Annotated in this window: 43 protein-coding genes (1 of these 43 cut by a window edge); 16 read left to right on the plus strand and 27 right to left on the minus strand. The window is 72.4% G+C overall.

The genetic code is table 11. The features are described 5' to 3' along the window. Positions 1–77 precede the first annotated feature (77 nt). The 3 genes from ACH34T_RS25455 to ACH34T_RS25465 form a co-directional block, all read right to left on the minus strand. Positions 78–1,721: an ABC-F family ATP-binding cassette domain-containing protein gene (locus ACH34T_RS25455; protein ID WP_396023431.1), complete on the minus strand. Its 1,644-nt coding sequence runs from the start codon at positions 1,719–1,721 to the stop codon at positions 78–80. A 71-nt stretch (positions 1,722–1,792) separates the two neighbouring features. Beyond that, complete coding sequence (locus ACH34T_RS25460) at positions 1,793–2,698, minus strand: DUF4429 domain-containing protein (RefSeq protein WP_396023432.1); 906 nt, start codon at positions 2,696–2,698, stop codon at positions 1,793–1,795. A 34-nt stretch (positions 2,699–2,732) separates the two neighbouring features. After that, positions 2,733–4,511, minus strand: a complete 1,779-nt coding sequence (locus ACH34T_RS25465; protein ID WP_396023433.1) for a proline--tRNA ligase — start codon at positions 4,509–4,511, stop codon at positions 2,733–2,735. Between the two features lie 77 nt (positions 4,512–4,588). Between ACH34T_RS25465 and proS the strand changes: the two genes are divergently transcribed. Beyond that, on the plus strand, positions 4,589–6,037 hold the full coding sequence (proS, locus tag ACH34T_RS25470) for a proline--tRNA ligase (protein WP_396023434.1): 1,449 nt from the start codon (positions 4,589–4,591) through the stop codon (positions 6,035–6,037). A 91-nt stretch (positions 6,038–6,128) separates the two neighbouring features. On the opposite strand, the gene ACH34T_RS25475 is transcribed toward proS, so the two are convergent. The 7 genes from ACH34T_RS25475 to ACH34T_RS25505 form a co-directional block, all read right to left on the minus strand. Next, positions 6,129–6,638, minus strand: a complete 510-nt coding sequence (locus ACH34T_RS25475; protein WP_396023435.1) for a DUF6328 family protein — start codon at positions 6,636–6,638, stop codon at positions 6,129–6,131. 50 nt (positions 6,639–6,688) lie between these two features. Beyond that, on the minus strand, positions 6,689–8,695 hold the full coding sequence (locus tag ACH34T_RS25480; protein ID WP_396023436.1) for a SpoIIE family protein phosphatase: 2,007 nt from the start codon (positions 8,693–8,695) through the stop codon (positions 6,689–6,691). Positions 8,696–8,784: 89 nt separating this feature from the next. Then, entirely contained in the window at positions 8,785–9,630 is an 846-nt protein-coding gene (locus ACH34T_RS25485) for an ANTAR domain-containing protein (protein ID WP_396023437.1), read from the minus strand. A 121-nt stretch (positions 9,631–9,751) separates the two neighbouring features. Further along, positions 9,752–10,150: a CBS domain-containing protein gene (locus ACH34T_RS25490; protein WP_396023438.1), complete on the minus strand. Its 399-nt coding sequence runs from the start codon at positions 10,148–10,150 to the stop codon at positions 9,752–9,754. Positions 10,151–10,554: 404 nt separating this feature from the next. Beyond that, complete coding sequence (locus ACH34T_RS25495) at positions 10,555–11,208, minus strand: sigma-70 family RNA polymerase sigma factor (RefSeq protein ID WP_396023439.1); 654 nt, start codon at positions 11,206–11,208, stop codon at positions 10,555–10,557. 398 nt (positions 11,209–11,606) lie between these two features. Beyond that, on the minus strand, positions 11,607–14,747 hold the full coding sequence (locus ACH34T_RS25500; protein WP_396023440.1) for a M14 family zinc carboxypeptidase: 3,141 nt from the start codon (positions 14,745–14,747) through the stop codon (positions 11,607–11,609). A 123-nt stretch (positions 14,748–14,870) separates the two neighbouring features. After that, a complete protein-coding gene (locus tag ACH34T_RS25505; RefSeq protein WP_396023441.1) occupies positions 14,871–15,599 on the minus strand; it encodes a TetR/AcrR family transcriptional regulator in 729 nt (242 codons plus the stop codon). 239 nt (positions 15,600–15,838) lie between these two features. Here ACH34T_RS25505 and ACH34T_RS25510 point away from each other — a divergent pair, with 239 nt between their 5' ends. The 3 genes from ACH34T_RS25510 to ACH34T_RS25520 all read left to right on the plus strand — a co-directional run bounded on the left by ACH34T_RS25510 (position 15,839) and on the right by ACH34T_RS25520 (position 21,713). Then, positions 15,839–18,514, plus strand: coding sequence for a SpoIIE family protein phosphatase (locus ACH34T_RS25510; RefSeq protein ID WP_396023442.1), 2,676 nt, complete (start codon positions 15,839–15,841; stop codon positions 18,512–18,514). 154 nt (positions 18,515–18,668) lie between these two features. Beyond that, positions 18,669–19,535, plus strand: a complete 867-nt coding sequence (locus tag ACH34T_RS25515) for a hypothetical protein (protein ID WP_396023443.1) — start codon at positions 18,669–18,671, stop codon at positions 19,533–19,535. A 1,356-nt stretch (positions 19,536–20,891) separates the two neighbouring features. Continuing rightward, positions 20,892–21,713, plus strand: coding sequence for a hypothetical protein (locus ACH34T_RS25520; RefSeq protein WP_396023444.1), 822 nt, complete (start codon positions 20,892–20,894; stop codon positions 21,711–21,713). Here ACH34T_RS25520 and ACH34T_RS25525 read toward each other — a convergent pair whose 3' ends face one another. From ACH34T_RS25525 to ACH34T_RS25550, 6 genes are all read right to left on the minus strand, one after another. Then, positions 21,714–22,604, minus strand: a complete 891-nt coding sequence (locus ACH34T_RS25525; RefSeq protein WP_396023445.1) for a hypothetical protein — start codon at positions 22,602–22,604, stop codon at positions 21,714–21,716. A gap of 292 nt (positions 22,605–22,896) precedes the next feature. After that, positions 22,897–24,687: a sporulation protein gene (locus tag ACH34T_RS25530; protein ID WP_396023446.1), complete on the minus strand. Its 1,791-nt coding sequence runs from the start codon at positions 24,685–24,687 to the stop codon at positions 22,897–22,899. A gap of 215 nt (positions 24,688–24,902) precedes the next feature. Then, on the minus strand, positions 24,903–26,264 hold the full coding sequence (locus tag ACH34T_RS25535; protein WP_396023447.1) for a M16 family metallopeptidase: 1,362 nt from the start codon (positions 26,262–26,264) through the stop codon (positions 24,903–24,905). Continuing rightward, positions 26,261–27,517 carry a M16 family metallopeptidase gene (locus ACH34T_RS25540; RefSeq protein ID WP_396023448.1) on the minus strand — a complete coding sequence of 419 codons (1,257 nt, stop codon included), beginning with the start codon at positions 27,515–27,517 and terminating at the stop codon, positions 26,261–26,263. The genes ACH34T_RS25535 and ACH34T_RS25540 overlap by 4 nt, the downstream gene beginning before the upstream one ends. A 339-nt stretch (positions 27,518–27,856) precedes the next feature. Continuing rightward, a complete protein-coding gene (locus ACH34T_RS25545; RefSeq protein ID WP_132181698.1) occupies positions 27,857–28,213 on the minus strand; it encodes an STAS domain-containing protein in 357 nt (118 codons plus the stop codon). 83 nt (positions 28,214–28,296) lie between these two features. After that, positions 28,297–28,914 carry an ATP-binding protein gene (locus tag ACH34T_RS25550; RefSeq protein ID WP_396023449.1) on the minus strand — a complete coding sequence of 206 codons (618 nt, stop codon included), beginning with the start codon at positions 28,912–28,914 and terminating at the stop codon, positions 28,297–28,299. A 272-nt stretch (positions 28,915–29,186) separates the two neighbouring features. Between ACH34T_RS25550 and ACH34T_RS25555 the strand changes: the two genes are divergently transcribed. Further along, positions 29,187–30,008 carry a helix-turn-helix domain-containing protein gene (locus tag ACH34T_RS25555; RefSeq protein ID WP_396023518.1) on the plus strand — a complete coding sequence of 274 codons (822 nt, stop codon included), beginning with the start codon at positions 29,187–29,189 and terminating at the stop codon, positions 30,006–30,008. Further along, a complete protein-coding gene (locus tag ACH34T_RS25560; protein WP_396023450.1) occupies positions 30,008–30,259 on the plus strand; it encodes a DUF397 domain-containing protein in 252 nt (83 codons plus the stop codon). The genes ACH34T_RS25555 and ACH34T_RS25560 overlap by 1 nt, the downstream gene beginning before the upstream one ends. Positions 30,260–30,506: 247 nt before the next feature. Here the strand turns inward: ACH34T_RS25560 and ACH34T_RS25565 are convergent, their stop codons facing one another. Continuing rightward, positions 30,507–32,345: a serine/threonine protein kinase gene (locus tag ACH34T_RS25565; protein WP_396023451.1), complete on the minus strand. Its 1,839-nt coding sequence runs from the start codon at positions 32,343–32,345 to the stop codon at positions 30,507–30,509. A gap of 154 nt (positions 32,346–32,499) precedes the next feature. Between ACH34T_RS25565 and ACH34T_RS25570 the strand changes: the two genes are divergently transcribed. Next, positions 32,500–33,132, plus strand: coding sequence for a TetR/AcrR family transcriptional regulator (locus ACH34T_RS25570; protein WP_396023452.1), 633 nt, complete (start codon positions 32,500–32,502; stop codon positions 33,130–33,132). A 149-nt stretch (positions 33,133–33,281) separates the two neighbouring features. Here the strand turns inward: ACH34T_RS25570 and ACH34T_RS25575 are convergent, their stop codons facing one another. Beyond that, a complete protein-coding gene (locus ACH34T_RS25575; RefSeq protein ID WP_396023453.1) occupies positions 33,282–33,464 on the minus strand; it encodes a hypothetical protein in 183 nt (60 codons plus the stop codon). A gap of 326 nt (positions 33,465–33,790) precedes the next feature. Here ACH34T_RS25575 and ACH34T_RS25580 point away from each other — a divergent pair, with 326 nt between their 5' ends. Then, positions 33,791–34,363 carry a hypothetical protein gene (locus ACH34T_RS25580; protein WP_396023454.1) on the plus strand — a complete coding sequence of 191 codons (573 nt, stop codon included), beginning with the start codon at positions 33,791–33,793 and terminating at the stop codon, positions 34,361–34,363. A gap of 52 nt (positions 34,364–34,415) precedes the next feature. On the opposite strand, the gene ACH34T_RS25585 is transcribed toward ACH34T_RS25580, so the two are convergent. From ACH34T_RS25585 to ACH34T_RS25595, 3 genes are read right to left on the minus strand one after another with little or no spacing between them, the layout of a single operon-like run. Continuing rightward, positions 34,416–35,306, minus strand: coding sequence for a DUF6177 family protein (locus ACH34T_RS25585; RefSeq protein WP_396023455.1), 891 nt, complete (start codon positions 35,304–35,306; stop codon positions 34,416–34,418). Continuing rightward, positions 35,303–35,563, minus strand: a complete 261-nt coding sequence (locus ACH34T_RS25590) for a hypothetical protein (protein WP_396023456.1) — start codon at positions 35,561–35,563, stop codon at positions 35,303–35,305. Before ACH34T_RS25590 ends, ACH34T_RS25585 begins: the two co-directional genes overlap by 4 nt. Next, positions 35,560–36,282: a MinD/ParA family protein gene (locus ACH34T_RS25595; RefSeq protein ID WP_396023457.1), complete on the minus strand. Its 723-nt coding sequence runs from the start codon at positions 36,280–36,282 to the stop codon at positions 35,560–35,562. Before ACH34T_RS25595 ends, ACH34T_RS25590 begins: the two co-directional genes overlap by 4 nt. A 143-nt stretch (positions 36,283–36,425) precedes the next feature. Here ACH34T_RS25595 and ACH34T_RS25600 point away from each other — a divergent pair, with 143 nt between their 5' ends. Further along, complete coding sequence (locus ACH34T_RS25600) at positions 36,426–36,713, plus strand: hypothetical protein (RefSeq protein WP_396023458.1); 288 nt, start codon at positions 36,426–36,428, stop codon at positions 36,711–36,713. A gap of 383 nt (positions 36,714–37,096) precedes the next feature. Continuing rightward, positions 37,097–40,468: a pyruvate carboxylase gene (locus tag ACH34T_RS25605; RefSeq protein ID WP_396023459.1), complete on the plus strand. Its 3,372-nt coding sequence runs from the start codon at positions 37,097–37,099 to the stop codon at positions 40,466–40,468. Positions 40,469–40,470: 2 nt separating this feature from the next. Here the strand turns inward: ACH34T_RS25605 and ACH34T_RS25610 are convergent, their stop codons facing one another. Then, positions 40,471–41,124 carry a TetR/AcrR family transcriptional regulator gene (locus ACH34T_RS25610; RefSeq protein WP_396023460.1) on the minus strand — a complete coding sequence of 218 codons (654 nt, stop codon included), beginning with the start codon at positions 41,122–41,124 and terminating at the stop codon, positions 40,471–40,473. A gap of 96 nt (positions 41,125–41,220) precedes the next feature. Between ACH34T_RS25610 and ACH34T_RS25615 the strand changes: the two genes are divergently transcribed. The 3 genes from ACH34T_RS25615 to ACH34T_RS25625 all read left to right on the plus strand — a co-directional run bounded on the left by ACH34T_RS25615 (position 41,221) and on the right by ACH34T_RS25625 (position 46,506). Continuing rightward, positions 41,221–42,231: an RNA polymerase sigma factor gene (locus ACH34T_RS25615; RefSeq protein ID WP_396023461.1), complete on the plus strand. Its 1,011-nt coding sequence runs from the start codon at positions 41,221–41,223 to the stop codon at positions 42,229–42,231. Between the two features lie 256 nt (positions 42,232–42,487). Continuing rightward, positions 42,488–43,828, plus strand: a complete 1,341-nt coding sequence (locus ACH34T_RS25620; RefSeq protein WP_396023462.1) for a serine hydrolase domain-containing protein — start codon at positions 42,488–42,490, stop codon at positions 43,826–43,828. 110 nt (positions 43,829–43,938) lie between these two features. After that, a complete protein-coding gene (locus ACH34T_RS25625) occupies positions 43,939–46,506 on the plus strand; it encodes a DUF6493 family protein (protein ID WP_396023463.1) in 2,568 nt (855 codons plus the stop codon). A 282-nt stretch (positions 46,507–46,788) separates the two neighbouring features. On the opposite strand, the gene ACH34T_RS25630 is transcribed toward ACH34T_RS25625, so the two are convergent. Next, positions 46,789–47,730 (minus strand): threonine/serine dehydratase, encoded by a 942-nt coding sequence (locus ACH34T_RS25630; RefSeq protein ID WP_396023464.1) that lies wholly within the window; start codon positions 47,728–47,730, stop codon positions 46,789–46,791. 155 nt (positions 47,731–47,885) lie between these two features. Next, a complete protein-coding gene (locus tag ACH34T_RS25635) occupies positions 47,886–48,767 on the minus strand; it encodes a sigma-70 family RNA polymerase sigma factor (RefSeq protein ID WP_396023465.1) in 882 nt (293 codons plus the stop codon). Positions 48,768–48,907: 140 nt separating this feature from the next. Between ACH34T_RS25635 and ACH34T_RS25640 the strand changes: the two genes are divergently transcribed. After that, the gene (locus ACH34T_RS25640; RefSeq protein WP_396023466.1) at positions 48,908–51,058 is read left to right on the plus strand and encodes an MMPL family transporter; all 2,151 of its coding nucleotides are present in this window, start codon (positions 48,908–48,910) and stop codon (positions 51,056–51,058) included. A 14-nt stretch (positions 51,059–51,072) separates the two neighbouring features. On the opposite strand, the gene ACH34T_RS25645 is transcribed toward ACH34T_RS25640, so the two are convergent. Beyond that, positions 51,073–52,257 carry an RNA polymerase sigma factor gene (locus ACH34T_RS25645; RefSeq protein WP_396023519.1) on the minus strand — a complete coding sequence of 395 codons (1,185 nt, stop codon included), beginning with the start codon at positions 52,255–52,257 and terminating at the stop codon, positions 51,073–51,075. 302 nt (positions 52,258–52,559) lie between these two features. Continuing rightward, positions 52,560–52,913 (minus strand): YciI family protein, encoded by a 354-nt coding sequence (locus ACH34T_RS25650; RefSeq protein WP_396023467.1) that lies wholly within the window; start codon positions 52,911–52,913, stop codon positions 52,560–52,562. Positions 52,914–53,186: 273 nt separating this feature from the next. Between ACH34T_RS25650 and ACH34T_RS25655 the strand changes: the two genes are divergently transcribed. After that, the gene (locus tag ACH34T_RS25655) at positions 53,187–54,128 is read left to right on the plus strand and encodes a helix-turn-helix domain-containing protein (RefSeq protein WP_396023468.1); all 942 of its coding nucleotides are present in this window, start codon (positions 53,187–53,189) and stop codon (positions 54,126–54,128) included. 122 nt (positions 54,129–54,250) lie between these two features. On the opposite strand, the gene ACH34T_RS25660 is transcribed toward ACH34T_RS25655, so the two are convergent. Then, positions 54,251–54,811 (minus strand): dihydrofolate reductase family protein, encoded by a 561-nt coding sequence (locus tag ACH34T_RS25660; RefSeq protein ID WP_396023469.1) that lies wholly within the window; start codon positions 54,809–54,811, stop codon positions 54,251–54,253. Positions 54,812–54,926: 115 nt separating this feature from the next. On the opposite strand from ACH34T_RS25660, the gene ACH34T_RS25665 reads away from it, so the two are divergent. Further along, positions 54,927–57,671, plus strand: the 5' portion of a protein-coding gene (locus ACH34T_RS25665; protein ID WP_396023470.1) for a BTAD domain-containing putative transcriptional regulator. It continues 621 nt past the right edge of the window; the window shows 2,745 of its 3,366 coding nt (coding positions 1–2,745); the start codon lies at positions 54,927–54,929; the stop codon falls past the right edge of the window.

The raw sequence follows: 57,671 nt of genomic DNA on the forward strand, positions 1-57,671 counted from the left end.
GGATCCTACGTTTGCCACCGCACGGTATGTGAATGATCAATGAGATTCCGTCTCGGCGACCATGATCGGACCGCCTCCTAGCGGGGGCGGATTACCCGTGGTTCGTCCCAGACGGGTTCCGCGGATTCGTAGACGGAGCCGTCGCCGCCGAAGACCAGGTAGCGGTCGAAGGAGCGGGCGAACCAGCGGTCGTGGGTCACCGAGAGGACGGTTCCCTCATAGGTTTCCAGGCCTTCCTGGAGGGCTTCCGCGCTGGCCAGGTCGAGGTTGTCGGTGGGCTCGTCCAGAAGGAGGATCGTGGCGCCGCCCAATTCCAGGAGAAGGATTTGCAGGCGGGCCTGCTGGCCGCCGGAAAGCGTTTCAAAGGGCTGTTCGGCGCAGAAGTGGAGTTCGTACCGGGCGAGGGCGTTCATCGCGTCGTTGCGGAAGCGCGCGTGCTCGGTCATGACGATCTCGCACGGGGTGCGTCCGGCCAGGTCGGGACGTGCGTGCGTCTGCGCGAACAGGCCGGGGACGACGCGTGCGCCCAGGCGGGCCCGGCCGGTGTGGGCGACCGGGGCGGCCGGGGTCGCGCCGCGCGGGAGGGTCTCGGCGATGGCGGCGAGAAGGCGCAGGAAGTGCGATTTGCCGGAGCCGTTGGACCCGAGGACGGCGACGCGTTCGCCGTACCAGATTTCGGTGTCGAATGGCTTCATCAGGCCCGTCAGTTCCAGTTCCTCGCAGATCACCGAGCGTTTGCCGGTGCGGCCGCCGCGGAGGCGCATCTGGAGGTTCTGGTCGCGGGGCGGAAGTTCGGGCGGGCCCGCTTCCTCAAACTTGCGGAGGCGTGTCTGCGCCGCGCGGTAACGGGACGCGAACGAGTCGTTGAACGTCGCCTTGTTGCGGAGGGTGTTGACGAGTTCTTTGAGTTTCGCGTGTTCCTCGTCCCAGCGGCGGCGCAGTTCCTCCAGACGTTCGATACGGTCGCGGCGGGCGGCGGCATAGGTGGAGAAACGGCCGCCGTGAATCCAGACCCGGGACGATTCGACGGTGACGATGCGCTCAGCCGAACGGTCGAGGAGTTCGCGGTCGTGGGAGACCAGCAGGATCGTCTTGGACGTTTCCCGCAGCCGTTCCTCAAGCCATTGTTTGCCGGGGACGTCCAGGTAGTTGTCGGGCTCGTCCAGGAGAAGGACCGCGTCGGGGCCGCGCAGCAGGGCTTCGAGGGCCAGCCGTTTCTGCTCGCCGCCGGAAAGGGTGCGGACCTCGCGCCAGCGGCAGGAGTCGTACGGGACGCCCAGGGCCGCGACGCAGCAGGCGTCCCAGAGCACCTCGATCTCGTAGCCGCCCGCGTCGCCCCACCCGGCGAGGGCCGTGGCGTAGCGGAGCTGGGTCGGCTCGTCGTCGCGCTCCATCATCGCGAGCTCGGCCGCCTCGACCGCCGCCGCGGCCTCCCGTACCCTCGGCGGCGCGACCGACAGCAGCAGGTCGTGGACGGACGAGTCGTCCCGCATCCCTCCGATGAACTGCCGCATCACGCCCAGCCCGCCGCTGTGCGCGACCGTCCCGGCCTGGGGCGCGAGGTCACCGGCGATGAGGCGCAGCAGCGTCGTCTTCCCCGCCCCGTTTGGGCCGACGAGCGCGGCGACCACGCCGTCCCCGACGCGGAACGACACGTCGTCGAGCAGCACGCGGCCGTCCGGCAGCGTATGACGGACGTGCCCCACCTCGACGTGGCCCATAGTCGTCGAGTCTCGGAAACGCGCGCCTGATCGGTCAAATGGTTTTCGCGCTGGAGGCCGCGTTTTTCGCGCTAGAGGCGGCGGAGGACGGCCTGTTTCGCGGCGGTGAATTCCTCTTCGGTGAGGATGCCTTCCTTGCGCAGGTCGCCCAGTTCCCGGAGCCGCCGCAGGAGCGCGTCGTGGTCCTCCGCGTGGTCTTCTGCATGCTTCTGTGCGCGCGTCGGTTCGGGAGCCGGTCCCGGTTCCAGTGGCGGCGGGGGCATGTCGTCGACCGCGTTCGGGTGCGGCAGGCGCGCCACCACGGCGGCGGCCAGCGCGATCGCGGCGGCCGCCTCCTTCTTGAATCCCCACAGCATCATGCAGTGCGGGTCGAGAATGGGCTCCGGCTGCTGGGCGCCGCCGTCCGTCCGGAAACGCAGGTGGCCGTTGTCCAGGCCGATCGCGGGATGCAGTTCCACGCTCGCGATTTCCCGCAGTGGCAATTGCTGGGGCCCGGCGTCCTTCTTGGCGGTCTCGGCCATCCAGTTCCACTCCAGCCGGACGGAGTCGCCGTCGAACGCGGCCGATCCGTCGCCGCCGGACGCGCGGATCGGAACGTCGGGCCCGGAAAGGAGATAGCGGTCCACCGGACCGCTGCCGATCTCCTCTATCAGCAGCGCGTTCCGCACCTCGTCGACGAGATATTCGGCGACCGCGGACCTACCGCCGTCCACGGTCAGGCGGTACGGGTCGGACGACTCGGACAACGCGCCCGCGGCGGCCTGGAGCAGCGGGTCGGCCCCCTGCCGCAGCCGCACGCGCAGGACACCGCCCTTGCCGCCCGTCTCGACCGCGATCCCGGCGACGGCCTCCAGCGGCACGGCCAGCTCGCCGAGCAGGCGCCGCAGCCGGTGCACGCCGCGCCCGTGACCGGGCACGATGCGCAACACGTCCCCGTCGAACGTCCAGGTGCCGTCCGTTCCGATGATCTCTGCCATGGCCCCTTCCGCGGGTCGACCGATCCCACCATTGTCAACGACCGACGAGGGACCTGACGTGATCGACCACGGCGTCCAGCGGCACCGCGACGGTCTCGCCGGTCGCGCGGGTCGTGACCTCGGCGACGCCGTCGGCCAGGCCCCGGCGGCCCGCGGTGACGCGGAACGGGATGCCGGTCAGCTCGGCGTCGCGGAACTTCACGCCCGCCCGCTCCGCCCGGTCGTCGATCACGACCTCGACCCCGGCGGACGCCAGCGCCGTGTAGACGTCCTCGGCGGCGTTGGCCACGGCGGCGTCGTCCGACTGGGCGGCCACGACGGCGACCTGGAACGGGGCGACGGGCAGCGGCCAGACGATGCCGCGCTCGTCGTGGTGCGTCTCGACGATCGCGGCCATCGCGCGCTCGATCCCGATGCCGTAGCTGCCCATGATCACCGGGACGCGGCGGCCGTCCGGGGCCAGCACCTCGGCGCCGAGCGCGCGGGCGTAGCGGTCGCCGAGCTTGAAGATGTGCCCTACCTCGATGGCCCGCTGGATCCCCAGCCGCTCGCCGCAGCGGACGCAGCGCTGCCCCGCCTCGACCTCGCGCAGGTCGGCCCACAGGCCGACGTCGATGTCGCGGCCGACGTCGACGCCGCGCAGGTGGACGTCGTCGGTGTTGGCGCCGGTGAACATGCCGCGGCGGCCGCGGAGCGCCTCGTCCGCGATCACGGGGAGCGACACGCCGACCGCGCCCAGGCTGCCGGGCTGCGCGCCGAGCGCGTCCTGGATCTCGGCCGCGTCGGCGGGCCGGAGCTCGGCCGCGCCCGTCGCGTCCGCGAGCTTCTGCTCGTTGAGCGGGTGGTCGCCGCGCAGCAGGACGAGCGTGAGCGTGCCGTCCAGGATGTAGACGAGCGTCTTGATCTGGCGGTCGCCGGGCGCGTCATAGCGGTCAGACGACCGCAGCGACGCGCCAGCGGCGCGAGGATCGGCTGAGCCGCCCTCGGGGGTCTGGGGGTCGCCCCCCAGAAAAACAGCGAGGTCGTCGATGGTCCGGACGCCGGGGGTGTCGAAGCGCTCGGGGGACGGAAGGCCGGGCCCGTCGGACGCGGCCGCCAGGACCGACGTCGCGCGTTCGATGTTGGCCGAGTAGCCGCACGCCGGGCAGTGGACGACGAGGTCCTCCCCGACGTCCGACGGGCACATGAACTCGGTCGAGCCCGCGCCGCCCATCGTCCCGCTGGACGCCTCGCACGGCAGCGCCGGGATGCCGAGCCGCTCGAAGATCCGCGTGTAGGCGCCGTGGTAGGCGTCGAACGACGCGTCCAGGCCCGGACGGTCGATGTCGAAGCTGTAGGCGTCCTTCATCGTGAACTCGCGGGTGCGCATGAGGCCGCCCTTGGGGCGCGGCTCGTCCCGGAACTTCGTCTGGAACTGGTACCACTGCTGCGGGAGCTGGCGGTAGGAGCTCAGCTCGCGGGCGACCGTCGCGAAGATCTCCTCGTGCGTCATGCCGAGGGCGTGGTCGGCGCCGCGCCGGTCCCGGAGCCGGAACATCTCCTGGCCCATCAGGTCCCAGCGGCCGGAGCGCTTCCACGGCTCGGCCGGATGCAGGGCGGGCAGCAGCATCTCCTGCGCGCCGATCGCGGCCATCTCCTCCCGCACGATCCCGATGATCTTGGCCCGGACGCGGACGGCCAGCGGCAGCAGCGAATAGTGGCCCGCGGTGAGCTGCCGGACGTAGCCCGCCCGGAGCAGCAGCCGGTGGCTCGGCGCGTCCGCCTCGGCGGGATCGTCGCGGAGCGTGGGCACGAACATGTGGGACCAGCGCATCACGCGAGGGTAGCGAAGCGCCCGTGAGCGGGCTAAAGCGTTCGTACAGCGTCGCGGCAGTCAGTACCCTGTGGCCCGTGAGTCGAGAAGGTGTGACGCCGCAAAGTGAGGACTTCTCCGCCTGGTACAACGAGCTGGTCGTGCAGGCGCAGCTCGTCGACCGCGGACCGGTGCGCGGCACGATGGTCATCCGACCGTACGGATACCGGGTGTGGGAGCTGCTCCAGGCCGACCTGGACCGGCGCATCAAGGACGCGGGGCACGACAACGCGTGCTTCCCGATGCTCATCCCGGAGTCCTACCTCAAGCGCGAGGCCGAGCACGTCGAGGGCTTCTCCCCGGAGCTCGCCGTCGTGACGCACGCGGGCGGCAAGGAGCTGGACGAGCCGCTGATCATGCGGCCGACGTCCGAGACCGTCATCGGCGAGTACATGGCCAAGTGGATCGACTCGCACCGCGACCTGCCGCTGCTGCTGAACCAGTGGGCGAACGTCGTCCGCTGGGAGATGCGGCCCCGGCTGTTCCTGCGGACGACGGAGTTCCTCTGGCAGGAGGGCCACACCGCGCACATCGACGAGGACGACGCGATGCGCGAGACCATGTGGGCGCTGGACGCCTACGCGGGCGTCGCGCAGGAGCTCGCGGCGATGCCGGTCGTGGCGGGGGAGAAGACGCCCGGCGAGCGGTTCGCGGGCGCCGTCCGCACGTACACGATCGAGGTCATGATGCGGGACGGCCGGGCCCTGCAGTCCGGGACGTCGCACTACCTCGGCACCAACTTCGCCAAGGCGTTCGAGATCCAGTACCAGGACGAGGCGGGCAAGCTGACCCTCGCGCACACCACGTCCTGGGGGATGAGCACCCGCATGATCGGCGGCGTGATCATGACGCACGGGGACGACAAGGGGCTCGTCCTGCCGCCGCGGCTCGCGCCGTACCAGGTCGTGATCGTCCCGATCGGGCGCAAGGAGCAGGGCGAGGAGGCCGCGGCGGAGGCGCGCAAGCTCGGCGCGGCGATCAAGTCGATGGGCATCCGGGTGCACGTGGACGACAACCGTCCGCAGCTGTCGCCGGGGTTCAAGTACAACGAGTGGGAGATGCGCGGCGTCCCGGTCCGGATCGAGCTGGGCAAGCGCGACATCGAGGCCGGGGTGGGCACGCTGGTCCGGCGGCTCCCGGCCGTCGAGGGGCAGGGCAAGGAGCAGATCCCGCTGGCGAAGCTGCCCGAGCTGCTGCCCGGCATCCTCGCCGACTTCCAGGCGTTCCTGCTGGCCAGGGCCGAGAAGTTCCGCGACGACCACACCGCGGTCGTGGACGGCTGGGACGCCTTCACCGCGCAGGTCGCGACCGGCTGGGCGCGGGCGTTCCACTGCGGCGACACGGCCTGCGAGGACGACATCAAGGCCGAGACGTCCGCGACGCCCCGGGTCATCCCGGCCGACGCGCCCGAGGAGACGGGCGCGTGCGTGAAGTGCGGGCGCCCGTCCGACTACGGCAAACGCGTCATCTTCGGCCGCGCCTACTGATCGAGATGCCCGGCCGGGGGATCGGGCGACCCCGGTCCCTGGCCGCGCGGGGCACGGTCAGGAACCGGGGTGGGTCGGGGCCCGGACGGGATCAGGGGTCGTCGTCGCCGTCCGGGCGGCCGTTCGCGGTCAACCGCGTCAGGTAGGGCTGGACGAACCAGGCCCACGCGCACAGCAGCAGGATGATCACGGCCGTGACGACCGTCCACGCCGCCTTCTCCTCCAGCGACTCGACGATCAGCGTCGTGGCGGCGGTGATCGAGACGCCGAGCGCGAACGCGCCGAGGATCCCGAACCGGTTCGCGCGCCTTATGAGCAGCGGCTTCTGCCCGAGCTGGAACAGGATCCGGTGCTGGAACACCGGCGCGATGAAGCAGACGGACGCGACGGCCGCACCGAACAGCGCGATGTAGAACAGTGGCAGCCCCGGGCCGTCCACCTTGTCGAATCCGGCGGCGAACGGCACCGTCAGCAGGAACGCGAACAGCACCTGCACGCCGGTCACCGCGACGCGGAACCCCTGGAGAAGCTCCATCAGCTGCCGGTCGAGACGCTCGTGCCGGGTCTCGTTGCGCGGCTTGTCCGCGTGATCGACGCTCATGAATCCGACTTACCCCGCAAAAGGGTCATCAGTCAGGAAAACGCCTTCGGTCAGGCCAGGGACGGCGGCTCGACGCGCAGCGCGAGCATCGACACGTCGTCGCGCAGGTCGCCGTCGCAGTACTCCAGCAGCGCCTGCTCCACCCCCGCGAGCATGCCCTGCGGCGTGTCGCCCGCATGCGCGGCCAGGGTCTCAAGCAGGCGTTCCTGGCCGAACTCCTGCCGCATCATGTCGCACGCCTCAAGGACGCCGTCCGAGTGCAGGAACAGCGTGTCGCCGACGGTGAGGTCGACCGCGTCCAGGCCGGGCTCGAAGTCCTCGAACAGGCCGAGCGGGACGCCGCCGCGCGACGCCGACCTGATCACCCCGTCGGCGCGGACCACGATCGCCGGGGGATGGCCCGCCGTGCCCAGCGACACGATGATCTTCTCGGTCTCCATCGTCAGCCCGGCCATCACGGCGGTGACGAAGCGGTCCTCGTCCAGCAGCGCCTCGTTCACGATGCCGAGGACGTCCCCGGGCCGCGCCTTCCACCGGGACGCCAGCCGCGCGCAGTGCCGGGCCGTCGCCGTCACGGCCGCCGCGTCCTCGCCCTTGCCGCACACGTCGCCGAGGACCAGGCCCCAGCCGTTCTCGGTGCGGAACACGTCGTAGAAGTCGCCGCCGACCTCCGAGCCGTGCGTCGCCGTCAGGTACTTCGCCGCCACGGTCACGCCCGGGATGGACGGCAGCGACTTCGGCAGCAGCCCCGCCTGCAGCGTCTCCGCGACCTCGGCGCGGCGCCGGTACAGCCGCGCCGCCCTGATCACCAGCGCCAGGTACCGGCCGAGGCGCTGCACGACCCCGAGGTCCATCAGGTCGAACGGGCCGTACTCGCCGCTCGCCGCCAGCGTGATCGTCCCGATGGCGCGGTCGCCGTCCTCGATCGGGACGCTCAGCACCGACGTCGCGCCGATCTTGCCGCAGACGGGATGGCCGTCCGGGCAGACGCCGAGGACGTCGAGGTTCTCCACATGCGGCCGCAGCGCGCTCTGCCGGGTGACGAACACCGTGTGCGGCAGCGTGCCCTCGACCGGGTCGACCTCCTCCAGCGTCCGCGCCGCCTCCACGGAACGCTCGTCCTCCGGCCCCATCACGACCTGCCGGCGCAGCAGCGGCGCGGCCCGCGACGCCGACCCCGCGAGGTGCGCACCGCCCTGGGGCGACGTTCCGGGCCCGCCGTTCGCGGGCCCGGTCAGGTCGATGAACGCCCAGTCGGCCAGTTCGGCGGCCAGCAGCCGCGCGCACCTGCGGACCGCGACCGTCTCGTTGAAGACCGGCTCGTCCAGCAGCAGCTCCCCGGCGGTCGCGACGACGTCCATCCGGTGGACGATCGTCGCGACGGCCTCGTCGTCGGGCGGCACGCCCTGGCCCGACCGCGCCCGCGCGGACCCGGTCGGGACCTGCTCGCCGCCGACGCGCTCCGCCGGCTCCGAATCGTCGGTCGGCGTGGTCGTCGAGCCGGCGGCCACCACGACCATCGGATCGGGCTCGCCCCTGATCCACACCCGGGCCAGGGTCACCACCGCGTCGACCGGATGGTCCCGGCCGAGGAACCGGACCTGGACGCGCCGCCGCCGCCCCGTCCGGACCACCGCGGCCAGCTGCGACCGCACCGCCGCCCGGGTCGCCATGTCGCAGAACACCGTGAACTGCTTGCCCGACACGTACCCGGACGACGTGCCGAGCAGCGTCGCCGCCTGCCGGTTCACCCGCCGGACGCTCGTGTTGCGGTCGAGCAGGAACAGCGGCACCGGCGCGTCCTGGAACACGGTGCGCAGCACCCGCCGCTCGTTCTCCGCCGCGGTCGACCCGCCCTGCTCGCCGGTCTGCTCGGTGCCCATCGTCCGCAGCACGGTCAGCGCCAGCTCCAGCTCGACCAGCGCCGCGTCCAGGGTCGCCCGCAGGTCGGGCGCCGGCACGCCGGCGGCCTGGCGCAGCTCGCCGATGCGCCCTTCGAGGTCCGAGATCTCCCGCATCAGGGACTCGGGTTCGAGCTGGTCGGGCTGATCGTGCATCTGGTCTGCCTCTCATCCGCGTCACACGGTGGAACCAGGCGGCCGCCCCGCCGCGCCGGGATCCCTGACCTCGTGCCCGGATCCATGAGCTAAGGAAGGCCTTGATGACCGACGATACGCTGGGCGAGCGCGGTGAGCTTCACGTGACGCGTCTGCGAGATGCGCCGCAGCTCGGCGAACGCCTCGTCCGCGTCGCAGCCCAGCGCGTGCATGAGGATGCCCTTCGCCTGGTCGACGACGGCCCGCGCCTCCACCGCCTCCTGCAACTGGACGGCGGTGCGGTGCACGTCGTCGTACTGCTGGGTGTTCGTCACCGCGGCGCTGCCCTGGGCGATCAGCAGGGACGCGAGCGCGTGCCGTTCATGGGAGATCGCCTTCGGCGTCACCCCGTACAGGGTGAGCGTGACCATGACGGGCGGGTTCAGATGCGGCGTCGTGGTGAAGCAGCGCACCCCCCGGCGCAGCATGTCGGACATCGCCTCCGGCCAGCGGGTCTCCCCGAGGATGTCGTCCGACGTCAGGGCCCTGCGGTCCATGACCACGTCGAAGATCGGCCCGTGCCCGCGGGACAGCTGCCGGTCGGTCACCTCGGCGAGATCCGGATGGCTGGCCGCGGCCGCCAGCGGCTCCGGCCGCGTCTCCTCCGGCGCGGGAACGTCCGGCGGGACGGCGTCGGGCCCCGGGTCCTGCAGCGGGACGCGCGGGACGGCCTGGGCCGCGTCCGGCGGCAGCCCGAGCGCCGAGCCCGGATCGTCGCCGCGCATCTCCGGCAGCGCCCAGCGCACGCTCGCCGCGCCCGCGCACCCGGGAACGGCGCGCGAGGCCAGCTCCGTCACCCGGTGCAGGGTGCCGATGTCGGACGACTCCCCGACCATCCCCAGCCGGGCGATCTCCAACGCGAGCTGGTCCGTCAGGACCGTTTCGGTGGGCGTCACCCCTCCGACATTATCCTGCGCCGGATTCCGCGGCGCCTGCGGTGCCCGCGGCGCCTGCCCGGCGCCCCGGCCACGGTGTCCCCGGTTGTTCATACGCGTCCCCAGCGCAGCGACCTGCGGATCAGTTGTTCGGAGGGGCCTTGCTGATCTCCGACAGCGGCCCGCCGTCGCCGTCGGCGACGGCCAGGTCGCCGATGCACACGATGCCGACGGGGCGGTGCTCGTCGTCCACCACAGGCAGCCGCCGGACGGCCTGCTCCGACATCAGCCGCGCCGCCGTCCCGGTGTCGTCGTAAGGGCGCACCGTCGTCAGCTCCGCCGTGCACACGTCGCCGAGGGGGGTGAGCGCCGTGTCCCGGCTCTCGGCGACGGCCCGTACGACGATGTCACGGTCGGTGACCACGCCGCACAGTCGTCCGGCGTAGGTGACCAGGACGTCCCCGATCCCCCTGTCCCGCATGATCCGGGCGGCCTCGTACAGCGTCGCGTCCAGCGGCAACGTCTCGGGCTCCACCGTCATGACATCACAGACCCTGGGTGGTGGCATCGCGCGCTCATCCCTCGTGTTCATTGCATCTCCCTCCTCCGTCGGCCCCGGAGGGCCTCCATCGTCGGGAGATGCGCTGCGATCGCCGCATCGCTCCGTCTCGCCTGGCGGCTCGCTGCGCGATCAGGTTTCTCGCTCCGCTCGAAACCTGCCTTCGGACGCGATCGCGATCATGGGGGTCGTCGCGTGGTTGCGGGCGACGGCTGGGGTTGGAGCGGACCCGTAAGTTTGGGCTCTCGGTACCCCATGCGCGACCCCTCATGCACCGAACGGGCGATCCCGCCCTCATGCACCGTCATGCACCGAACGGGCGATCCCGCAGTCACGGGGCAACTGCGGGATCGGGTGCTGCCACGTAGCCGTGGCGGGCCCAGGAGCTATGCGGCGAGCACGTGCGCGGCGCGGTGGTCGGCGAGGGATTCGCGGAGTTGCTTGCGGCCGCGGTGGAGGCGGGACATGACCGTGCCGATCGGGGTGCCCATCATTTCCGCGATCTCCTTGTACGGGTAGCCCTCGACGTCGGCGAGGTACACGGCGTCGCGGAAGTCCTTGGGCAGGGCGCGCAGGGCGGCGACGACCTCGGAGTCGGGGATGCGGTCGAGCGCCTCCGACTCGGCGGACCGGAAGCCGGACCCGTGCGCCTCGGCCTGCGCGATCTGCCACTCCTCCAGCTCCTCGGAGCCGGCGCGCTGGGGCTCGCGCTGCTTCTTGCGGTAGGTGTTGATGAAGTTGTTGGTGAGGATGCGGTGCAGCCACGCCTTGAGGTTCGTGCCTTCCTGGAACTGGTGGAAGTTCACGTACGCCTTGGCCAGGGTCTCCTGGACGAGGTCCTCGGCGTCGGCGGAGTTGCGGGTCATGCGGACGGCGCTGGCGTACAGCGGGTCGGCGAGCGGCAGGACGTCGCGCTCGTAGCGCTGCGTGTTCTCGATGGTCGCCGTGTCCTTCGCGGTGCGGGCGCCCTTCGCGGTGCGTGCGTTCGCGGTGCGGGCGTCCTTCGCCGTGCGGCGGACAGGTGTGGTGACAGCGGTCATCGTCGCTCCCCGTAGGTAGTGGCCCCCGTGGGAGGGCCGATTGCTGGCGCGTGTTCGGGGGCACGCGCGGGCCAGGCGAACAATCCGCCCACCGTCAGGTAATACGTGCCACCGTTCCCGGCGGGTTCGCTCCCGGCCCCGCATGGGGTGGGCCGAGGCTTGTCACGTGCGATCGGCGATGCCAGGGCGACCCCGTCGTCCGGGACGTCGCGGGCTGTGCTCGATTTGGGGTTCCACCCGCCGGTGGTCTTCCTGCTGTGTAAGACGCCTGGGAGGCTCCGAATGGTTGCGTGTCGTCACGTGTCGTTCGTCACATGGTGCTGCGCGCTCTTCGATCTTGCGATATATGGAGCCCCCGGAAGCCTCGGTGCGGGCGGGCTTCCGGGGGCTCGGCGCGGTCAGTCGATCAGGTGCCGGAGGGCTCTGATCATCAGTGTCCGCTGGTCGGCGGCCTGCTCGATGCCGAAACCGAGCAGTACGGTGTCCCTGGTCGCGACCGCCGAGACGGAGTCGATCTGGGCCTGGGCGCGGACGAACTCGACGCCGTTTCCGGGGCTTCCGAGCGGGGCGGCCTGGACGGCCCAGGGCCCAAGCCCGGTCTCGAAGCCCTCGGCGTCAGGCTGGCCGCCGGACGTGGTGAGCCTGGTGTCGTCGATGAACAGTCCGGTCCCTCCGGTGCCGGGGTCGCTGACGTACGAGAAGGACAGCTCGACCTTCTTGCCCGCGTACGCGGACAGGTCGTACGCGACCGGAACCCAGCCGTCGGAGTTGCCGGTGATGGCGTTCCACTGGCCGGACGATCCCGTGTTCCCGCAGGGGTTGCCCCCGGTCAGGTAGTGGCCGAGGAACGGATGCATGGCGAGGAGGTAGCCCTGCTCGCACTCCGCCGGGACGGTCGTCTTCGACCGTCCGTTCTTCTCGGGGAGTGTGGTCCAGTCTTCGGCGCCGGCGGTGTGCGCTTCGACGATGAGGTTGTCGAAGCCCGTCTCGGTGCTGTAGGAGAGCTGGGCCTGTAGGGCTGGCGCCTGCGCGGCGGTGACCGTGGACAGGTCGATCGTCCGGGTCAGGCGCCGGTAGAGGCCGTCCTGGTGCGGCCCGGCGACGTACCACTGGCCCTCGAAGGGCTCGCTCGGCGCCGCCGCGCCCGTGTAGTCGCCGGCCTTCCAGCTGTTGAACTGCGGGAAGTCCGCCTTGGGCAGGACGGTCGAGGTCACCTGGAAGCCGCCCGCCTCGTTCAAGGGGTTGGACGCGGGCCCGGCCAGCTTCGACGTGACGTCGTCGAACGGCGATCCCGTCCCGGTGAACGCGGTTGGTGCGCCGACGCGCTGCCGGTCGTACGCGCCCAGGTAGTACTGGAAGAAGTCGTCCGACAGCAGTTCGCAGTCGTCGCGGAAGTTGCTGGTGACCACGCAGGGCTTCTCCGGGTGTCCCTTCAGGCCGTAGTAGATGCCGCCGCCGTTGAGGCGGCTGACGGGGCCGTTGTAGCCGGTCGTCTCACCGGTGTGGAGGAGTTTCCCGCCCTCGTTCAGGTAGGAGCGGACGGAGAGGAGCAGGTCCTTCGCCCGGTCCGCGACCTGCGAGTCGGGCTGGTCGCCGAGGTAGGTCTTGATCGGGTCGTCGGCGGCGTCCTGGGTGAGCCGGTTGTCGCCGAGGTACCAGACGACGGCGTCGAAGTGCTTCAGCACGCCGAGGTCGTGCGGGACGCCGTCCTTGTCGATGTCCCAGACGAGCGGCTTGTGCTTGGCGGCCTTGACGAGGTCGGCGTACTGCTGGGCGTAGCGGGGCTTGTTCGTCCCCGGCGGGTACGCCGGGTTGACGCCGGTGTAGTCCTCGTCCGCGATGACCAGGACATCCGCCTTCTGCTGGTCGCGGACGGTGTAGGTGAAGTGCTTGCTCTCGACCTGTTTCCGGTCCTTCCGGCCGGTGAACCACACCTCGACCTTGTCGCCCGGCCGCTGCCTGATCTTGCCGCGGTACTCGGCGTAGTAGTGGTCGTTCTCGTCCCCGAACCGTTCGCCGCCGCGCCATTCGCGTACGTCGTCGCGGTGCTCGCGGCCGCCGTTGATCCGGTAGCGCAGCTCCTTGTCCCGCAGCGACCGGCGGATCACCGAGGCGACCTCCTGCTCGCGGCCGTAGGACGTGGTGAACCCGTCGGTCTCGAAGTCGGGCGCGGTGCGTCCGACGGAGGAGACGGGCTCGTCCGGCTTCTGCGCCGACTTGGCGACCGAATACGCGAACGGGATGTTCTTCTGGAACTCCTTCTGGATGAGCGTCTCGTCGTCCGGGAACTCGAAGACGCTGCCGCAGTTGCCGGGCTCCCATTCGTCGTCCGGGTCGGAGCGGGCGGCCGAGGCGCAGGTCGCCATCTCCGGCGTGATCGACAGGGCGCCGTGGACGTTGTCGGCCTGGCCGTCGGTGTCGCCGTTGGTGGTGTACAGCTGCGCGCCCAGCTCCGGCGTGTAGCCGGGGACGGCCGGGTGGTCGATGTCGCCGAGCAGCGCGTCGTGGATCGCGTCGTCCGGGCTGCGGGTCAGGGCCTGCCAGCCCACGCCGTGCAGCAGCAGTTCCGCGGCCGAGTGGTAGTTGACCACGTAGGCCGGACGAACCCGCTTGTAGAGGCCCATCTGCACCCGGGTCTCGGGTTCGGACGCGGGCGACTTGCCGCGGTAGGTCTGGCTGGTGGGCAGGGCGGACGAGCCCTCGTTGTCGTAGCCCCACTTGTAGGGGAAGTTGCGGTTGAGGTCGATGCCGTCCGCGCCGGTCATCTGGCCGTCGCCGTCGTTGTCGCGGGCGTTCTTGCGCCAGAGGCGGAACCCGTCCTGGAACGTCAGGTCGTAGCCGTCGACGTTGACGACCGGGACGAACCACAGCTCGGTCGTGTCGATGATCTTGGTGATCTGGGCGTCCTTGCCGTACCCGTCGACGTAGTGGTGCAGCAGCCGGCGCACCATCTCCGGCGTGATCCACTCGCGGGCGTGCTGGGCCGCCTGGTAGACGACGACGGGCCGCTTGTGGCCCTGCCCGAGGCTCCGCACGTCCTTGGTGACGCGGACGGCGGTGATCTTCTGGCCCCGGACGGACTCGCCGATGTCCACGGCCGTCGCGATGGACGGGTGGTCGGAGGCGACGCCGAGCAGTTCCTCGCGGATGTTCCCGGGGCCGCTGTAGGGCCGGAACACCTTGGGCGCGGCCGCCTTGGCGCGCTCGCGGGCGTCCTTGCCGCCGATCTTCTTGACCGTCAGGCCGAGGCCCTGCCGGTTGAGCGCGGCGGCCTCGGCGGCGCTCATCACGGCCTCGACGTGGACGCTGCCCTTCTCCGCGCTCTTGGAGATCTGGACGTCCTCGTGGTCGAGTCCGGAGCGGTTCAGCACCTTCACTTCGTCGGGGTTCAACTCGGCGGAGTAGACGTCCACGGCGGCGCCGGCGGACGCGGGTTTCGGAGCGGCATCCGCGGGGGTCGCGACCAGCGCTCCGATCAGGAGCGCGGCGGCGGCGAGGACGGGGGTGAGTCTTCGATGCCGGAGCTTCGTGCGCGGCATTGCGCCTCCCTGGCAGGGATCACAAGTGGGGGTTGCGTGATCTTCTGCCGGGGGACGAAGGGTGTCAATGGGGCATTAGTGCTGTATGCCGCTTTCGGCCATCCGGGGGTCGTCCAGGGCGCCTCAGGACGCGTCCCGGGGCAGGTGACCCGCCAGGACGGTCCGGACGAGCCGCGCCGCGAACTCCTCCGGCGCCGCGGGCAGCCGAGCCCCCTCGGCCACCGCCTCCGGGCCGGCGATCCGGGTCAGGAAGGCGTGCTGCTGGCAGCCTCCGAGCAGGGCCGCCGCGATGAACGGCAGCGGAGCGTCCTCGGTCAGCCGTCCGGCCCGCCGCTCCGCCTCCAGGTACCCGATCAGCGTGGCGTGGCCCATCACCGGACCGCTCGTCGGGCCGCCCGGCACACCGGCCGGAGGGCCACCCGGCGCGCCTGGTGGGAGTGCCCCGCCGTCCTGGCCACTCCTGGCCCGCGCGCGCGACTTGGCGGCGGCTTCCTTCTGTGCTTGGGCGGGACCGTTGTCACGCAGCCACGCGATCAGATCGGGGTCCGCCAGGACGGGCCCGGTCATCGGCAGCAGCTCGCCGTAGAAGCGGACCATGTCGGCCGCCAACCGGACGAGGTTCTCCTCCACCGTCCCCTTGCCCGCCGATTCGAGGAGCGTCCGCATCGCGCCGCGCGCCGTTCCCGTCACCTCGCCCAGGGCCGCGGCGAACAGCGCGGTCTTGTTCGCGAAGTGGTTGTAGAGGCTGCCTTCGGAGACGCCCGCGCTGCGCGCGATCTCCTTGGTCGTCGCGGCGACGATCCCGCGCGCGCGGATCACCTCCACCGCCGCCGCCAGGATCCGCTCCCGCATCGGGCCCGCTCCCACCCCGAACCTCCCGGCCGTCCGCGCCTCCGCGCCTGTGCTGTGCCCGTCCGCGCCTGTCCGCGCGTGTTCGCCCTGGAAGCTAGCATGACACGGGCGCTGAGTGAGCGCTCACCCGCATGAGTTCCGCGGACTCCCCGCGCGATCTCATTACAGCAGGTAACGTCTCCTTTACCAGGAGTTGCCGGGGGCGTCGTGCATCCTTCGCTCCGGGGAGGGGGACCGCAATGGTCATCGCCGACCTACTGGGTGTGGCGCGGATGACCGCCATCACCCTCAACGGTCGCGGCCGCATCAGCAACTGGGACGAGACCGCCGCCGAACTGTTCGGCGTCGGACGCCTCCAGGCCGTTGGCCGTCCGCCCGGCGCCCTGCTGCGCCTCCCGCCGGAGCATCGCGGCGCCTTCGAGCCGGAGATCTTCGGGCACGTCTGGTGCGGCGCCTGCACCATGCCGCGCGTCGACACCGGCGAGCTCGCCGAGGTCGGCTGGTGGGTCTACCCGATCGAGCCGGGCCCCGGCGGCCTCGACGTCCGGGTGCTCGCGCTCGCCGCCGACCTGCGCAGGCTCCGCGAGGACGGCCCCGGCGTCACCATCGGCGACCGTCCCGTCGAGCGGCCCGACGGCAGCGAACGCCGCGCGACCGGGGCGCGGCTCCTGCGCGTCGAACCCGCGCTGGCGACGCCGTCGTCCGGGCCCGGCTCCGCCCCCTACGCCGCGCCGTTCGCCGCGCAGCTGGCCGAACTGCTGCCCGCCGTCGGCCCGGCCGGGGCCGAGCGGATCGCCTCACGCGTGCTCGGCCTCGGGTGCCCGGCCGTCTCGCTCGGGCTGACCGTCCGGCTGCCGATCGTCCCGGCCCCCGAAGCGGAACCTCGGCACAACGGGCAGAGCCGAGCCGACTCCTCCCGCCGGGGGGACGGGCGGCCCGCACCCCACCGGGCAACCGTCCCGTGCACAGGCGGCGCGCCACCCGCGCACAGCCCCACCCCACCGCAGCCCTGCAAGCTCGCCCCGCCAGAAGCATCCGGATCCGTCCCGTCGGACGCCGATCAGTCGCCGCCCCGCGATGATCAGCCGCCTCGCGCGCAACGACCGTCCCGCGCAGATCGGTCGCCGCCCCGACCGGATCAGCCGCCCCGAGTAGCCCGCTCACCGCTCAGTTCACGCCCGGATGCGCCGCATCCGCCCCCCGACCCGAGTCCGCACCCTGAAAAGGGATTGGAGACGATGGCCGTGAGGGAACCCCTGACCTACCTTGGCGAGGCCGGACAGCAGATCGGCAGCTCGCTCGACCACCTGCAGGCCGCCAGGGCGCTCGCCGAGGTGCTCGTGCCGCGGCTCGCCGACTTCGCCGCCGTCGAGCTGCTCGAACGCGTCGTCGCCGACTCGGCGCCGCCCGCCGCCGAGATCGACGAGACCACGCAGATGCGCCGCGTCGCGGTCGTCCACAACGACGAGCCGGGACGCTGGGACGACGCCGTCCCCGAAGGCGAGGCGCTGCTCCTGCCGCCCGGCACCCCGTTCGTCCAGGCCATGCGGACTGGACGTCCCGTCCACATCCCGCGCGTCGGCCCGGCGCGCGCGGCCGAGATCGCCGCCTCGTTCGGCGGGCGCGACGCGCGAGCGCTGTTCACCGGCCGGGCGATGCTGATCGTTCCGCTGATCGCCCGGGGCCGGGTCCTCGGCACGTTCAAGCTGCTCCGCAAGCCCGACCGGCGCGCGTTCGGGGAGCTCGACCTCGCCATGGTCGACGAGCTGGGCCGCCGCGCCGCGCTCTGCATCGACAACGGACGGCTGTACCGGCGCGAAGTCCAGGTCGCGGAGGAACTGCAGCGCAGCATGCTGCCCGACGACCCGCCGGACGTCGCGGGCGCGCGCGTCCGGTACCGCTACCGGCCCGCCGAGCAGGCCGCGAAGGTCGGCGGCGACTGGTTCGACGCGATCCCGCTGCCCGGCTGCCGGCTCGGCATCGTCGTCGGCGACGTCATGGGCCACGGTCTCACCTCCGCCGCGATCATGGGCCAGCTGCGCACCGCCGTCCGCACGCTCGCGGCCGAGGACATCCGGCCCGCGCGGCTGCTGCGCCAGCTCGACGGCCTCGCCCGCCGCCTCGGCGAGGACTACCTCGCCACCTGCCTGTACGCGGTGTACGACCCGGTCGAGCGGCGATGCACGCTCGCCAACGCCGGGCACGTCCCGCCGGTCCTGGTTTCGGCGTTCGGCGACAGCCGCGTGCTGCCCGTCCCGTCCGGGGTGCCGATCGGCGTCGGCGGCGAGCCGTTCGAGGCGATGGAGGTCCAGGTCGAGGACGGGTCGCAGCTCGTCCTGTGCACGGACGGCCTGCTGGAACGCCGCGGCCGCGACATCGATCTCGGGCTGGAGGAGCTGCGCGGACGCCTCACCGACGCGACCCCCGACCTCGACCTGACCTGCGACTCGCTCCTCGACACCCTCGCCGCGTCCACGCCCGCCGACGACATCGCCATCGTCGCGGTCGGGTTCGACGGCATCCCCAAGGACGACGTCGCCGCATGGGAGCTCGACCCGGACCCGAGCACCGTCCCGTGGGTGCGCGCGGAGGTCGGGGCCAAGCTCGCCGAGTGGGAGCTCGAACCCCTCACCGACACCGTCCAGCTGCTGGTCAGCGAGCTCGTCACCAACGCACTCGTGCACGGCGCCGGTGCCATCGGGCTACGCGTGATCAAGGGTCTGAGCCTGCTCTGCGAGGTCTACGACGACGGCGCCGACCTGCCCCGGCTCCGGCACGCCGAGGCCACCGACGAGACGGGCCGCGGGCTCCAGCTGGTCGCCCACCTCTCCGCGCGCTGGGGCACGCACCGCGCCGAGCCGGGAAAGGTCGTGTGGTTCGAGCATGATCTGCCGAGCCCCGTCCTGCCTCGTTGACCTGCATGGACCGTGCATGGACAAGGAGTGATGGCGGCGTTGTGAGGCAAATGTCCCGTTGTGACGGATAGTTTCCACCGTCCGCCTGGGCTCTGATCGATACCGTCGCCGCTCATCGCCGCTCGCGGGGGAACAGTTGGGTCAGAATCTGACATTGCCGGTCCCCGAGACGCTCTACGCCACCTACGCCGTGGCGCTCGCCGAACCGATCGCCGACCCGGCCCGGCTGGCCCACGACGAGGTCGCGCGGCGCACCGAACCGCCGCTGCGCGGCCTCGTCCTCGGCATGCTCGACAGCCCCATGCTGAGCCTCGACCAGCGCCCCGCGTCCCAGTTCCCGCCGCTGCCCCGCGACCTCCTCGCCGCCTACGGCGCCGAGCCGTCCGTCCTCGCTGCCGTCGACGACGCGGCCCACCTCGTCGCCGTCCGCGCCGCGTACCGTCCGGGCCGCCCGCCCGCGCACGAATGGGCCGCCCGCACGGTCGCCGGCGCCATCGCCGCCGCGCTGGGCGCGCCCGTCGTCGACGTGTTCACCCCGCAGATTCTCACCCTCGGCCACCTCGAACGCTCCCTGCCGGGACCGGACGGCGCCGTCCGGCTCACCGACTGGATGCTGCTCCCGCACACCCCAGGCCCGCACGGCTCCTTCTTCGCCACCAGGGGCCTCGCCAGATACGGGCTGCCCGAACTGCTGACCGAGAACGTCCCGTCCGGCCTCGTGGACCCCTGGGGACGCATCCTCAACGGCCTCGCCCGCCGCGTCCTCGACCTCTGGCTGGACGCGCTGCCCGCCGGCGAGCAGCCCCTCACCGTCGACATCCCCGAGATCATTTCCGTGGGCCTGCGGGACATCGCCGCCGCTCAGGGCGCCGACGAGCCGCTCCGGCGGGAGGTGGCCGTCCGGCTCCGCCTCGACCCGGACCCGGAGCCCGCCCTCGCCGTCCTGCCCGCCCACGACCGCCCGGACGGCCTCGAAGCCCTGTGCGCCGCCCTCTACGGCACACCCGAAAGGCACGGATGAGCTTGCCGATGATCTTGATCTCAGCGCAGGATCGAACCCGTGAGATTCGGCCCGCGTGACCGTCCAAGCCCCGACGAGCCCGAGGACCCCGGCCCTCCAGAGCCGCAGGAAACCCCGCCGCCCCGTCCCGGCCCCTATCCGGAAGACGTCCGCGTGGCGGGCAGGAGCCCCGCCCCCGAGAACGACCAGCCCGCGTCGGACTGGGTCCCCGTCCAACCTCCGGCGGAGTCCCCTCTCGAACCGGGTTCCGAGCCCCCCTCGGTCCCGCCGCAGCCGGAAGCGCCACCGTCGAGCTGGGGCACCGGGTCACCGGCCGACACCTCATGGACGACCCACACCCCTCCCACCCCTCCGCCCGACCCCACGCCCGCCGAGCCGCCGACCTGGACCGCACCGGAGACCCCGCGCCCCTGGCCGTCAGAGGACCCACCCGCCGAACCACCAGGCTGGACCTCCCAGGAGCCTTCGCCCTCTTGGCCGTCTTCACGTGAGCCGGCCGAGCCTTCGGCCGCCGAGCCATCAGGCTGGACCTCGAAGGAGCCTTCGCCTTCATGGCCGTCTTCACGTGAGCCGGCCGAGCCTTCGGCCGCCGAGTCGCCGGGTTGGGCCTCGCAGGAGCCTTCGCCCTCTTGGCCGTCGTCGCAGGAGCCGGCCGCTCCTTCCGCCGAGCCTTCGTCGTCGGAGCCGGGGGCGTCGTGGTCGTCGCAGGAGCCGGTCGAGCCTTCGGTCGGCGAATCGCCAGGGTGGGCTTCTCAGGAGGCTTCGTCCTCGTGGGCGCCCGGCGAGGTAGGCGCCTCTTCACCTGAGCCTCTGTCACCGGAGCCGGGGGCGTCGTGGTCGCTGCCTGAGGCGGCCGAGCCCTCGGCTGATGAGTCGCCGGACTGGAGGGCGCAGGAGGCCTCGCGTCCGTGGGAGTTGCGGGAGCCGCACGTCCCGTCGGGCGAGCCTTCGGCGTCGGAGCCGTGGTCGCCGTCGGCGGAGGGCCCGCCGTCGCGAGGACGGCACGAGGCGACCGACGAGCCGTTGTCCGGCTGGGCGCCGCATGAATCGACTGGCGGGTCTGGAGCCGAACCGTCGTTCGGGAGTGCGTTGTCCGGCGAGCCGTCGCCGGGCTGGGGCGCGCATGAGACGGGGGCCGCGTCGCCGTCGGTGCCGCCGCCGGCCGATCCCGCGGCCCACGAATCGACCGGTTATCCGGCTGCCGGAACGCCGACGCCATCGTCGTCGGAGACCCCGCCCTCGTGGGGACGGCACGAAGCGGGCCGGGACTTCCCCGGCGCAACGCCAGGCCGCCACGAACGGAATGACGACGAACCCTTCCTGCCAGGGAAGGGGCTGGCGGCCGAGCCGCCGTCCATGACCAGGCCGGACGTGACCGTGCCTGGGCCGCGCTGGGCGACCCCACAGGACGCGCCCCCGCGACCAGGGCCGATGTCGGATCCCGGACGGCGCAAAGCGCTGGCGGACGCGTTCGTCGCCGAGTTCGTGAGCAGCACCACGTGGCGGGCCACGCTCGCCGTCCTGGAAGGGGCGTTCCCCGGCCTGGGCATGGCGGCGACGCTTTCGCGCCAGACCGACGAGCTGTGGCGCACGATGGACGCCGTCGACCGGAAGGCGGCCGCCAAACTCGGCGTCCCGGTGTGGCTGGACGACGCCGGGATGGTGTTCGACCTCAGCGCCCACCTGAGGGCGCGGGCCGTCCGGGCCCCGCTGGGTGGACGGGCGGGGCCGCCACGGGCGTCGAAGCCGTACGCCGGGGCGTTCGTCATCGACACGCTCGATCCGCTGCGGTACCACCGCGCGGTGGGCGGGCCGCGGGCGCCGCGCGACATGCCGGGTCAGGGCGCGGCGGTGCCGGCGCCGTCCGCGGCGGAGGACGACGACAGCGGCGTCGTGATCGTCGCGAACCTGGCGTCGGCGGGCGTCCGGGTGCTGGACTCGGCGGCGCTGTGGCGGTACGCCGACCAGGTGGTCACCGGGACGCTGCACGAGGTGGCGCGCCCGGAGACGCGGGCCCGGGTCCGGAGCGCGCTGTGGGCGCTGCGGCGGGTGGTCCTCGTCGACCCCGACCTCGGGCTCGGGCTGTGCCTGCAGATCGACGCGGCCCGGGTGCCCCGGTGCCTGCTCGCGTTCGGCGTGGACCGGACGGAGGGCGCCCCGCGGTTCGTCCGCCCCTGATCAGTCGTCGGCGCGCAGCCAGGACAGGTCGCTCTGCCGGTCGGCGGGAAGCTCGCGGAGGCCGTCCACGAGCTGCCACGGCTCGGTCGGCGGCGCGCCGTCGTCCGGGAGGACGCCGCAGACCAGCGCGCTCGGCGTGGCCACCGCGGTGAACGGGCCGAACCGGACGACACCGCCGCCGCGCAGCGCCGCCAGCTCGGTGAGCAGCGCGTTGAGGGCGGACGAGTCGCGCGGGTCGTACAGGCCGCGGACGTAGGAGAGCAGGTCCTCCGCGAGCACCTCCGGGCGGCGTCCGGAAAGGTGGTAGACCGTCCCGCGGTAGGCGCCCGTGGCCTGCGCGGAACGCCCGTCGCGGACGCGGACGCGCAGCCCGTACTCGGCGGCGCACCGCTCGTACGCGTCGGCGAGCAGCGCCTCGGCCTCGCCCTCCTCGCTGAGCACGACGCCCGTGACGACGCCCTCCTCGCGGTCGAGGCGGTCGAGCATCTCCCGGTGCAGTTCCAGGACGTCCCGCTCCACCGCGTCCAGCGAACGGGCCAGGGCGTGCTGCGCGTCGCGGTCGAGATCGACGCCCGCGAGCTCGCCGGAGATGTCGCCGAACTCCTTCTCCAGCCGCTCCACCCTTCCGGTGAGGGAGTCGAGCCTGTCGAGGACCTCGGTGGGCGGCGCCTCGGGCTGCTGCTGCGGGGGCGGCGGGATGGGGATTCCGGCGGGCTCCGTCGCCTCGTCCACCACCGCCGTGAGCGCCTCGTGGCGCCGCGCCAGCTCGGACACCTGGTTGCGCAGTTCGCGCAGCTCCGCCTGCGCGCGAGGGAGCCGCTTGTCGGACGCCAGGTACAGCTCGCGTCCGCCGATCGCAAGGCAGATCAGGACCAGGATCACGGTGGTCATGGTCACGACGATAACCATCCGCGGGCCGCTTGGCCGAGAGCGCGGCGGATCTCGTCCAAAAGGCCCGGCATTTTCCAACCGGCCGATTCCGCGGGGAGACTCCCCGACGAGGAACACCCCCACCTGGGAAGTACCGGCCACCGTGGCACTCCGTCCCACAGCCGCCCGGCTCCGCGGGCGCTCCGTTCGCCGGGGCCCGCCCTACGACGCTCTGTTCCACGGACGTTCTGTTCCGCAGTCCCGCGTCCTGCGGGAGCTGTTCCGCGGGCGTGCTGCTGTGGAACGGGCGTGGTCAGCCGAACAGGCCGCCTAGCAGGCCGCCGAGGATTTCGGCGGCGCCGCCCGCGATCCCTCCGGCCACTTCGCCCGCGACGCCGCCGGCGACGTCCGCGGCCACGTTCCCGGCGATCTGACCGGCGGCCTGGCCCGCGTATCCCGCGATGGCGTTGCCGAACGCGTCCACGGGCTGGCCGGCTATGTAACCGGCCACGTTCCCGGCGTAGCCTGCCGCGTCGCCCACCGCGCCGACGGCCATGCCTCCCGCGATCCCCGCCGCGGCCGCCCCGCCGACCAGGCCCGCGGCGGCGACGCCGTGTCCATGGTGGCCGCGGTGGCCCGGCGAACCGTGATGGACGTGCATGGGCGGCGGACCCACATGGCCGGGCGCCGCGGGCGGGTAGGGCCCGGGACCCGCCGGAGCGGGCGGAGGCGGACCGGCATGCCCTGGCGGCCCGTACGGCGCGGGACCACCCGGCGCTGGCGGCGGCGGCCCGATGGGCGGCCCGTGGCCGGGCGGGTTGTGGCCGGGCGGTGGTGGCGGCCCGCCGTGCCCGGGCATGGGCGAATGAGCTGGTGCGACGCCCGGAGGCGGCGGCGGAAAGCCTTGGCCGCCTGGGCTGTGCGACGGGCCCGGCTGGTAGCCGGGGCCTGGGCCATGCGGGGGAGCCGCATGACCTGGGCCGGCCGGAGGCGCGTGGCCCGGGCCGGGCGGGGGTGGTGCGTGGCCTGGACCGGGCAGGGGTGGTGCGTGGCCGGGACCGGGCGGGGGTGGTGCGTGCCCGGGACCGGGCGGGGGAGGTGTGTGGGCTGGGCTGTGCAAGGGGGCGGGGGCCTGGCCGGGCGCGGGTGCGGGTGGCGGGAACTGCGCGTTGCCGTGGCCGTACTCGCCGGGCCCGCCATAGGCCGCGGCGGCGGGCTGCGCCGGTGACGGTCCCGGCGGCGGTGGCGGGAAGTGCGAGGGCCCACCGGGAGGGGGCAGCGGCGCCTGCCCCGGAGGCGGGGTCGGGGCGCCGCCGTGGACGCCCCCGCCGCCGGAAGCGCCGGGACGGGACGAGCGAGGCAACGCCGCCGCGGCCTCCAGCCACTGGTTGATCTTGGCGTTCCAGTCGGTCTCGGCGGCCTCGGCGTGCGGGACCTGGAAGACGCCGAACGACTCGTCCGACGGGCGCTCGCGGTCTTCGGCGCGCAGCACGAACGCCATGCTGCGCGGGCTGGCGACGAAGCTCAGCCCGACCTTGTCGATCCGTCCCTGGTACGACGTCGGCGGGTTGAGGTGGATCTCCTGGTGGAACGGGAGCTGCTGGGAGACGCCCCGCAGCTTGGACGACTCGAACGTGACGTTCGTGATCTGGAAGCCGAGCTTGGCGATCGCGGCGAGCACCCACTGCTGCGACTCCAGCGGCTCCACGGAGATGGGGTCGACGTCGCCGGGATCGGGCTGTCCTTTGGCGTCGACCTCGGTGCACATCCCGATCGTGAAGCCGGGCAGCTCGTGGCCGAGGACGGTGGTGAACGGCAGCTCGTACGGCAGCGGGATGGAGAACGCCAGGTCGCGCTGCTGCGCGGCGTCCAGCCGGAACCCGCGCGTGAGGGCGCCCCGGTACACCTCGGGCCCCGCGGTCTCGCCGCCGTAGCCGTTCTGCATGCGCGGCATCAGCGCCAGCGTCACGTGCCGGATCTCCACGGGCCCGGCCCCGCCGCGCAAGTGGACCTTGCCCGCCACGACGCCGCCGGGCTTGCAGTTCGGCTCCGACAGGATCGTGTCGACGGACGGCCCGCCGCCCGCCATCTGCCCGTAGGCCACCGGCCGTTCCCCTCTTCCGACCGCGAGGACGTTCCCCGCGAATGTCAGCCCGCGCGTTCCGGACCAAGTCCGACCGAACCCGGCCAACGCTCGTTTAGACCTAGTCCACCATGCCATCGGTTCGCCCCGTAAAGCGGATCACCGGGCCTATTTCGTCCAACCTGAACGTTTGTCGGGTCCGTGGACCGGGTGAACGGTACGGGGCGCGGGGAGTTCTACTCCTTGGCGGTCACGGTGACGGGGGCGTAGCCGAGGTTTTCCAGGGGTTCGCGGATTTGGGCGGCGTCCCCTACGGCGATGATGGTCAGCGCTTCGGGGTCGATGTGCTTGCGGTAGGCGTGGGCGACGCCGTCCGGGGTGGAGGCGCGGACGGCGGCCAGGTAGGCGCTGGGGTAGTCGGCGCCCAGGCCGTTGGCGGACACGTCGGCGAGTTCGGCGGCCACGGCGCGGGCCGTCTCGTACTCGGCGGGCGCCCGGTCGGCCAGCGCGCGGACGGACGAGCCGTGCTCCTCCGCGTCGATGCCGCGGGACACGATGCCGCGCAGCTCCGTCAGCGCGTCGGTGACGGCGTCGGCGGTGACCTCGGTGTGGACGGCGCCCTGCGCGATGAACAGGCCGCAGTGCCGGATCCGCAGCAGACCGGCCCGCATGCCGTAGGTGTAGCCCTTCTCCTCGCGCAGCACCGCGTTGAGCCGGGACGTCAGCCCGCCGCCGAGCACGTGCGACGCGACCATCAGGGACGGCCAGTCGTGGTGCGAGCGGTCGGGTACGCCGTGCCCGAAGCTGAGGTACGTCTGCACCGAGCCCGGACGGTCGACGACGACGATCCTGGCGGCCGACTCCGGCATGATCCGGTCGGCGGTGGGCAGCGGCTCACCGGTGTTGGCCCAGCCTTCCAGCGCGGCTGTGAGCGCCGTGTCGGCGGCGGCCCCCGACAGGTCGCCCGCGACGACGGCGGTGGCCTCAGCGGGGACCACGGAGCCGTAGAAGGCGCGGACGTCGGAGCCCTGGAGCGCATCGACCGAGGTCCGGGTGCCGCCGGTGGGGCGGGACGCCCGGGCCCGCGCGGGGAACATCACCGCGCGGAGCTCGCGCATGGCGCGGGACCCGGGGTCGGCGTCCTCCTGCGCGATCTCTTCCAGGCGTTCGCGGACGAGGCGGCGGATGTCGGCGTCGTCCAGCGCGGGGCGCCGGACCACGGCGGAGAACAGCTCAAGGGCCGCGTCGAGCCGCGTCACCGGGACGTCCAGCGCGACGCGCAGGGCGGTCAGGTCGGCGGCGGCGTACAGGCTGGCGCCGAGCCGCTCGAACGCGGCGGTCAGCGCGGTGCCGCCGCCGGGCTCGGTGCCCTCCATCAGCGCGCGTGCCGCGAGCGTCGCGACGCCGTCGAGGTCGGCGGGCTCGCGGCCCGCGCCCGCGTGCAGGACGAGCCGGACCGCGGCGAGCCGCCGCCCGGGCAGGTCGCAGCGGAGGGTGCCCGGCCCGGCCGGGACGCGGCCCGCGGTGGAGTCCGGGAACGCCCACGCCGGGACGGGACCCGGGACAGGCCGGGGCTGCAGGTCCAGGCCGCTGGTCATGAGTCGCCTCCGTAGGTCAGGGCGGTGCGGCCGCCCGGCGCGAGCCAGCGGCCCGCCATCTCCTTGATCGCGTCCCCGGTGACGGCGGCGGCGCGGCCGGGGGCGGTGAAGACCCGGGCCGGGTCGTCGAACTGCGTGGCGTTCTGCGAGAGCGCGTTGGCGAGGCCCGTGACGGTCTCGGTCTGCTCCAGGAAGCCCCGCTCGGCCTGCGCGGTGGCGCGGGCGGCCTCGTCGGCGTCCGGGCCGTCGGCGGCGAACCGTTCGAGCTCCTCGTCGAGCACGGCGGCGATCTTGTCCGGTTCCGGCCCGATCGCGTCCACGATCGCGAGGGACGGGCCGGACGCCAGCCGGGTCACCCCCGCCCACACCTCGGTGGCGATCTCGTCGCGCCGCACCATCCGGTCGTAGAGGCGGGAGCCGGAGCCGCCGCCGAGGATCTCGACCGCGAGCTCGGCGGCCTCGACGTCGTCGCCGCCGTCGGTGGGCAGCGTGAACATCGCGAAGTAGGCGGGGGAGGGGACCTCCTCGTCAAGGGCCTCCTCGCGGACGCCGGACAGCGGGCCGAGCTCGCCGGGACGCGCGGGCGGCTTCGCCGGGCCCGCGGGGAGGCCGCCGAAGTAGCGTTCGACCGCCGCCAGGGTCGCCTCGGGGTCGACGTCGCCGACGACGGACAGGACGGCGTTGCCCGGCGCGTACCAGGTGGCGAAGAAGTCGGCGCAGTCTTCGAGGGTGGTGGCGTCGAGGTCTTCCATGGAGCCGATCGGCGTGTGCGCGTACGGGTGCTTCTCGGGGAAGGTCAGCGCGCACAGCCGCTCGAAGGCCGTCCCGTAGGGCTGGTTGTCGTAGCGTTGGCGGCGCTCGTTCTTCACCACGTCGCGCTGGTTGTCGAGGTTGGCCTGGGTGAGCGCGGCGGGCAGCGTGCCCATCCGGTCGGCCTCCAGCCAGAGCGCGAGCTCCAGGTGGCTGACCGGCACCGTCTCGTAGTAGTTCGTGCGCTCGAACGAGGTGCTGGCGTTGAACGCGGCGCCCGCGCTCTCCAGCAGCGCCGCGTGCTCGCCCTCCGCGACGTTCGCCGAGCCCTGGAACATCAGGTGCTCGAAGAGGTGGGCGAGGCCCGTCCGGCCGGCCCGTTCGTGCCGCGAACCCACTCCGTACCAGATGTTCACGGCGGCCAGTGGTACGACGTGGTCCTCGCAGACCACCACGCGCAGGCCATTGCCGAGCGTGTGCTCATGCAGCGGCTGTTCTGCCACGGAGCGCTCCCGTCCGTTCGATGGGTCGGCTGGCGGACAGCACCGCGCGCGTCGGAGGGACGTGCCCAGGCGGCGGGCTTGATCTCGGTCTTCACCGTACCGGGTACTCGTGACCGCGGGAGCGTCCGCTCGAACTGTGGATAACCGGGGTGAACAAAGCCATCCAAGAACTGGCAAATGCGGACAAGACCTGGGCCGGAAGGAGCGGCGCGGCCGGGGGAGCAGGCGGCCGCAGGACCCGGCGGCTGGGGCGGGCGGTCCGGTATGGACGGCTCGGGAGCCGAGGCGGGGTTGGGGAGCAAACGCAGGGGAGGCGGGTCAGAAACGCGGGGTGGCAGGTCAGGAGGAGGAGGCGGACTCGTGCGCCGCTATCGCGTCCTCCAGAGAGCGGTGCAGGACGAAGATCTTGGTGAGCTGGGTGACGTGGAAGACGCGGCGTACCCGGTCGTTGACGCCCATGAACGACATCGAGCCGTCGCGCGCGCGGAGCCGGTGGTAGATGCCGACCAGCACGCCGAGGCCCGTGGAGTCCAGGAAGGTGACCTCGCCGAGGTCGATGACCAGATGCGCGCCGCCGTTGTCGATGATGCCGAGCAGGGCTTCCCGCAGCCGGGGGCTGGTGAAGACGTCGATCTCACCGCTGATCTTCACGACCGTGAGGCCCTTTTCGACGCGGTGCTCGACGGCGAAGTCCACTGGTGCTCCTCTCTGCCGATCGGCTCCTCGTGGACCGAGTAGGGAACTCTTTGTTACCCCTGTGGCGCGCCGCTACGCGCGGCTCAGGAGGCACGGAACAGTGCCCACACCACCTTTCCCTGGGGCAGGGTGCGCCAGCCCCACCGGGCGCTGAAGGACTCCACCAGGTGCAGGCCGCGTCCGGTCTCGGCGATGTAGTCGGGCTCCCGGCGGCGCGGCGCGGCGTCGCTCGCGTCCATGATTCCGCAGAGCAGCCATGGCGGCTCGTGGCTGAGCCGCAGCCTGATCGCCGGCGGCGCGGAGCCCAGCGGGTCGGCCGGGTCGTCGTACACGCCCTCGCGGTGCACGTCGTCGCCCGGCCGACCGCAGGACGTCCCCCCGCTGTGCCGCAAAGCGTTCGTGACTAGTTCCGAGACGACGAGCCCCACGTCGTCGGCCAGTTCGGGCACGTCCCATTCGACGAGCCTAGACACGGCGAAATGCCGGGCCGCCGTGACCGATTCCGGATCGGGCTCGACGGTGAACGAGACCGTGGAGTCCTTCAGCTGGGTCAGGGCCGTGACGGCCGTGTCCAGTCCGGGGGGCAGGTCGGACGACTCCGGGACGGGAGCCGACGGCGCGGCATGGTCGTGCGGCTCGGCCCGCCCGATGACCGGGCCGAGCTCCCACCGCGTGTCGTCGTGCGCGTGGCGTGACGTCATTCCAACCGGACCCCGCAAAATGATCTTGTTGTGCAGCCGTGGCTTGGAAGTCTCGTGCGTTATCCTGCGCATCGTAGCGTGCGAATGCAAGGCCCAATGCACGTGCATCTGCGTTGTGAGGGTGTGGGGCGACGCGGACCGCACGCAAGTGATCGGAGGTAACCGCAGGACACAGAGGCCAGTGGCACACTAGGTTCGCTGTCCGCCGAATAGCCGGGAGGTTGGGCGTGACTCCAGAGACGCCGGGAAGCGGGTCGACGGTTCGCCGCATCCTGCTCGGGTCGCAGCTTCGCCGTCTCCGTGAGGAGAAGGGCGTGACCCGTCAGGACGCCGGCTACGTCATCCGTGCGTCGGAGTCGAAGATCAGCCGCCTTGAGCTCGGACGGGTCAGCTTCAAAGAACGTGATGTGGACGACCTCCTCTCGCTGTACGGCGTTAGCGACAAGACCGAGCGCGAGGCGCTGCTGCAGCTGGCACGGGAGGCCAACACTCCCGGTTGGTGGCACCGGTACAACGACGTGTTGCCCGGCTGGTTCCAGACCTATGTCGGCCTGGAAGAGTCGGCGGCGTTGATCCGCACGTATGAACTGCAGTTCGTCCCGGGACTGCTGCAGTCGGAGGGGTATGCGCGTGCGGTGATCCGCCTCGGCAACGCCGGAGCCGCCGAACAAGAGATCGACCAGCGCGTGGAACTGCGCATGCGACGGCAGGAACGCCTGACGGGCCCGGAAGCTCCGCGCCTGTGGGCGGTGGTGGACGAGGGGGCGCTGAAGCGTCCCATCGGCGGCCCGGAGGTGATGCGCGGCCAGTTCGAACACCTCATCGAGATGTCGAAGCTGCCCAACGTCACCATCCAGATCATGCCGTTCAGGTTCGGTGGCCACGCCGCCGAGGGAGGCGCGTTCACGATCCTGCGCTTTCCCGAGCAGGACCTGCCGGACGTGGTTTACGTCGAGAACCTCACCGGCGCGATGTACCTGGACAGGCGCGACGACGTCGACACCTATCTGCAGGCGATGGAACGCCTGTGCGTCGACAGTGCGACCCCGGAACGCACCGTCGAGCTTCTCGGTGATTTTCTCAGAGAGACATGATGCTCCAAACCGATTACGACAACGGGATGCCGGCCGCGGACCTGCAAGGGGCCCGCTGGTTGAAGTCCCGGAGAAGCAACTCCCAGGGGAACTGCGTCGAGATCGCCGAGCTGCCCGGCGGGCAGGTGGCGATGCGCAACTCTCGTCATCCCGAGGGCCCGGCCCTCATCTACACCCGCCCCGAGATCGAAGCGCTCATCCTTGGTGCAAAGGACGGCGACTTCGACCATCTCATCGCCTCCCATAATTGAAACGTCCCGTAACTGAAACGTCAGAAACCGCCGAACGGCCTCCGTCCTGCCACGCTACAGGTGGACAGTTCCCACCTAGGGCGAGCGTCTTAGCGGTCAGTTGAAACGCGACGGGTCGGCTCCGGGGAACCGAAGGTCGACCCGTCCGTCCGCCAACAGAGCAGAGGCCACCCGGCCAGAGCAGAGGCCACCCGGTGCGAGGGTGGCCTTTCCTTTTGGCGCGTCCCTTTGGCGTGGCCGCGCTGAATCAGCCGCAGTTGCCGTAGGAGGACGTACGGCCGTTGCCGCCGAAGCGGACGCAGGCACCGGGCGCCTTCACGTACACCGGCCCCGCGTACCAGGCGAACGACCCGCTGTCGGAGATCGTGCTGCCGCCCTGTTTCTGGATCCAGGTCGACACCGGGGATTTCGTCCCGACATTCCGGGTCTTCATCGTGACGGCGCAGTTGTAGGTGGAGCTGTTGTACAGCAGGTAGGCGGTGCCACCGGAAACGCTCATGGTGCGTTGCACGTAGTAGCCGCCCCCATGGCCGCCGCTGTTGCACACCTGCTGCGGGGTGTACTTGTTAGGCGGCTCCTTGGGCGGTGTTCCTCCACCGCCGCCGCCCTTCGACGGCGTGGAGCCCCCGTCCGGTGGAGTGCCCGGCTTCTGGGACGAGTTCGGATCCGCGGGATTCCGGTTGCCGTTCGGCTGCCCTGGCTTCGTGTTCGCCGGGTTCTGGGCGTCACCGCCGGGGCCGGTCGAAGCGCCGGGACCGCTCTGCGCGCCCCGGTCGTCATTGGACGCGGCCACCTGCTGGTCATTTCCCTTGCTGTCGCCCTGGTTCGTCGCGGCCCACACGGCGCCGCCCGCGATGACGGCGGCCACCGCGGCGGCCGCGGCGATGGGGAGGAGACGGCCGCGCTTCTTGCCGCCCGGCCCGTGGACGTGAGACGGCCCAGGAGGGACTGGTGGCGGCATGCCGGGCGCACCCTGGGGGTGCCCGATGGGCGGCGGCTGGTCGCCGAAGGGAGGGGGCTGCGGGGCCGTCCTGTGCTTGGGCGTGGACGGGTCCGTGACGTGGTCGGGCGGGAGGACCGCTCCGGCCATGGCGTGCGGGGCGGCGTGCGGATCCGTCGAACCCGGCGCGCCTGGCGCCGCGCCCAGGGGCGTGCCGGGTGGCGTGTGCTGGGCCGCCGGTGGGTCGGCCGGGAGCCCGGGGAACGCGGGCAGCGGCTGGACGGGCGACGCGCCCGGCGACGTTCCGGCGCCCGCGCCCACCAGGCGTTCCTGGGCCTCGCGGGCGGTCGGACGGTGCGCGGGCTCCTTGGCCAGGCAGGCCGAGACCAGGGCGCGCATCGGGCCGGCCAGGTCGCCGAGTTCCGGCTCGCCGGTCAGGATCCGGTGCATGACCGTGGCCATCTCGTCGTTGCCGAACGCGGGACGTCCCGTGGCGGCGAACACCATGGTCGTGCCCCAGGCGAACATGTCGGACGCCGTGCTGACCTCACCGCCGGTGAAATGCTCGGGCGCCATGTAGGCGGGCGTGCCGACGTTCTGCGTCTCACCGGCGGCGCCCAGCGCGCGCGCCACGCCGAAGTCGATGACGCGCGGGCCGTCCGGGCCCATCACCACGTTGTGCGGTTTGAAGTCGCGGTGGACGATCCCGGCCTGATGGATGGCCGTGAGCGCGGTGAGTGTGCTGACGGCGAGCCGTTCCAGGGCACCGCCGGTGCGAGGCCCTTCCGTGCGCACCACATGGTGCAAGGTCGCGCCGGGGACGTATTCGCTGACGATGTAGGGCTGGTCGCCCGCCACGTCGGCGTCGAGGACCTGGGCGGTGCAGAACCGCGCCACGCGCTTGGCGACCTCCAGCTCGCGGACGAAGCGCGCGCGGGCGGAGTCGTCCCCGGCGAGCCCGCCGTGCAGCAGCTTGATCGCGACGTGGTCCGTGGCGGGAAGGGACTCGCTCACACCGGCCGGACGGCCCAGGAAGACCGACCCCTGACCGCCCTCTCCCAGGCGGCCCAGGATCTCGTACCCGCCCAGCTCGGTCGGGTCGCCCGACCGCAGTGGAAGGGCGTCCGGCATCGTCCTGTCCGTCACACCACTCGCTCCCCGTCGCTTCCGGTTCGTCGACAAGACCGTGCACCAGCCTATGGGCAGATGATGGTAGGCGCTCCGCAAAGTAGTTGATCTAGTGCGGTGGCATCACGAAGCTAAGTGGACTACAGTCCGAATGATGTGGGAGGAGACGGCGATGGACCGTGGTCCGGCTGGTGGGAGGCGCGTCGACCTGGAGTTGATGCGGACGCCGCCGCCCAAGGAGCGGGCGGACGCCGCGCGCAACCGCGCCAAGGTGCTCGAAGCCGCCGCCGCCCTGTTCGCCCGGCACGGCGTCGAGTCGGTCTCGATGGACGCGGTCGCGACCGCGGCGGGCGTCGGCAAGGGAACCCTCTTCCGCCGGTTCGGCGACAAGGCGGGCCTGGCCGTGGCCCTCCTCGACGAACGCGAACGTGACTTGCAGAACGCGATCCTGTCCGGCCCGGCGCCGCTCGGCCCGGGGGGTGGGGACGCGGCCGTCCGGGCGTCCGAACGTCTGCACGCCTTCGCCGACGCGTACCTGGACTACGTGCTGGATCATCTGTCCCTGGTCCGCATGTCGGAAACGGCTTCGCCGGGCGCGCGGTACCGCATCGGCGCCTATGGCTTCTGGCACCGGCACCTGACGATCCTGCTCGACCAGACCGTGCCCGACGCGGAGGCCACGGCGCACGGGCTGCTGGCCGTTCTCGGCGCGGAACATCTCACGGCGATGGTCGAGAGCCTGGGACGGGAACGCGCGCGCGCCGCCGTACACACCCTCTTCGACGTGGCGGGTGGGGTCGTGTAGAGGCGCATCGGGACGTCTGGAAACGCTGAGGCCCCCGTTGCGGGTGCAACGGGGGCCGGGCTGCGGGGTCTGCTGCCTCTGTCGGATACGTAGCGGACCGGCGGGGTCAGGCGGGGGTGGGCTGGGAGTGGGTGCAGTTGGGGCGGGAGTCAGGCCGGGTCGGGGGAGCGGCGCTTCGCGCCGCGCTCCGCCCGGCCGTTCTCGTTGCCCGGTGGACCCTCCGGAGCGTGATTGCGTTCCAGTCGCGCGGCGACCACGAGGGCGCGCAGCGACGTGGTCTTCACGTGTTCGCGCTGCGAGTTGCTGCGGGTCCTGGGGATGCTGCTCGGCACGGTTCACCTCCATGGGGCGTGGACATGGGTGCTACCCGGCTCGCGGGTTTTCGCACAGTAGTTGCAACCGCAAGATCTTTATCGCTATTCCGAGTGATCGTTCCGTTTATGGGCCGTCCGGTTCCGGCCGCCTGCCGGTGCTCGCTAGCCTGACGGGCGGCGAGGGCCACGGGTACGAGATCGCCAAGCAGCTCGCCGGCGAGGGGCTCGGGCCGCCGCTACTACCACCTGACCGAGAAGGGCCGCGCGACGCTCGCCGAGCAGAGCGGACTATGGCCTGAGTTCGACGAATCAGTGCGCAACACGCTCGCCCGAGGAGCTCCCGGATGACGACCGCCTACTTCGACGAATTGGCAGGACGGCTGCGCGACAGCGGGGTCCCGGAGGAGGAGGTCGCGGGGACGGTCGACGACCTCGCCGCCTACATCGCCGAGTCCGGGGCGGACCCGGACGACGAGTTCGGTACGCCGGAGGAGTTCGCCGCCCGGCTCGTCCCGTCCGAGGGCGGGCGGCCCCCGGAGCCGTCGGACGAGACCTGGCGCCGGACGGCCGACGCCTTCCAGGACCGGCGGATGCTCAACCGCTACGGCGACGAGGGCTGGGAGGCCGAACGGGTCGATTCGGTGGGCCGCGACGAGTACTTCAAGCGTCCGAAGGCCGCGAGTCACGGCCCGGACGCGGACCTGCGCATCCCGCCCAAGCGCTTCTTCTGGAGCAGACGCTTCTACGTCTTCATCTCCTGCTACTTCGGCTTCTGGACCGCCGTCTGCGTCGCCTGGGTCGCGTTCGCGCCCGCGGAGTCGCGCTCACGTTTCCTCATCGGCTCCCTGGTGGGCTTGGTCGTGGCCGCCCTCGCCGCGGGCGTCAGCATCTGGCAAGGCGGCCGCCGCAGTCGATGACGGGCCGGCATCCGAAGGCCCGCGCGGTCACGCTAACCGGGGACGGCCGCGTTCACCCGGGACGGCCGTTTTGCTGGGAGCGCAGGTGGGTGAGGAGGTCTTGGTGGCGTTGCCAGTATTCGGGGGAGCGGCCGTCGCCCAGCGGAAACCACGTCAGGGGGCCTAGGCGCTGCCTGGTGAAGCCAGGGGCGCCGGTGAACGCGCCCTGGATGGCGAGTCCGATAGGGGCGGCGGCGCCGGTCCAGCGGGGCTCGGTGGTGAGATCGGCCCGTCCAGGGTTGAGCTGTGCGAAGAACGACGCGATCGGGTTCGCAGTGGCGAGTTCGCTGATCAGGGACGGCAGATCCGCGATCGGCGGCTCGGCAGTGGGGGCGTAGCCGACGGTGGCGGTCGTCAGTTCCGCGCCGCCGGAGAAATCCACGGTGGCCATGGCGGACACGCCTACGGCGATGACGCGGACGTCCTGCCTGGGCAATTCCGAGGGATTCCAGGGGTGTTCCAAGGGTTCGGTGGTGCCCCAGCCGATCGGGGGCTGCCCCGTTAAGAGGCGCATCAGGTGTTCGACCCGCGCGCCACGGTTCTCGGTGGCGGCGGCCTGGAACGTCAGGACGAGTTGGCTGCCGACAGGTGCGGACGTGGCTGACCTGTAGGCGGGGGCGTAGTCGCGGGCGTTGGCGTCCGGGGCGAACGCGGTGCCGTCCCAACGCATCGGGCGCCCGGTGAGGCCCTCGTAGTAGCCGTCGGAATGGACGACCCACTGCGCCCTGGACGACCGCAAAGGCAGGGTTATGCGGCTGTTCGGAGACGTGACGACCTGCAGGGCGCGGCCAGTGCTCTCGCATTCGCGGAGGGCGTTCGCGAGGGCCGGGCTCAACGGGACGATGGGGCGGTCTTGGAGGAAGACCATCGCGGTGGGTGTGAGGACGTCCGCTCCGCCGCTCACGGCCATATCGTGCCTCCGAGCCTTTCGGCGCAGTCGCGTGCGAGCTGTTCCGCTTCCGGTGAGTCCGCGGCGGTGTGGAGCTCGGTCCACCAGACCGGGGTGGGCGACGGCGTCCCGAGGAGCCGTTCCACCTCGCCCGGCACGGGCACGAGGACCGGCTCCTGGATGCGTACGAGGAGACGGCCCTGCGGGTCGAAGAGATACCTCTCGCCCACCTCCGGCCGGTGCGGCGACAGCACGATCAGTTCGCGGCTCATGGGACGTCCAAGGAACGGGCGAAGGCGGCCACGGCGATGCGTGTCGCGGCCGTGCGGGCGGGTGGGCGGAGGCGCTCGGGATTGATAGCGACGCCGGTCGCCAGGCGGCGGTCGAACGGAACGTACGTCACGGGAAGTCCGTCGGCGCCGAGGATCTGGCTGGCTCGTTCAAGGTCGGTGTCCGGCTTCGGAGTGTGCGCGACCAGGGCGATGACCGTCCGGCGCAGGAGCGGGCCATAGCCGTTGACGGCGAGCCAGTCGAGGGCGGCGCGCGCGCTGACCACGCCGTCGGCGGTGCAGGGAGTGACGAAGACCTGCGCATGGGCGGTGGCGAGGATGCCGCGCTGGAGCTCTGCGCTGAGCCCTGCTCCACAGTCGATGACCGCCGTGGAGAAGTAGCGGTGCAGGGGGCCTGTTCCGCGCTGGAAGTGTTCGTAGGTCAGCTCGTCGACCACGGTTCCGCGAGGCACTGCGGGAAGGACGAACAGGCCGTCATGGGTACATTCCAGATGCGTGGCCGTCTCTTCCCAGGTGCGCGGGGCGCTTGCGGCCAGGTGGCGGAGGGAACTGGACGCCGTCACTCCCAGGCGGAGCGCCAGCGAACCCAGCCCCGGATCGGCGTCGATCGCGATGACCTGGTCGCCGCGCTGGTGACGGATGACGCCGGCGATGAGCGCGGCGAGGGTCGATTTTCCGGCGCCGCCTCTGATGCTCGTCACGCAGATCCGGCGGCAGGACGGGACGGGAGCGCCGATCCGGGCCGCGAGGTCGTCCGGGGCCTGCCGGACGGGGGAGCCGCCTACCGCCGCCGCGGTGCGGCGGGGCTGCGGCGGAGTCGGGGCCGAAGGCGGCGCAACGGCCGATGGCGGCGCAACGGCCGATGGCGGCGCAACAGCCGACGACGGCGCAGCAGGCGACGACGGCGCAGCAGGCGACGACGGCGCGATTCTTGGCGGTGCGGCGGCGCGCGCGTCCGCGAAAGAACCTCGCACTGGGGCGGGCCGTGGCACAGACGGTGGCGGCGCGGCTGGTGGTGGCGCTGGTGGCGCCATGGGTGGCGCAGCGGTGTGTTGGGGCGCGGTTGGTTGCGGTGCAGGGGTGGGCGGTGGCGGCGCGGTGGGTGGTGAGGGGTGGGGTGGTGTCGGGATGAATTGTGCGGACGTCTCGCGAACGGCGGGGGAGGCGGGCCGTGGACGGTCGGTCGGCGGGGCCAGGCCGGTGTTCAGGGCGCCGAGTTCGCGCAGCACGGTGTGCTGCCAGTCTCGATCGGACACCGAACCCCTTCCAGCGGCGCGCGAACCGGTGGCCGTGACGAGTCTAGGACCGTGCGGCTCGGAGATTCCGACCGATCGTGTGATAAGCGGTCAGTACGGGTGTGGACGCGATGGTGAACAATCGTGCATTTTCCCGCGAGCTGCGATCTCTCACTTTGTTCACAACGCTCGTCCGGGCCGGACGGCTGTCGCGGCCGTTCAACTGGGTAGGTATCCGACGATCCCCACGCCCCCGCGCCGCCGTCTCCTGGAGAACCACGTGATCACGAAGCTGCTCGTCGCCAACCGTGGCGAGATCGCCGTCCGCGCCCTCCGCGCGGCATACGAACTCGGCATCGCCAGCGTCGCCGTGTACGCGCACGAGGACCGGCTGTCCCTGCACCGGCAGAAGGCGGACGAGGCGTACGAGATCGGCGAGCACGGCCATCCCGTCCGCGCATATCTGGACGTGGACGGCATCGTCGAGACCGCGCTGCGGGTCGGCGCCGACGCCGTCTACCCCGGCTACGGGTTCCTGTCGGAGAGCCCAGAGCTGGCGGAGGCGTGCGAGCGCAACGGGATCAAGTTCGTCGGCCCGCCGTCGTCGGTGCTGAGCCTCGCGGGCAACAAGATCGAGGCGATCGCGGCGGCGCGGCGCGCGGGCCTGCCGGTGCTGCGTTCGGCGACGCCCGAGCCCGGACGGGAGCTGGCGGCCGCCGACGAGGTCGGGTTCCCGCTGTTCGTGAAGGCAGCGGCCGGTGGCGGCGGGCGCGGACTGCGGCGCGTCGACCACCGCGAGGACCTCGCGGCCGCCGTCGACACCGCGCGCCGCGAGGCGGAGAGCGCGTTCGGCGACCCGACCGTGTTCCTGGAGCAGGCGGTGGACCGGCCGCGCCACATCGAGGTGCAGATCCTCGCCGACGGTGCCGGGCACATCGTCCATCTGCGGGAACGCGACTGCTCGGTGCAGCGCCGCCACCAGAAGGTCGTGGAGATCGCGCCCGCGCCGAGGCTGGACCCGGACGTCGTGCGGCGGCTCTGCGAGGACGCGGTCCGGTTCGCCCGCGAGATCGGCTACGAGAACGCGGGAACGGTGGAGTTCCTCGTGGACGACCGCGGCGAGCACGTCTTCATCGAGATGAACCCCCGCATCCAGGTCGAGCACACGGTGACCGAAGAGGTCACCGGCATCGACCTGGTGCAGAGCCAGCTGCGCGTCGCGGGCGGCGAGACGCTCGCCGACCTCGGCATCGCGCAGGACGAGGTGACGGTGAGCGGTTTCGCCGTCCAGTGCCGCATCACCACGGAGGACCCCGCGAACGGCTTCCGTCCCGACACCGGCAAGATCTCGGCGTACCGGTCGCCGGGCGGCGCGGGCGTCCGCCTGGACACGGGCACGGCCTACGGCGGCGCGATCGTCTCCCCGTACTTCGACTCGCTGCTGGTCAAGCTGACCTGCCGCGGCAGGACGTTCGAGGAGGCGGTGCGGAGGGCGCGCCGGGCCGTCGCCGAGTTCCGCATCCGCGGCGTGGCGTCGAACATCCCGTTCCTGCAGGCGCTGCTGGACGAGCCGGACTTCCGCGCGGGCGGCGTCACGACGTCCTACATCGGCGACCATCCCGAACTGCTCACGGCCCGGTCGAGCGGTGACCGCGCGACGCGGCTCGTCCGGTATCTGGCGGACGTGACCGTCAACAAGCCGCACGGTGAGGCGCCCACCAATCTGGACCCGGCGACGAAGCTCCCGCCGCTCGCCATGGACGCCCCGTTCCCGAAAGGCTCACGGGACCGGCTCCTCACGCTCGGCGCACACGCGTTCGCCGAACAGCTCCGTTCCCAGAGCGCCTTGGCCGTCACCGACACGACCTTCCGGGACGCGCATCAGTCGCTCCTAGCCACCCGTGTGCGCACCTACGACCTGCTCTCAGCCGCGCCTTACCTCGCCCGTATGACTCCGCAGCTTCTCTCCATCGAGGCATGGGGCGGCGCAACATATGACGTCGCGCTCCGCTTCCTGGGCGAGTCGCCTTGGGACAGGCTGGCCGCGATCCGTGAGGCCGCTCCGAACCTCTGCATCCAGATGCTTCTGCGTGGCCGCAACACCGTCGGATACACCCCGTACCCAGACTCGGTCGCGCGCGCCTTCGTCAAGGAGGCGGCCAGTACGGGCGTCGACATCTTCCGCGTGTTCGACGCCTTGAATGACATAGAGCGCATGCGTCCCGCCATCGACGCCGTCCTGCAAACGCACGCGGTCGTCGAAGGAACCCTCTGCTACACGGGCGATCTGTCGTCCCCGGACGAGCGGCTCTACACCCTCGACTACTACCTGCGCCTCGCGGAGGAACTGGTCGACGCGGGCGTCCACATCCTGTGCATCAAGGACATGGCGGGCCTGCTCCGTGCGCCCGCCGCCCGTACGCTCGTCCGGGCACTGCGGGAGCGTTTCGACTTGCCCGTCCATCTGCACACCCACGACACGGCGGGCGGGCAGATCGGCACTTACATCGCGGCCATCGAAGCCGGTGTCGACGCCGTCGACGGGGCCGCCGCGCCGCTCTCGGGCACCACGAGCCAGCCGCCCCTCCAGGCGATCGTCGCCGCGACCGACTCCACCGACCACGCCACCGGCATCGACCTGGACGCGCTGACCGTCATGGAGCCGTACTGGGAGGCCGTCCGGAAGCTCTACGCGCCGTTCGAGATGGGCCTGCCGTCGCCGACCGGACGCGTCTACCAGCACGAGATCCCTGGCGGGCAGCTGTCCAACCTGCGCCAACAGGCGGTGGCGCTCGGTCTCGGCGACCGCTTCGAGGAGATCGAACGCCTGTACGCGGCGGCCGACGCCATCCTCGGACGGCTGGTGAAGGTCACCCCGTCCAGCAAGGTTGTCGGTGACCTGGCCCTGCACCTGGTCGCGGCCGGTGCCGACCCCGACGACTTCGCGGAGAACCCGGAGCGCTACGACATCCCCGACAGCGTCATCGGTTTCCTGAACGGCGAACTGGGCGACCCGCCCGGCGGCTGGCCCGAACCGTTCCGCACCAAGGCCCTCGCAGGACGCCAATACACGCCCGCCCGTGCCGAACTCGACGGCGCCGAAGAGAAGGCCCTGGACGGCCCTCAAGTACGCGACACGCTGGACCGTCTACTCTTCCCCGGCCCAGCGAAGGACTACCGCGAAGCCCGCGCCGCCTACGGAGACCTGTCCGTCCTGCCCACGGGCCCGTTCCTCTACGGGCTCCGCACCGGGCACGAGGTCGCGTTCGACCTCGAACCCGGTGTGCGCGTCCTCGCCAGCCTTGAGGCGGTCGGAGCCATCGACGAGGCGGGCGTCCGGCAGGTCATCTGCACGGTGAACGGCCAGCTCCGGACGCTCTCCGTCCGCGACAAGTCCGTCGCGTCGGACGCGCCGCCGGTCGAGCGGGCCGACCCGTCCGAGCCCGGCCACGTCGCGGCCCCGTTCGACGGCTCGGTGACCCTCCGCGTGTCCAAGGGCGACGAGGTCGCCGCCGGGGACGTGGTCGCCACCATCGAGGCGATGAAGATGGAGGCCGCCATCACCGCCCCCGTCGCGGGCGCCGTCGCCCGCCTGGCCGTCCCGGAGGCGACCCAGGTTCAGGCCGGCGATCTCCTACTCGTCATCACCTGAGCTCAGGAGGAGGTTCCCGAAGGGTCGTCTCCCTTCGGCAGCACGGCGTAGTCGCCCAGCGAGCGCTCCAGGAGGTCGAAGGCGAGGCGGGCGGACGCGGTGACGGCCGCGGCGATCTCGTCGTCGGGCTCTTCGTTCAGGGTGCGGCGGAGGGTCTCGTTGAACAGGACGCGGTGGACGGCCGCGAACTGCGCGGCGGCGAGGCGGGGGAGGGGGTCGTCCGGGCCCGCTCCGGTCTCCTCGGCGAGGACGGCGGCGAGGGCGTCCTCGCGTTCCTCGTGGAACTCGCGGAGCCGGGCCACGAGCGCGGGGCTCTCGGTGATCATGCGGGCGAAGCCGGGGCCGGAGAAGCCGATCACGGGGTCGTGCCGCTCGACGGCGTGGAGGAGGCCGCGGCGCAGCGCGCTGAGCGCCGACTCGCCCGGCGCGCGGTCGGCGGCCGTGCGGGCGAGCCGCTGGACGAAGGCCTCGTGCAGGTCGAGCGCGAGGTCCTCCTTGCGCGGGAAGTAGTTGGTGACCGTCATCTTGGCCACCTGCGCCGCCGCGGCGACGTCGGCGATCGTCACCCGGTCGAAGCCGTGCCGCAGGAAGAGGCGCGTCGCCTCGTGCGAGATGTTCTCCCTCGTCTGCTGCTTCTTCATCTCCCGGAGTCCCATGCCGCCATCATCTCATATGCGACCCAAGTTTGTCATTGACACATCTCTAGGTCCGTCCTAAGTTTATGTCGCAAGGCTATCGGGTACCGAGAACGGGTGACCCGTTCCCTCCCGGCTGGACGAACAAAGGACACCGCCCTGAACGCCACCGACGCGCGCCGCGCGGCCCCCCGTGGGATCCCGCGCGCGACCGTGAACCTCGTCGACCCGATGAAGGACTACCTTTCGCGCATCGGCCGCACCGCACTGCTCACCGCCGAGCAGGAGGTCGACCTGGCCAAACGCATCGAGGCCGGGCTGTTCGCCCGCGAACGCCTGGAGACCTGCGGCGACGACCTCAGCCTTCAGGACCGTGCCGATCTGGAGTGGATCGCCGTCGACGGGCGCCGCGCCAAGGAGCACATGGTGGAGGCGAACCTCCGCCTCGTGGTCTCGCTCGCCAAGCGCTACATGGGCCATGGGCTGCCGCTCAACGACCTCGTCCAGGAGGGCAATCTCGGGCTGATCCGCGCCGTCGAGAAGTTCGAGTACCGGCGCGGCCTGAAGTTCTCCACCTACGCCGTGTGGTGGATCAAGCAGGCGATCAGTCGCGCGCTCGCCGACCAGAGCCGGACGATCCGCATCCCCGTGCACGTGGTCGAGGTGCTCAACCGGATGACGCGCGTCCGGCGGCGGATGATGCAGGACCTCGGCCGGGAGCCGACGTCGCAGGAGCTGGCCGTCGAGCTGGACGTGACGCCGGAGAAGGTGGAGTGGCTGCGCAGGCAGGCCCGCGAGCCGCTGTCGCTGCACACCCCGCTCGGCGAGGACGGCGACGGCGAGCTCGGCGACGTCATCGAGGACCCGGACGGCGGCGACCCCGCCGACGTCGTCGCGTCCTCGATGCTGCGCGGACGCCTCGACGCCGTGCTGGAGACGCTGACCGAGCGGGAGGCGGGCGTGATCTCGATGCGGTTCGGGCTGTCCGGCGGCGAGCCCAAGACGCTCGAAGAGGTCGGCAAGGTCTACGGGGTGACGCGCGAGAGGATCCGGCAGATCGAGTCCAAGGGGATGCACAAGCTGCGCCACCCGTCGCGGCGCGAGACCCTCGCCGATCTGCTGAGCTGACCCGCTGCACTGACCCGCTGCACTGACCCGCTGCACTGACCCGCTGCACTGACCCGCTGCACTGACCCGCGCCCCCGGGAAGGTCCGAACCCGGGTTCCCGGACAGGCCCGAACCCGCGACCCGGACGGGCCCGAACCCACGGCCCGGGTGGGACACGCTGCGGGAGGAGGCGATTTCCTTCCGTAGTCGGATGACACTGTGGATGATCTTCATGGAGACTCTCTCTGGACGTTCCGGCGACTGGAGATGAGGGCGATGGCGAAGCGGTTCGGACGGCGGGGGCCGCTCACGGGCGCCGGCGCGGCATGGGCCGCCGCCACCGGCGCCGCGGTCGTGCTGACGGCGGCGGTGGCCGCGGTGGTCGCGTCCGCCGGGCCGGAACCCGTACCGGCCGCCACCACCGCGGCCGAGGCGCGTCCGTCGGCCGGGCCGTCCGATCCAGCGAAGCTGCGCGCCACGCTCGACGCCACGCACGAGGCCGGGATGTACGGGCTGTTCTCGTCGGTGCGAGACGGGCACAGCACGTGGAACGGCGCGTCCGGCGTCGCGGACGTCCGGACCCAGCGGCCCGTCACGCCGCACATGCGGCACCGGGTAGGGAGCATCACCAAGACGTTCGTCGCGACGGCGATCCTTCAACAGGTCGAGGCGGGACGCGTCGCGCTCGACGCACCGGTCGGCCAGTACCTGCCCGACGTGTTCCCCGGACGCCCGGGGAAGCAGGTCACCGTGCGGATGCTTCTCAACCACACCAGCGGCATCGGCGACTACGTCGCCCTTGCGTTCCCTTCGCTGACGGAAGTTTCTCCCAAGAGCCTGGACGAGAACCGCCTCCGGAAGCTCTCACCCGAGCAGCTCATCAAGTGGGGGATGCAGACACCGCGCGTAGGTGAGCCGGGGGAGCGCTGGTCCTACTCCAACACCAACTACGCCATCGCCGGACGGCTCCTGGAGAAAGTGACCGGGACGAAGGCGGAGAAGTACATCGCCCGGAACGTCATCGGCAAGGCGGGGTTGAAGCAGACGTACTTTCCGTCCGGTCCACGCATCGACGAGCCGCACTCGCGGATGTACGAGTCGCTCTACCAGCATGTGAAACCACCCCGCGACTACAGCACGTTCAACATGAGCTGGGCGTGGACGGCGGGCGCACTGGTCTCCACGATGGACGACCTCAACCTCTTCTACCGCAAGCTCTTCACCGGCGGACTCATCGGCAAGGGCGCGCTGGCGGAGATGCAACGCACCGTCCCCGTGAAGGACGAGGACGGCAACGTCCTGATGAACTACGGCCTCGGCCTCTACGCGAGCGACCTGCCCTGCGGGACGTTCTGGGGCCACGACGGCTCCGTCTTCGGGGCCGGAACCCAGTCGCTGTCGTCGGCGGCCGGGACGCGGCAGATCTCCTTCGCGCTGAACCTCTCGAAGTACCAGAAGCTCGACGCCAACGGTGTTCCCGTCCCGGACCCGATCGACAGCGCGCTCGGCGCGCACGTGGTGGAGGCGCTCTGCGGGAGCGGGCCGGGGACCCGGTCCACCGGGCCGGAACGTCCCGTCCGGCCGATGCCGCTGGAGTCGCTCCGCATTAACCGCTGAGCCGACACCCCACGCCGACGCCCGACGCCGATGGCGGCGGCGGGTGGCGGTGCCGACTCGGGGGTTGACGCGGCGCCAAACTGTCAGTGGGGGGCTCTAGCGTCCGGGGCATGCCGAGCGCAACGCAGTTACCAGACCTGGACGGCGCACGCGCGTGGGAGACGGTCGCGGCCCTCATCGACGAGCGGAAGCCGGAAGCCGTCGCCGACGCCGTCCGCGCCCTCGACACCGCGGGACGCCGCGCCGTCGCCAAGGCCCTGCCCGGCCACGTCAAGCAGGTGCGGGCGCGGCGCGAGCCCTGGGAGGGCATCGACGACTACGCGCCCGCCTTCCGCGCCGCGGGCGCGGGCACGCTGACCGGCGCGTCAGCGGTCGCGGTGTGGCTCAACCGGCGCGAGTTCAACTCCCGCTGGCTCGGCGACCACGACGACACCGATCTGCTGCTCGACCTCTGGGAAGACCGCGACGACGCGTGGCTCGCCGACCTGACGCGCCGCCTCACGCTCCGCCTGCGCGGCCCGCGGCACCTCGGGCTCGACCTCGTGCTGGCGCTGCTGGCCGAGACGGGCATCGAGCCGCCCCATCACGACCCTCTCGTCGTGGGCTGGGTGGCGTCCGCGCCGCCCCGCGCGCAAGACCCGCTGTTACCGTTCCTGCTGCCGCGCGTCTTCGAGGCGGACGGCGTCGGACGGCGGCTGCGCGACAGCTCGTCCTGGCCGCGGACCCTCGCCACGCTGGCCGAGCGGGGCGAGGTGGGGCGGCGGATGCTGCTGAGCGGCTGCGTCCGCCGGTTCCTGCGCGGCGGGACGGCGACCGACCTGCGGTTCTTCGTCCGGCTGCACGGCCTGCTCATGCCGGACGCCCCGGCCGCCAGGGAACGCGAGATCCGCGAACACGCGCTCGACTACGTGCGGCTGCTCCCCGCCGCGCCGGGCCCGGTCGCCGACCTCGCGCTGGGGCTGCTCCGGGAGGTTCCCGGCCTGCCGTCCCGGCAGGTGGTGGAGGCGCTGGACGGGGTGCTGTTCCGCCCCGAGTCCGGGCTGGTGAGGTCGGGGCTGTCGTGGCTGGAGCAGACCTTCCAGCGACGGCCGGCGCTGGCGGACGACTGCGCGGCGGCTCTCGTCCAGGCGTTCGCGCACGAGTCGTACGGCGTCCAGCAGCGCGCCGTCCGCGTCGCGCTCAAACTTCCCGCCGCGACCGACCCCGCGCCGATCGCCGGCGCCGTGCCGGTGCTCCCGCCGGACCTCGGCGCCGAGGTCGCCGCGCGGTTCGGCGGCGAGGTCGCCGTCCCCGAACCGGACACGGAACCGGCGCCGCCCCCGCTCGCCGCGCCTCCGCCCAGGGACCCGCTTCCCGCGCTTCCGCCACCGATCACCACCGCCGCCGAGCTGGCGGTCGCCGTCAACGACATCGGCTTCGACTGGGCCGGGACCGAACGGACGATGGCCGGGCTCGTCCGGCTCGCCCATGACGACCCGGACGCCGTCCGCGCCGCGCTCGCGCCCGTCCTTCATCCGAACTTCTTCCCGGGCCTGGAGTCGGGCGCGCCTTGGACGCACCCCCACGAATGGCTGGTGGCGTCCGGGCGCCTGCTGACCGGCACGGCGCCGGTGCCTCCCGACTGGCGCGGCAGGCTCCCGTCGTCCCGGGACTTCTCCGCCCCGCATCTGCTCTACCTGCACCGGTGTGCGGAGATCTGCGCCGCCGTCGAGCGGGGCGCGCCGCCGCCGCTCCTCCTCGCCACCCCGACCGAGCCGACCGGGCACCTCGCCCCGGTCACGCTCGTCGAACGCCTGGAAGCGCTCCAGATCGCGGGCGCCGAGACCGGTCCGGCCGACCTCCAGCAGGCGCTGCTGCGGTTGCCCCGCGACATCGCGCCCGAGGCGGTCCGGCGCGCGGCCGCGCTGACCTCGCCGGTCGGGCTGACCGCCGCGAACTGGCTGGCCGAGGGCGGGCTTCCCGTGCCGGAGGTGTCGATGCGGCCGCTTGAGGACGACCGTCCGGAGGCGGTGATCAGCGCGCCGCCGACCGGGCTGCCGCTGGTCGACGCGGTGTTCACGGCCCCGCCCAAGTACGTCTACGACGATCACGGGCTGTATCAGGCGACGTGGCCGCGGCTGCTGCCGTCCCATCCGGAGGTCGTCGCGGCGCACATGCTGCCGCATCTGCGGCATGGGAGGTTCTCGTTCAGCTACGGGACATCGGTCGGGGAGCTCGTCCGGCTCACGCCGGGGGACGGGCCGTTCGCCGAGGCCGTCGGGCACTTCCTCGCGCGTCAGCTCGTCCTGCGCCGCCACGACGAGGCCGACGCGGCGCTGCTCACCATGGCCGCCTGCGGCGACCTGCCCACCGCCGAGTTCGGACGCCACCTCGGACGGCTCGCGCTCGACGGCGACATCCAGCCGGTCAGGATCATCGAGGCCCTCGAACGGGCGGCGGACGCCGGCGCGTACGCCCCGGTCTGGGACACCGTCGCCGCCGCCCTGCCCGTCCTGTGCCCGGGGCCGGGAGAGCGTCCGGTGCACGGGCTGAACCGGCTGATCGCGCTCGGACTCAAGACCGCGCGCTGGTCGGGCGCACGCGGCCCCATCCCCGAGATCACCGAGCTCGCGGCCCGGAAGGGGTCGTCCGCCGTCGTCCGCGAGGCCCGCACCCTCGCCGCCCACCTGCGCCCGTAGCGCGCAGGCCCGTGGCGCGCAGGCCCGTGGCGCTCAGGTCCATGGTGCCGAGGCCGTGGCGGTCGGGGGCGGGGCGCGCAGGTCCGTGGCGCGCAGGTCCGTGGCGCCGAGGCCGTGGCGGTCAGGGGCGTGGTGCTCAGGTCCGTGGCGCCGAGGCCGTGGCGGTCGGGGGCGGGGCGCGCAGGTCCGTGGCGCGCAGGTCCGTGGCGCCGAGGCCGTGGTGGTCAGGGGCGTGGCGGTCAGGGGCGTGGCGGCGAGGGCGTGGTGGTCAGGGGTGTGGGGTCAGAGCAGGTCGGATGGGTTGGTGTTGGCGCCGCAGAGGACGATCATGACGCGCTCGTCCGCGGACGGGCGGTAGGCGCCGGAGCGGAGTGCGGCCACGGCGGCGGCGGTGCCGTGCTCGATGACCAGGCGGTACTCGTCCCAGACGAACCGGCGCGCCTCGATGATCGCCTCCTCCGTGACGAGGACGGGACGGACCCCGGTCCGGGACGCGACGGAGAACGCGATCTCGCCGAGCCGGGAGGCGCCGAGCGAGTCGGCGGCGACGCCGGAGACGTCCACGTCGACCGGGCGTCCTTCGTGGAGGGCGCGTTCGAGGGTCGGGATCAGCTCGGGCTCGACGCCGACGACGCGGGCGCGTCCTTCCAGGGCGGCGGCGACGCCCGCCATCAGTCCCCCGCCGCCGACCGCCAGCAGGACGGTGTCGATCTCCCCGCCGGTCTGCTCCAGGATCTCGGCGCCGAGCGTGCCCTGACCGGCGCAGACCTCGGGGAGGTCGTAGGCGTGGCAGAACAGCGCCCCGGTGTCGGCGGCGCGCTTGGTCGCGGCGTCCTGCGCCTCGGCGTACCGGGTGCCGACCTGGACGACCGCGGCGCCGAGCGCGCGCAGCCGCGCGACCTTCACCGCGGGCGCGGTCTCCGGCACGTACACCTCGGCCGGGACGCCCGCCCGCGACGCCGCGTACGCGAACGCGAGGCCCGCGTTGCCGCCGGAGGGCGCGACGATCCCGGCGTCCGGCAGCCGCCCCTCGTCCCGCGCGGCGAGGATGTGGTTGAACGCGCCGCGCGCCTTGAACGACCCGGTGTGCTGGGTCAGCTCCAGCTTCAGCCATATGCGCGCGGCGGGCGCGAGCGGCGCCGGATCCACCGCGAGCACCGGTGTGCGGCGGACATGGCCCGCCACCCGGGCGCCGGCGGCGCGGACGTCTGAGCGATCGATCACCGGGGTTCCTCTCCGAGCTACGGCCTTCGTTTAAGTAGCAAACACCGTTTCGGACATGTTCCGACAGAGGTGGCCCGGGCCGGCTGGTTCGGCCGGGCCGGCTGGTTCGGTCGGTTCGGCTGGTCTGGCTGGTTCGATCGGTTCGGTCGGTCGGTTCAGTTGCTTGGTGCCGTCTGGATCTCCAGTAGGGCGATGTGGTCCGGGTCGGAGATCATTTCGATCTTGGTGATCTGCCCGTCGACGACGGTGAAGGCGAACACCGTGCGCGTCCGTCCGCCCGGCGCCCACACCAGCCCGGGGATCCCGTCGATGAAGGCGACGCGCGCCGCCTGGGCGCGGCCGCAGAAGGTGCCGGCGACGTCGGCCGGGCCCCGGACGATCCCGGGAAGGCCCCCGTCCACGGTGGCCCGGTCGGCGCGCAGGACCACGTCCGGGTGCAGGACGGAGATCAGCGCGGACAGGTCGCCGCGCCGTGCCGCCAGCAGGAACGCGTCGACGATGCGGCGCTGGCGCGCCGGGTCGGCGGCCCGCTCGGCGGACGCGCCCTGCACGCGCCGGCGGGCGCGGCTCGCCAGCTGCCGGACGGCGGCCGGATTGCGTTCCAGGATGGGCGCGATCTCGCCGAACGGCACGGAGAAGACGTCGTGCAGCACGAACGCGAGCCGCTCGGCGGGGGTGAGCGTGTCCAGCACCACGAGCATCGCGAGGCCGACGGAGTCGGCGAGCAGCGCCCGGCCCTCCGGATCGTGCTCGCCGCCGTCGGCGGCCGGTTCGGCGGGCGGCGGGTCCTCGTCCAGCGAGCCTTCGCGTCGTGCGGTCCGGGACTTGAGCATGTTGAGCGAGACCCGGGCGACGACCGTGGTCAGCCATCCCGGCAGGTTCTCCACATCGTCGGCGCCGGAGCGGCTGATCCGCAGCCACGCCTCCTGGAGGGCGTCGTCGGCCTCGCTCCGCGATCCGAGAAGCCGGTAGGCCACCTTCCGGAGGTGGGGCCGGTGCCCCTCGAAACGCGCGGCCAGATACTCCTCGTCGTTCATCGTCACACTCTCGTTTCGCGGGTTGTCAGTAGCTATGACCATCCGAAAAGCGTCGTTGTGACGAGCACGCACGGGAGCACGAGAAATGAACGAAGGCGTGTGCCGCCGGTGGGGGCATGGTCGATCCGAAGGGGAGCGTCATGCGTCGCTGGGCTGAATTCATGCTGGCCCATCGCAGGCTCGTGATGGTCTTCTGGCTTGTCGTGGCCGTCGCCGGGGGAGCGGCCGCCGGTCCGGTCACCGAACGGATGACGACCGAGTATTCGCTGCCGGGCGAACCGGGCAGCGAGACCGCCGAGCAGATCACCAGGACGTTCGGCAACGGCGGCTACACCGCGCCCTACCTGCTGACGGTGAGCTTCCCGGAGGGCAGGACGGTCGCGGGCGACCAGGCCGAGGTGGCAGCCGCGTTCGCCGACGTCCAGGCCAAGGTCCCGAACGTGCGGGTGCTGGATCAGGCGAACACCGGTGATCCGGCGTTCGTCACCGAGGACGGCCGCACCGCCTACGCGATGGTGTTCTTCCAGTACGACACGTCGGCGACGGCCAAGCTCCCGACCGACGAGATCCGCCGGGCGCTGGACACCGCCAAACCGCCGGGCACGACGATCGGCGTCACCGGCGAGACCGCCCTGGCCACGGGCTCGGAGTCGGAGGGGCCCGGCGTCCTCATCGAGGTGCTCATCGGGTCGGTCGGCGCGCTGGCAGTGCTGGCGTTTGTGTTCGCGTCGATGCTGGCGTTCCTGCCGCTGATCATCGCGGCCGCGTCGATCCTGGCGACGTTCCTGCTGCTGTTGCCGCTGAGCGAGCTGGGCACGTTCTCCGCCCTCGTGCAGTTCCTGATCGCGCTGATCGGGCTCGGGGTGGCGATCGACTACTCGCTGCTGGTGGTGACGCGGTGGCGGGAGGAACGCCATCGGGGCGCGGACAACCATGAGGCCGTGGTCATCGCGACGCGGACCGCCGGGCGCGCGGTGGTGTTCTCCGGAGTGACGGTCGCGATCGGGCTGCTGGCGCTGCTGGTGCTGCCGGTCCCGTTCATGCGCAGCGTCGGGGTGGGCGGCGCGCTGATCCCGCTGGCCAGCGTCGCGGCCACGCTCACGCTGACCCCGGCGGTGCTGGGCAGCGTCGGCCCCAGGTGGGACTGGCCGCGGGTCCGCCGCGAGGACTCGGCGAGCCGGTCGTGGAGCAGGTGGGCGGCCCTGATGGTGCGCCGCCGCCGGATCGCGGCGGGCGTGTCGGTCGTGGCGTTGCTGGCGCTGGTCGGGGCCTTCACCGGCATCAGGATCGGGATGGCCTCCAGCGACTCGCTGGCCGGGAGCGGGCCCGCCCACGAGGCGCTGGCCACCCTGGAGCGCGGCGGGGTCACCACCGGCAGCCTCACCCCGATCGAGGTGCTCACGTCCACCGGCGCGGCGAAGTCGGTGGCCGCCGAGCTGGGCGGGGTGCCGGGGATCGAGCGGGCCCTGGTGCCCGGCGACGCCGCGAGCAACCGGGACGGCAAGACGGTCGTGGTGCTGATCCCGGACGAGGAGACGGTCAACTCCAAGACCGTCGGCACGGTCGAGGACGTCATCGACCGCGCCGAGGACACGCCGGGCGTCCTGGGCGTCACCGGCACGGGGACGGCGCAGATCGACTTCCTCAACGCGGTGTACGGGAACTTCCCGCTGATGCTCGCGCTGATCGCGCTGCTCACCTACGTCCTGCTGGTGCGGGCGTTCCGGTCGCTGCTGCTGCCCCTGAAGGCGGTGCTGTTCAACCTGCTGTCGATGGGGGCGACGTTCGGGCTGGTCGTGGTGTTCTGGCAGCGGGGCTACGGGTCCGAGGTGGTCTTCGGCATCTCCGAGACGGGAGCGGTCACGTTCTGGGTTCCGCTCACCGTGTTCGCGTTCCTGTTCGGGCTGTCGATGGACTACGAGGTGTTCATCCTGGCCCGCATGCGCGAGGAGTACGACGCGTCGGGGTCCACCACGACCGCGATCGTGCGGGGCATCGGCCGCACCGGGCGGCTGGTGACCAGCGCGGCGCTGATCCTCTTTCTCGCGTTCGCGGCGCTGGCGTCGAGCCCCGCCACCGACCTGAAGGTGATGGCGACCGCGCTGGGGTTCGGGATCCTGCTGGACGCCACGGTCGTCCGGTCGATGCTGCTGCCGTCGCTGGTGTCGCTGATGGGCAGGTGGAACTGGTACCTGCCGGACTGGGTGGCGACGATCCTCCGGGTGGAGCCGTCCCGGCCGGTCGCCGTCCCACCCGAGCCGGACGCGTCCGCCCGGACCACGGTCGGCTGACCCCGGCGATCGGGTCAGTGCCGCGTGGGGTTGGCGAGGGCGGCGGCGCGGTCCAGGAGGATCTTGCGTTCGGGTGCGTTGCGGGTCAGCTCCGCGGCGCGCTCGAACTGCGTCCGGGCCTCGTCGACGCGTCCGAGCCTGGCGAGAAGGTCGCCGCGGACGCTGGGCAGCAGGTGGTACCCGCGCAGGGCGGGCTCGTCCACGAGGGTGTCGGCGAGTTCGAGGCCCTTCTCCGGGCCGTGCGCCATGCCGACCGCGACCGCCCGGTTCAGCTCCACGACCGGGGACGGGGCGACGCTCGCGAGGATCTCGTAGAGGGACGCGATCTGCGTCCAGTCGGTGTCCTCGGCGGTGAGGGCCTGGGCGTGGGACGCGGCGATCGCGGCCTGTAGAACGTAGGGCCCCGGCGGTTCGCCGATGGCCTTCGCGCGCAGCAGCGCGGCGAACCCGCGGTAGATGAGGAGGCGGTCCCAGAGGCCGCGGTCCTGGTCGGCGAGCGGGATCGGCTCGCCGGACGGCCCGGTCCGCGCCCGCGTGCGGGACGCCTGGATCTCCATCAGCGCGGCGAGCCCGTGCACCTCCGGCTCGCCCGGCGCCAGCTCGGCGAGGATCCGGCCGAGGCGCAGCGCCTCCTGGCACAGGTCCGTCCGGACCCAGTCGTCGCCGGCGGTCGCCGCGTACCCCTCGTTGAAGATCAGGTAGACGACCTCCAGGACGGACGCCAGCCGGGCTTCGCGGTCCGGCCCCTCGGGGACCTCGAACGGGACGCCCGCGTCCGCCAGGGTGCGCTTCGCCCGGACGATCCGCTGCGCCACGGTCGGCTCGGACGTGAGGAACGCCCGCGCGATCTCCTCGATGGTCAGGCCGCCGAGCATGCGCAGCGTCAGCGCGACCCTGGCCTGCGTGGACAGGACGGGATGGCACGCGGTGAAGACGAGGCGGAGCACGTCGTCCTCGATGTGCTCGTCGTCGGGGACGTCGAGCTCAGGCGGCGCCTGGGTCTCCAGGTCGCGGCCGATCTCTTCGAGCTTGTGCTCAAGCCTCTGGCGGCGGCGGATCCGGTCGATGGCGCGGCGCTTGCCGACGGCCATGAGCCAGGCGCCCGGGTTGTCCGGGACGCCTGACTCCGGCCACTGTTCGAGCGCGGCGACCAGCGCGTCCTGCGCGAGTTCCTCGGCGAGTCCGATGTCGTGCACCATCCGGGCGAGGCCGGCGATGATGCGGGCGGCCTCCAGCCGCCACACCGCGTCGACGCTCGCGTGCACGCCGGACCTGTCCGCACCGGACCTGTCCGCACCGGACCTGTCCGCGCGGGACCTGTCCGCGGCGGACCTGTCCGTGCGGGGTCTGTCCGCGCCGGGCTCGTGGGCTGTCGTCACGCTGCCGATGAGAGCACCCGCAGCGGCCGCCGCGCAAGCTCAGCGCCTGCTCACGGGCGGTCCGGCCGGCGGCTCACCGGCGGCCGGACCGTGGGCTCACCGGTGGGTCGGGCACCGGCGGGTCAGGCGCCGGGGAACGGGTCGCCGGGGCCGAAGACCTGCTTGATGACGCCCTCGCCGTCCCCGACGATCGAGTAGAAGCGCTTGGACAGCTCGATCGCCTCCTCCCGGCTGCGGACCTCGACCAGCGCGAACCCGACGACGGACTCCTTGGCCTCGGCGAACGGGCCGTCGGTGATGGTCACCTTGCCGCCGGACGAGGCGATGCGGACGCCGTGCGGCTCCAGCCCGCCGGTCGCCAGCAGCACCCCGGACTTGGACGTCTCCTCGATGAACCTGCCCATCTCGGCCAGCATGGCCTCGTCCGGCGGGGTGTCGCCCGAGTTGTCGTCCGTGGTCATCATCAAGAAGCGCATCGCGGTCTCCTGTGTCTCGCGGGCCGGTCCCTCCCGGCCCTTCACTGACGCGTCGAAGAAGGGCCGGCCGGATCGACATCGCCGCCCGAACTTCTTCCAAGATTTTCTCGAAGCCGTATCGTCCCAGGTCAAGGGGCATGCGCGCGCGGCGGTCCGGCGCATCCGCCGAGATTGCCATGAAACCGGACAATCGGGATAGCTGGGCAAGTCAGGGATTTACGAGTAACTTCTCCGAAGAGAAAGGTTCTTGCGCGGCGAGGAGGCGTCCCGTTCATGAGCGCGAGCGAGCACCAGGACGACGTGGCCGAGACCTGGCCGGCACGGGTCGTCCCGCCGCAGCGGCGCGCGCGGGAGCACCGGACGGCGGGCCCGACGGTGCTGCGGATGCTGGTCGGGTCGCAGCTGCGCCGGTTCCGCGAGGCGGCGCGGATCTCCACCGAGGACGCCGGCTACGAGATCCGCGGCTCCCACTCCAAGATCAGCCGGATGGAGCTGGGCCGCGTCGGCCTCAAGGAACGCGACGTCGCCGACCTGCTCAGCCTCTACGGCGTGACCGACCCCGCCCGCCGGGAGTCGCTGCTGGACCTCGTCGAGCTGGCGAACCGGCCCAGCTGGTGGCAGGAGTACGGCGACATGGTCCCCGCCTGGTTCGAGCCCTATCTCGGGCTGGAGCAGGGCGCCGTGGTCGCCCGCGTGTACGAGGTCCAGGACGTCCCCGAACTGCTCCAGACCCCCGGCTACGCGCGCGCCCTGCTGATGGCCCGGCACCCGGAGGCCCCGGCGGACGAGATCGAGCGGCGGGTCGAGCTGCGGATGCGGCGCCGCCACCGCGTGTTCGAGCGCCCAGGCCCGCTGAAGCTGTGGGCCGTCCTGGACGAGGCGGCGCTGCGCCGCGCGGTCGGCGGCGCCGAGACGATGCGCGAGCAGCTCCGCTTCCTGATCGACATGTCGTGGCTGCCGAACGTGACCGTGCAGATCCTGCCGTTCGCGTCGGGCGGGCACGCGGCCGAGTGCGGGCCGGTGACGCTGCTGCGGTTCGCCGAGCCCGAACTGCCCGACGTGGTCTACCTGGAGCAGCTCTCCGGCGCCCTCTACCCGGACCGGGCCGCCGACATCGCCAGGTACCGGGACGTCCTGAACCGGCTCGGCCTGCAGGCGGAGCCGCCCGTCCGGACGCCCGGCATCCTGAAGAGCGTGCTCGACCAGCTTCCCTGAGACCGGGCGGTGGGGAGCCGGGCGGCGCTCCGCAGGCAGGCGCCGCCCGGTGCCCGGCCACCGGCCGCACCGACGATCGGCCCACAGGCCGCGCCGACGATCGGCCGCCCGGCACGGCGCCGCTACTTCGCGACGGGGGTGTAGGTCGCGACGATCACGCCGGTCTTGAAGGACTTCGTGTCCGCCAGCTCGAACGTCGCGGAGAAGTCCGGGCGGGTGAGCAGCTCCGCCGGGTCGCCGGTGCCGACGACGACCGGGTGGATCCAGAGGCGCAGCTCGTCCAGCAGTCCGTTGTCGACGAGCGTCCGCGACACCGGGCCGAAGCCGTACTGCACGATGTCCTGGCCGTCCTGCTCCTTCAGCTTGGTGATCTCCGCGACGGCGTCCGCCCGCCGGATCACCGTGGTGTCGCCCCAGCCGGGCTTGTTCAGCGTGTCGGACACGACGTAGTGGGGCAGGTTGTTCATCCGGACGCCGTAGTCGCCGGTCGCCTCCTCCATCGCGGGCCAGGCCTGCGAGAAGCCGTCGAACGTCGCGCGTCCCATGAGGACGGCGCCGCAGGAGAACAGCAGGTCGCGGGCGTAGGCGGCGGCCTCGTCCTGGAAGTAGGCCGAGGTCCAGTTCTGCGGGTTCTCGATGACGCCGTCCAGCGAGATGTAGGTCGAGCTGATGATCTTGCGCATGGTGTCCTCCGTTGTCGATCGTTCGCCTTCCGGCGAGCTGGAACCACTGTGCACCGGACCTATTACCGGATTCTTACCGTCCTTTTTCGCGGGCTGGCGCGGCTAGGGTCGGAGGGTGCGCTTCGGAGTGCTCGGACCGCTCGCCGTCTGGACGGACGACGGCGAGCTCGTTCCGGTGCCCGGGCTGAAGGTCCGCGCGCTGCTGGCGGACCTGCTGGTCAACGAGGGACGTCCGGTGCCCGCCGACCGGCTGATCGACGACCTGTGGGGCGAGGCGCCGCCGGGGAACCCGATGGGCTCGCTGTCGGTGAAGGTGTCCCAGCTGCGGCGGGTGCTGGAGGACGCGGAGCCCGGCGCGCGGGCGCTGGTGGTGTCGCGCCCCGCCGGATACCTGCTGGACGCGGACGGCAAGCCGGACCGCGAGCCAAGCCGCAAGCCCGGCAGCGAGCAGGGCGGCGAGCAGGGCGGTGAGCGGGACGGCAAGCCGGGCGGGGAGCGGGACGGCAAGCCGGGCGGTGAGCGAGGCGGGCGCGTTGACGCGCGGCGGTTCCAGGCCCTGGTGGACGAGGCGCGCCGGGCGGGCGAGCCGAAGGAGAAGGCGGCCCTGCTGGCCGAGGCGCTCGGCATCTGGCGCGGCCCCGCGTTCGCCGACTTCGCCGACGAGCCGTTCACGCGGGCGGCGTCCGCGCGGCTCGAAGAGCTGCGGCTGACCGCGCTGGAGGAGCAGGCCGAGGCGCGGCTCCTGCTGGGCGAGCACGGGGCGCTGGCCGGGGAGCTCGGCGACGCGGTCGCCGCGCATCCGCTGCGCGAGCGATTGCGGGCCGCGCACATGCTGGCGCTGTACCGGGCGGGCCGGCAGAGCGAGGCGCTGGAGAGCTTCGAGCGGCACCGGACGGCGGTCGCCGACGAGCTGGGCCTCGACCCCGGCGCCGAGCTGGCCGGCCTGCAGCGCGCGATCCTGCGGCAGGACCAGGCGCTGAAGGCGCCGCTGCCGCCCGAGCGCGCCGGGCCGCGGTCGAACCTGCCCGTCCCGCCGACCGAGCTGATCGGACGCGAGGACGCCGTCCGGGAGATCCGCGCCAGGATCGGCACCGACCGGCTGGTCACGCTGACCGGGCCGGGCGGCGTCGGCAAGACCCGGCTGGCGGTGGAGGCGGCCGCCGGGCTGGTGGACGCGTTCGGCGACGGCGTCTGGATGGCGGAGCTGGCCGGGTTCGAGCGCTCGACGGTGCCCGACCTGGCCGAGGTCGTCACGGCGCTCCTCGACATCCGGGACGCGCCGGGCGCGCCGGAGGCGGCGCTCGACCGGCTCGCGGCGGCGCTCGGCGCCCGCCGGCTGCTGCTCGTCCTGGACAACTGCGAGCACGTGATCGAGCAGGCCGCCGAGCTGGCGGAGCGGCTGCTGCGCCGGGTCCCGGGGGTGCGGATCCTCGCGACGAGCCGGGAGCCGCTGGGGCTGCCCGGCGAGGTGGTGTGGGCCGTCCCGCCGCTGGACGTCCCCGGCGACGGCGACGACTCGGCGGCGAGCGGAGCGAGCGCGGCGAGCGCGGTGCGGTTGTTCGCGGCGCGGGCGGGGGCGGCGTCCCGGGGGTTCAGGCTCGACGCGTCGACGGCCGGGCCGGTCGGGGAGCTGTGCCGCCGTCTCGACGGGATCCCGCTCGCGCTGGAGCTGGCCGCGACGAAGGTGCGGACGCTCGGCGTCGAGGGCCTCGTCGCCCGGCTGGACGACCGGTTCCGGGTGCTGTCGTCCGGGCATCGCGGCGCTCCGGCCCGGCAGCGCACGCTCACCGCGGTGATCGACTGGAGCTGGGACCTGCTGACCGGGCCGGAGCGGGCCGTCCTGCGGAGGCTGTCCGTGCACGCCGACGGCTGCGCGCTGGAGTCCGCGGAGGCGGTGTGCGCGGGCGGGGACGTCCCCGCGGCGGAGGTCCTGGACGTGCTGGTCCGGCTGGTCGACCGCTCGCTGGTCGTCATGGCGGAGCGGCCGGACGGCCCGCCCCGGTACCGGCTGCTGGAGTCGGTCGCCGCGTACGCCGCCGAGCGGCTGGCCGAGGCCGGGGAGGACGAGGACGTCCGGCGGGCGCACGGCCGCCACTACCTCGACCTGGCGGAGCGGGCCGAGCGCCACCTTTACGGCCACGACCAGGCGACTTGGCTGCGGACTCTCGACACCGAGGCCGCCAACGTCCGCACCGCGCTGGACGCGGCCGTCGCCGCCCGCGCGCCAGAGGAGGCGTTGCGGCTGGTCAACGCGCTGGCCTGGTACTGGTTCCTGCGCGGCAGGCTGACCGAGGCGCTGCGCTCGCTGGACGCCGCGCTCGCGCTGGACGGCGGCCCGCCCGGCCCGCGGGCGCGGGCGCTGACGTGGCGGGCGGGGCTGGCGGTCCTGAAGGGCGCAGGCGGCGACCCGGCGGCCCGCGACGAGGCGCTGCGGCTCGTGGACGCGTCCGGCGACCCGGGCCTGCGGGCCTGGGCGCGCTGGTTCCTGACGTTCGCCCATTTCGACGTTGAGGACACCGCCGCCGGAGCGGCGACGCTGGCCGAGGCGCTGGCCGGGTTCCGCGCGTGCGGCGACCGGTGGGGCGAGGCGGCGTCGCTGGTCCTGCGGGCCAAGCAGGCGCACGCGCACGGCGACCCGGCCGCGCTGCGGCGCGACGCCGAGCGGGCGGCGACGCTGTTCGGCGAGCTCGGCGACCGGTGGGGGCAGCTCCAGGCCGTCGAGTGGCTCGGCGGGCTGGCGGAGCTGACCGGCGACTACGACCGGGCGGAACGGCTCCAGGTCGACGGGCAGCGGATGGCCGAGGAGCTGCACATGTGGCCGGACGCCGCCGTCCGGATGGCGTGGCGCGGCTGGATCGCG

The sequence above is a fragment of the Actinomadura sp. 9N215 genome (assembly GCF_044326345.1).
Classification (GTDB): domain Bacteria; phylum Actinomycetota; class Actinomycetes; order Streptosporangiales; family Streptosporangiaceae; genus Spirillospora.

What these genes read in the sequence shown, in the direction of transcription:
- ACH34T_RS25460 (WP_396023432.1), bottom strand. Translation starts at nt 2,698, where the DNA reads ATGGCAGAGATCATCGGAACGGACGGCACCTGGACGTTCGACGGGGAC.
- ACH34T_RS25550 (WP_396023449.1), bottom strand. Translation starts at nt 28,914, where the DNA reads ATGACGTCACGCCACGCGCACGACGACACGCGGTGGGAGCTCGGCCCG.
- ACH34T_RS25625 (WP_396023463.1), top strand. Translation starts at nt 43,939, where the DNA reads ATGCCGAGCGCAACGCAGTTACCAGACCTGGACGGCGCACGCGCGTGG.
- ACH34T_RS25635 (WP_396023465.1), bottom strand. Translation starts at nt 48,767, where the DNA reads ATGAACGACGAGGAGTATCTGGCCGCGCGTTTCGAGGGGCACCGGCCC.
- ACH34T_RS25600 (WP_396023458.1), top strand. Translation starts at nt 36,426, where the DNA reads ATGGCGGCGCAACGGCCGATGGCGGCGCAACAGCCGACGACGGCGCAG.
- ACH34T_RS25490 (WP_396023438.1), bottom strand. Translation starts at nt 10,150, where the DNA reads ATGACGGTGGAGCCCGAGACGTTGCCGCTGGACGCGACGCTGTACGAG.
- ACH34T_RS25495 (WP_396023439.1), bottom strand. Translation starts at nt 11,208, where the DNA reads ATGACCGCTGTCACCACACCTGTCCGCCGCACGGCGAAGGACGCCCGC.
- ACH34T_RS25620 (WP_396023462.1), top strand. Translation starts at nt 42,488, where the DNA reads ATGGCGAAGCGGTTCGGACGGCGGGGGCCGCTCACGGGCGCCGGCGCG.
- ACH34T_RS25560 (WP_396023450.1), top strand. Translation starts at nt 30,008, where the DNA reads ATGCTCCAAACCGATTACGACAACGGGATGCCGGCCGCGGACCTGCAA.
- ACH34T_RS25570 (WP_396023452.1), top strand. Translation starts at nt 32,500, where the DNA reads ATGGACCGTGGTCCGGCTGGTGGGAGGCGCGTCGACCTGGAGTTGATG.
- ACH34T_RS25505 (WP_396023441.1), bottom strand. Translation starts at nt 15,599, where the DNA reads ATGCGGGAGCGGATCCTGGCGGCGGCGGTGGAGGTGATCCGCGCGCGC.
- ACH34T_RS25520 (WP_396023444.1), top strand. Translation starts at nt 20,892, where the DNA reads ATGACCAGGCCGGACGTGACCGTGCCTGGGCCGCGCTGGGCGACCCCA.
- ACH34T_RS25660 (WP_396023469.1), bottom strand. Translation starts at nt 54,811, where the DNA reads ATGCGCAAGATCATCAGCTCGACCTACATCTCGCTGGACGGCGTCATC.
- ACH34T_RS25610 (WP_396023460.1), bottom strand. Translation starts at nt 41,124, where the DNA reads ATGGGACTCCGGGAGATGAAGAAGCAGCAGACGAGGGAGAACATCTCG.
- ACH34T_RS25500 (WP_396023440.1), bottom strand. Translation starts at nt 14,747, where the DNA reads ATGCCGCGCACGAAGCTCCGGCATCGAAGACTCACCCCCGTCCTCGCC.
- ACH34T_RS25535 (WP_396023447.1), bottom strand. Translation starts at nt 26,264, where the DNA reads ATGACCAGCGGCCTGGACCTGCAGCCCCGGCCTGTCCCGGGTCCCGTC.
- ACH34T_RS25455 (WP_396023431.1), bottom strand. Translation starts at nt 1,721, where the DNA reads ATGGGCCACGTCGAGGTGGGGCACGTCCGTCATACGCTGCCGGACGGC.
- ACH34T_RS25580 (WP_396023454.1), top strand. Translation starts at nt 33,791, where the DNA reads ATGACGACCGCCTACTTCGACGAATTGGCAGGACGGCTGCGCGACAGC.
- ACH34T_RS25480 (WP_396023436.1), bottom strand. Translation starts at nt 8,695, where the DNA reads ATGCACGATCAGCCCGACCAGCTCGAACCCGAGTCCCTGATGCGGGAG.
- ACH34T_RS25525 (WP_396023445.1), bottom strand. Translation starts at nt 22,604, where the DNA reads ATGACCACCGTGATCCTGGTCCTGATCTGCCTTGCGATCGGCGGACGC.
- ACH34T_RS25655 (WP_396023468.1), top strand. Translation starts at nt 53,187, where the DNA reads ATGAGCGCGAGCGAGCACCAGGACGACGTGGCCGAGACCTGGCCGGCA.
- ACH34T_RS25645 (WP_396023519.1), bottom strand. Translation starts at nt 52,257, where the DNA reads ATGGTGCACGACATCGGACTCGCCGAGGAACTCGCGCAGGACGCGCTG.
- ACH34T_RS25510 (WP_396023442.1), top strand. Translation starts at nt 15,839, where the DNA reads ATGGTCATCGCCGACCTACTGGGTGTGGCGCGGATGACCGCCATCACC.
- ACH34T_RS25590 (WP_396023456.1), bottom strand. Translation starts at nt 35,563, where the DNA reads ATGAGCCGCGAACTGATCGTGCTGTCGCCGCACCGGCCGGAGGTGGGC.
- ACH34T_RS25465 (WP_396023433.1), bottom strand. Translation starts at nt 4,511, where the DNA reads ATGCGCTGGTCCCACATGTTCGTGCCCACGCTCCGCGACGATCCCGCC.
- ACH34T_RS25640 (WP_396023466.1), top strand. Translation starts at nt 48,908, where the DNA reads ATGCGTCGCTGGGCTGAATTCATGCTGGCCCATCGCAGGCTCGTGATG.
- ACH34T_RS25650 (WP_396023467.1), bottom strand. Translation starts at nt 52,913, where the DNA reads ATGCGCTTCTTGATGATGACCACGGACGACAACTCGGGCGACACCCCG.
- ACH34T_RS25475 (WP_396023435.1), bottom strand. Translation starts at nt 6,638, where the DNA reads ATGAGCGTCGATCACGCGGACAAGCCGCGCAACGAGACCCGGCACGAG.